The organism is Streptomyces sp. NPDC050433 (genome assembly GCF_044458565.1).
Classification (GTDB): domain Bacteria; phylum Actinomycetota; class Actinomycetes; order Streptomycetales; family Streptomycetaceae; genus Streptomyces.
In genome coordinates this window covers 57,672-107,428 of record NZ_JBITIB010000030.1, presented here as the reverse complement: position 1 = coordinate 107,428, position 49,757 = coordinate 57,672, and the positions used below count along the sequence as shown (strand labels likewise).

General features: G+C 68.7%; 51 protein-coding genes, 1 tRNA gene and 1 pseudogene. 19 read left to right on the top strand and 34 right to left on the bottom strand.

What is annotated here, in order from left to right:
• Positions 1–176: 176 nt before the first annotated feature.
• Positions 177–490: pseudogene (locus tag ACIBLA_RS30285) on the top strand (IS481 family transposase); the annotation flags it as partial.
• Here the strand turns inward: ACIBLA_RS30285 and ACIBLA_RS30280 are convergent.
• From ACIBLA_RS30280 to ACIBLA_RS30265, 4 genes are all read right to left on the bottom strand, one after another.
• The gene (locus ACIBLA_RS30280; RefSeq protein WP_399200466.1) at positions 427–639 is read right to left on the bottom strand and encodes a hypothetical protein; all 213 of its coding nucleotides are present in this window, start codon (positions 637–639) and stop codon (positions 427–429) included. The pseudogene ACIBLA_RS30285 and the gene ACIBLA_RS30280 overlap by 64 nt on opposite strands.
• A 248-nt stretch (positions 640–887) precedes the next feature.
• Positions 888–2,555 carry a long-chain fatty acid--CoA ligase gene (locus ACIBLA_RS30275; RefSeq protein WP_399200465.1) on the bottom strand — a complete coding sequence of 556 codons (1,668 nt, stop codon included), beginning with the start codon at positions 2,553–2,555 and terminating at the stop codon, positions 888–890.
• Between the two features lie 201 nt (positions 2,556–2,756).
• Positions 2,757–3,329 carry a SigE family RNA polymerase sigma factor gene (locus ACIBLA_RS30270; RefSeq protein ID WP_363239973.1) on the bottom strand — a complete coding sequence of 191 codons (573 nt, stop codon included), beginning with the start codon at positions 3,327–3,329 and terminating at the stop codon, positions 2,757–2,759.
• Positions 3,330–3,825: 496 nt separating this feature from the next.
• On the bottom strand, positions 3,826–4,131 hold the full coding sequence (locus tag ACIBLA_RS30265; protein WP_363239974.1) for a hypothetical protein: 306 nt from the start codon (positions 4,129–4,131) through the stop codon (positions 3,826–3,828).
• A gap of 329 nt (positions 4,132–4,460) precedes the next feature.
• On the opposite strand from ACIBLA_RS30265, the gene ACIBLA_RS30260 reads away from it, so the two are divergent.
• Positions 4,461–5,381: a bifunctional DNA primase/polymerase gene (locus ACIBLA_RS30260; RefSeq protein WP_363239975.1), complete on the top strand. Its 921-nt coding sequence runs from the start codon at positions 4,461–4,463 to the stop codon at positions 5,379–5,381.
• 97 nt (positions 5,382–5,478) lie between these two features.
• Here the strand turns inward: ACIBLA_RS30260 and ACIBLA_RS30255 are convergent, their stop codons facing one another.
• A complete protein-coding gene (locus tag ACIBLA_RS30255) occupies positions 5,479–6,276 on the bottom strand; it encodes a hypothetical protein (RefSeq protein WP_363239977.1) in 798 nt (265 codons plus the stop codon).
• A 409-nt stretch (positions 6,277–6,685) separates the two neighbouring features.
• On the opposite strand from ACIBLA_RS30255, the gene ACIBLA_RS30250 reads away from it, so the two are divergent.
• The 3 genes from ACIBLA_RS30250 to ACIBLA_RS30240 all read left to right on the top strand — a co-directional run bounded on the left by ACIBLA_RS30250 (position 6,686) and on the right by ACIBLA_RS30240 (position 11,702).
• Complete coding sequence (locus ACIBLA_RS30250; protein ID WP_399200464.1) at positions 6,686–7,786, top strand: hypothetical protein; 1,101 nt, start codon at positions 6,686–6,688, stop codon at positions 7,784–7,786.
• 122 nt (positions 7,787–7,908) lie between these two features.
• Positions 7,909–10,077: a hypothetical protein gene (locus ACIBLA_RS30245; protein WP_399200463.1), complete on the top strand. Its 2,169-nt coding sequence runs from the start codon at positions 7,909–7,911 to the stop codon at positions 10,075–10,077.
• Between the two features lie 5 nt (positions 10,078–10,082).
• Complete coding sequence (locus ACIBLA_RS30240; protein WP_399200462.1) at positions 10,083–11,702, top strand: ABC transporter substrate-binding protein; 1,620 nt, start codon at positions 10,083–10,085, stop codon at positions 11,700–11,702.
• A gap of 70 nt (positions 11,703–11,772) precedes the next feature.
• Here ACIBLA_RS30240 and ACIBLA_RS30235 read toward each other — a convergent pair whose 3' ends face one another.
• From ACIBLA_RS30235 to ACIBLA_RS30220, 4 genes are all read right to left on the bottom strand, one after another.
• Positions 11,773–14,139 carry a glycogen debranching protein gene (locus ACIBLA_RS30235; RefSeq protein ID WP_399200461.1) on the bottom strand — a complete coding sequence of 789 codons (2,367 nt, stop codon included), beginning with the start codon at positions 14,137–14,139 and terminating at the stop codon, positions 11,773–11,775.
• A 228-nt stretch (positions 14,140–14,367) separates the two neighbouring features.
• Positions 14,368–15,030 carry a histone deacetylase gene (locus ACIBLA_RS30230; RefSeq protein ID WP_399200460.1) on the bottom strand — a complete coding sequence of 221 codons (663 nt, stop codon included), beginning with the start codon at positions 15,028–15,030 and terminating at the stop codon, positions 14,368–14,370.
• Positions 15,031–15,176: 146 nt separating this feature from the next.
• A complete protein-coding gene (locus ACIBLA_RS30225; protein ID WP_363239984.1) occupies positions 15,177–15,905 on the bottom strand; it encodes a DUF1775 domain-containing protein in 729 nt (242 codons plus the stop codon).
• A gap of 55 nt (positions 15,906–15,960) precedes the next feature.
• On the bottom strand, positions 15,961–16,557 hold the full coding sequence (locus tag ACIBLA_RS30220; RefSeq protein ID WP_399200459.1) for a hypothetical protein: 597 nt from the start codon (positions 16,555–16,557) through the stop codon (positions 15,961–15,963).
• Positions 16,558–16,722: 165 nt separating this feature from the next.
• On the opposite strand from ACIBLA_RS30220, the gene ACIBLA_RS30215 reads away from it, so the two are divergent.
• Together ACIBLA_RS30215 and ACIBLA_RS30210 are read left to right on the top strand one after the other, a co-directional pair.
• The gene (locus ACIBLA_RS30215) at positions 16,723–17,082 is read left to right on the top strand and encodes a metalloregulator ArsR/SmtB family transcription factor (protein ID WP_363239986.1); all 360 of its coding nucleotides are present in this window, start codon (positions 16,723–16,725) and stop codon (positions 17,080–17,082) included.
• 114 nt (positions 17,083–17,196) lie between these two features.
• Positions 17,197–18,546: an MFS transporter gene (locus ACIBLA_RS30210; protein WP_363239988.1), complete on the top strand. Its 1,350-nt coding sequence runs from the start codon at positions 17,197–17,199 to the stop codon at positions 18,544–18,546.
• Here the strand turns inward: ACIBLA_RS30210 and ACIBLA_RS30205 are convergent.
• The gene (locus ACIBLA_RS30205; RefSeq protein WP_363239989.1) at positions 18,516–19,394 is read right to left on the bottom strand and encodes a M15 family metallopeptidase; all 879 of its coding nucleotides are present in this window, start codon (positions 19,392–19,394) and stop codon (positions 18,516–18,518) included. The two genes, ACIBLA_RS30210 and ACIBLA_RS30205, sit on opposite strands and share 31 nt — an antisense overlap.
• A gap of 86 nt (positions 19,395–19,480) precedes the next feature.
• Positions 19,481–20,218, bottom strand: a complete 738-nt coding sequence (locus tag ACIBLA_RS30200; protein WP_363239990.1) for a GNAT family N-acetyltransferase — start codon at positions 20,216–20,218, stop codon at positions 19,481–19,483.
• A 238-nt stretch (positions 20,219–20,456) separates the two neighbouring features.
• Between ACIBLA_RS30200 and ACIBLA_RS30195 the strand changes: the two genes are divergently transcribed.
• The 3 genes from ACIBLA_RS30195 to ACIBLA_RS30185 all read left to right on the top strand — a co-directional run bounded on the left by ACIBLA_RS30195 (position 20,457) and on the right by ACIBLA_RS30185 (position 23,364).
• Complete coding sequence (locus ACIBLA_RS30195; RefSeq protein ID WP_363239991.1) at positions 20,457–20,837, top strand: BlaI/MecI/CopY family transcriptional regulator; 381 nt, start codon at positions 20,457–20,459, stop codon at positions 20,835–20,837.
• Between the two features lie 3 nt (positions 20,838–20,840).
• A complete protein-coding gene (locus ACIBLA_RS30190) occupies positions 20,841–21,827 on the top strand; it encodes a M56 family metallopeptidase (protein ID WP_399200458.1) in 987 nt (328 codons plus the stop codon).
• A gap of 313 nt (positions 21,828–22,140) precedes the next feature.
• Positions 22,141–23,364: an alpha/beta fold hydrolase gene (locus tag ACIBLA_RS30185; protein WP_399200457.1), complete on the top strand. Its 1,224-nt coding sequence runs from the start codon at positions 22,141–22,143 to the stop codon at positions 23,362–23,364.
• 301 nt (positions 23,365–23,665) lie between these two features.
• Here ACIBLA_RS30185 and ACIBLA_RS30180 read toward each other — a convergent pair whose 3' ends face one another.
• Entirely contained in the window at positions 23,666–24,880 is a 1,215-nt protein-coding gene (locus ACIBLA_RS30180; RefSeq protein ID WP_399200455.1) for an esterase/lipase family protein, read from the bottom strand.
• A gap of 280 nt (positions 24,881–25,160) precedes the next feature.
• A complete protein-coding gene (locus tag ACIBLA_RS30175; RefSeq protein ID WP_363239995.1) occupies positions 25,161–25,559 on the bottom strand; it encodes a hypothetical protein in 399 nt (132 codons plus the stop codon).
• 583 nt (positions 25,560–26,142) lie between these two features.
• Between ACIBLA_RS30175 and ACIBLA_RS30170 the strand changes: the two genes are divergently transcribed.
• Positions 26,143–26,478, top strand: a complete 336-nt coding sequence (locus ACIBLA_RS30170) for a hypothetical protein (protein ID WP_399200454.1) — start codon at positions 26,143–26,145, stop codon at positions 26,476–26,478.
• A 20-nt stretch (positions 26,479–26,498) separates the two neighbouring features.
• On the top strand, positions 26,499–27,434 hold the full coding sequence (locus ACIBLA_RS30165) for a tyrosine-type recombinase/integrase (protein WP_399200453.1): 936 nt from the start codon (positions 26,499–26,501) through the stop codon (positions 27,432–27,434).
• A 202-nt stretch (positions 27,435–27,636) separates the two neighbouring features.
• Here the strand turns inward: ACIBLA_RS30165 and ACIBLA_RS30160 are convergent, their stop codons facing one another.
• From ACIBLA_RS30160 to ACIBLA_RS30100, 13 genes are all read right to left on the bottom strand, one after another.
• A complete protein-coding gene (locus ACIBLA_RS30160; RefSeq protein ID WP_399200452.1) occupies positions 27,637–28,815 on the bottom strand; it encodes a tyrosine-type recombinase/integrase in 1,179 nt (392 codons plus the stop codon).
• Positions 28,815–29,027, bottom strand: a complete 213-nt coding sequence (locus tag ACIBLA_RS30155) for an excisionase family DNA-binding protein (RefSeq protein ID WP_399200451.1) — start codon at positions 29,025–29,027, stop codon at positions 28,815–28,817. Before ACIBLA_RS30155 ends, ACIBLA_RS30160 begins: the two co-directional genes overlap by 1 nt.
• 2 nt (positions 29,028–29,029) lie before the next feature.
• On the bottom strand, positions 29,030–30,421 hold the full coding sequence (gene repSA / locus ACIBLA_RS30150; RefSeq protein WP_399200450.1) for a replication initiator protein RepSA: 1,392 nt from the start codon (positions 30,419–30,421) through the stop codon (positions 29,030–29,032).
• A complete protein-coding gene (locus tag ACIBLA_RS30145; RefSeq protein ID WP_399200449.1) occupies positions 30,421–30,618 on the bottom strand; it encodes a hypothetical protein in 198 nt (65 codons plus the stop codon). Before ACIBLA_RS30145 ends, repSA begins: the two co-directional genes overlap by 1 nt.
• Positions 30,619–30,623: 5 nt before the next feature.
• The gene (locus ACIBLA_RS30140) at positions 30,624–30,803 is read right to left on the bottom strand and encodes a hypothetical protein (protein ID WP_399200448.1); all 180 of its coding nucleotides are present in this window, start codon (positions 30,801–30,803) and stop codon (positions 30,624–30,626) included.
• An 88-nt stretch (positions 30,804–30,891) separates the two neighbouring features.
• Positions 30,892–31,176 carry a hypothetical protein gene (locus ACIBLA_RS30135; RefSeq protein WP_399200447.1) on the bottom strand — a complete coding sequence of 95 codons (285 nt, stop codon included), beginning with the start codon at positions 31,174–31,176 and terminating at the stop codon, positions 30,892–30,894.
• 11 nt (positions 31,177–31,187) lie between these two features.
• Complete coding sequence (locus tag ACIBLA_RS30130) at positions 31,188–31,376, bottom strand: mobile element transfer protein (RefSeq protein WP_399200446.1); 189 nt, start codon at positions 31,374–31,376, stop codon at positions 31,188–31,190.
• Positions 31,377–31,381: 5 nt separating this feature from the next.
• Positions 31,382–31,561, bottom strand: a complete 180-nt coding sequence (locus ACIBLA_RS30125) for a hypothetical protein (RefSeq protein WP_399200445.1) — start codon at positions 31,559–31,561, stop codon at positions 31,382–31,384.
• An 18-nt stretch (positions 31,562–31,579) separates the two neighbouring features.
• On the bottom strand, positions 31,580–32,242 hold the full coding sequence (locus ACIBLA_RS30120) for a DUF2637 domain-containing protein (protein WP_399200444.1): 663 nt from the start codon (positions 32,240–32,242) through the stop codon (positions 31,580–31,582).
• Between the two features lie 40 nt (positions 32,243–32,282).
• On the bottom strand, positions 32,283–32,468 hold the full coding sequence (locus tag ACIBLA_RS30115; protein ID WP_399200443.1) for a hypothetical protein: 186 nt from the start codon (positions 32,466–32,468) through the stop codon (positions 32,283–32,285).
• 85 nt (positions 32,469–32,553) lie between these two features.
• Positions 32,554–33,912 (bottom strand): FtsK/SpoIIIE domain-containing protein, encoded by a 1,359-nt coding sequence (locus tag ACIBLA_RS30110; protein WP_399200442.1) that lies wholly within the window; start codon positions 33,910–33,912, stop codon positions 32,554–32,556.
• Positions 33,913–33,914: 2 nt separating this feature from the next.
• Positions 33,915–34,247, bottom strand: a complete 333-nt coding sequence (locus ACIBLA_RS30105) for a hypothetical protein (protein WP_399200440.1) — start codon at positions 34,245–34,247, stop codon at positions 33,915–33,917.
• A gap of 134 nt (positions 34,248–34,381) precedes the next feature.
• Positions 34,382–35,161, bottom strand: coding sequence for a GntR family transcriptional regulator (locus ACIBLA_RS30100; RefSeq protein ID WP_399200439.1), 780 nt, complete (start codon positions 35,159–35,161; stop codon positions 34,382–34,384).
• Positions 35,162–35,191: 30 nt separating this feature from the next.
• Between ACIBLA_RS30100 and ACIBLA_RS30095 the strand changes: the two genes are divergently transcribed.
• Complete coding sequence (locus tag ACIBLA_RS30095; protein ID WP_399200438.1) at positions 35,192–35,647, top strand: NUDIX hydrolase; 456 nt, start codon at positions 35,192–35,194, stop codon at positions 35,645–35,647.
• Positions 35,648–36,618: 971 nt separating this feature from the next.
• On the opposite strand, the gene ACIBLA_RS30090 is transcribed toward ACIBLA_RS30095, so the two are convergent.
• The 3 genes from ACIBLA_RS30090 to ACIBLA_RS30080 form a co-directional block, all read right to left on the bottom strand.
• Positions 36,619–36,705: transfer RNA gene (locus ACIBLA_RS30090), tRNA-Ser, on the bottom strand.
• Between the two features lie 168 nt (positions 36,706–36,873).
• Positions 36,874–37,467 (bottom strand): hypothetical protein, encoded by a 594-nt coding sequence (locus tag ACIBLA_RS30085; RefSeq protein WP_399200437.1) that lies wholly within the window; start codon positions 37,465–37,467, stop codon positions 36,874–36,876.
• A gap of 149 nt (positions 37,468–37,616) precedes the next feature.
• Complete coding sequence (locus tag ACIBLA_RS30080; RefSeq protein WP_399200436.1) at positions 37,617–38,864, bottom strand: pentapeptide repeat-containing protein; 1,248 nt, start codon at positions 38,862–38,864, stop codon at positions 37,617–37,619.
• A gap of 452 nt (positions 38,865–39,316) precedes the next feature.
• Between ACIBLA_RS30080 and ACIBLA_RS30075 the strand changes: the two genes are divergently transcribed.
• Positions 39,317–40,165 (top strand): FkbM family methyltransferase, encoded by an 849-nt coding sequence (locus ACIBLA_RS30075; RefSeq protein WP_399200435.1) that lies wholly within the window; start codon positions 39,317–39,319, stop codon positions 40,163–40,165.
• A gap of 248 nt (positions 40,166–40,413) precedes the next feature.
• Here the strand turns inward: ACIBLA_RS30075 and ACIBLA_RS30070 are convergent, their stop codons facing one another.
• From ACIBLA_RS30070 to ACIBLA_RS30060, 3 genes are all read right to left on the bottom strand, one after another.
• A complete protein-coding gene (locus ACIBLA_RS30070; RefSeq protein ID WP_399200434.1) occupies positions 40,414–40,764 on the bottom strand; it encodes a hypothetical protein in 351 nt (116 codons plus the stop codon).
• A complete protein-coding gene (locus ACIBLA_RS30065; RefSeq protein ID WP_399200433.1) occupies positions 40,761–41,519 on the bottom strand; it encodes a GntR family transcriptional regulator in 759 nt (252 codons plus the stop codon). Before ACIBLA_RS30065 ends, ACIBLA_RS30070 begins: the two co-directional genes overlap by 4 nt.
• Positions 41,520–42,048: 529 nt before the next feature.
• Positions 42,049–42,327, bottom strand: coding sequence for a hypothetical protein (locus tag ACIBLA_RS30060; RefSeq protein ID WP_399200432.1), 279 nt, complete (start codon positions 42,325–42,327; stop codon positions 42,049–42,051).
• A gap of 76 nt (positions 42,328–42,403) precedes the next feature.
• Here ACIBLA_RS30060 and ACIBLA_RS30055 point away from each other — a divergent pair, with 76 nt between their 5' ends.
• Entirely contained in the window at positions 42,404–43,156 is a 753-nt protein-coding gene (locus ACIBLA_RS30055; RefSeq protein ID WP_399200431.1) for a GntR family transcriptional regulator, read from the top strand.
• Between the two features lie 828 nt (positions 43,157–43,984).
• Here the strand turns inward: ACIBLA_RS30055 and ACIBLA_RS30050 are convergent.
• A complete protein-coding gene (locus ACIBLA_RS30050) occupies positions 43,985–44,764 on the bottom strand; it encodes a glycosyltransferase family 2 protein (protein ID WP_399200430.1) in 780 nt (259 codons plus the stop codon).
• A complete protein-coding gene (locus tag ACIBLA_RS30045; RefSeq protein WP_399200429.1) occupies positions 44,758–45,546 on the bottom strand; it encodes a GntR family transcriptional regulator in 789 nt (262 codons plus the stop codon). Before ACIBLA_RS30045 ends, ACIBLA_RS30050 begins: the two co-directional genes overlap by 7 nt.
• A gap of 200 nt (positions 45,547–45,746) precedes the next feature.
• On the opposite strand from ACIBLA_RS30045, the gene ACIBLA_RS30040 reads away from it, so the two are divergent.
• The 4 genes from ACIBLA_RS30040 to ACIBLA_RS30025 all read left to right on the top strand — a co-directional run bounded on the left by ACIBLA_RS30040 (position 45,747) and on the right by ACIBLA_RS30025 (position 49,723).
• Positions 45,747–46,130, top strand: a complete 384-nt coding sequence (locus ACIBLA_RS30040; RefSeq protein WP_399200428.1) for a hypothetical protein — start codon at positions 45,747–45,749, stop codon at positions 46,128–46,130.
• A gap of 38 nt (positions 46,131–46,168) precedes the next feature.
• A complete protein-coding gene (locus tag ACIBLA_RS30035; RefSeq protein ID WP_399200427.1) occupies positions 46,169–46,492 on the top strand; it encodes a hypothetical protein in 324 nt (107 codons plus the stop codon).
• The gene (locus tag ACIBLA_RS30030; protein ID WP_399200426.1) at positions 46,489–47,430 is read left to right on the top strand and encodes a DUF2637 domain-containing protein; all 942 of its coding nucleotides are present in this window, start codon (positions 46,489–46,491) and stop codon (positions 47,428–47,430) included. The genes ACIBLA_RS30035 and ACIBLA_RS30030 overlap by 4 nt, the downstream gene beginning before the upstream one ends.
• A 100-nt stretch (positions 47,431–47,530) precedes the next feature.
• Complete coding sequence (locus ACIBLA_RS30025) at positions 47,531–49,723, top strand: cell division protein FtsK (RefSeq protein ID WP_399200425.1); 2,193 nt, start codon at positions 47,531–47,533, stop codon at positions 49,721–49,723.
• Positions 49,724–49,757: the final 34 nt, after the last annotated feature.

Sequence of the window (49,757 nt, the reverse complement as noted above, 5' to 3'; positions counted from 1 at the left end):
AACGAGAACCCCAAGCCGTTCACATGGACCAAGAGCGCCGACGAAATCCTCAACTCGTTAGCGAAATATATCGCCAGGATTTCAGGCGCAGGACATTAGGTGTTCTGTCCACGGAGGTTGGTGACAGTGATCACGGTGGGGTGATCTTGAACGAGTGAGGGCCTTCCGGGTTTCCCACCGTCCACCGCGTCCTGACCCGCCACCGGCTGGCCTACCCGACCCACCTGGACCGCGCGACCGGCCGCACGATCCGGCGCTACGAGCACACCGCCCCAGGCGACCTGGTCCACGTCGACATCAAGAAACCCGGGAGCATCCCCAACGGCGGCGGCCACAAGGTCCTCGGCCGGGCCGTCGGCCGCAAAACCACGCCAGCGCCGGCACGAGCTTCCTACACAACGCCGTCGACGACCACTCCCGCCTGGCCTACAGCGAGATCCTCACCGACGAGAAGAAGGAAACCGCCGTCGAGTTCTGGCAGCGCGCGCACCCTTCGCTGTCCGGCGGCGTGAAGGCGTTGGATACGTCGCCCTGGACGACGAACGAACCGGATGCGGTCCGGTAGACGTTCGGGCAGTCGTCCTTCCCGCAGTTGCCGTTTCCGTTGCCGGTGAGCCGGGTCAGTTCCTCGCGCGCCATGCTGAAACCCCCTTGCGTGTGGCTCCTGTTGGGGCCCTCGGGAACGACGGTACGGACGTGCCCGCCCCGGGTCCACGCGGCAACGCGAATATTCGCGTAGTCGGGTACACGGCTGCCCCGGGCTCGGCCGCGCTGCCTCAAGCGGGCCCCTGTAGTGCTCTTCGGGCCAGGCTTGACCCGCCAGGCCCCAGAGAAACAAGAAGAGCCCCTGGCGGCTGCCAAGGGCTCCGTACGATGCTCAGCCGAGGTCAGCTGAGCTTGGTCACGTCGAGCCGACCCAATCTGTGTGCTTCACGAATCTTCTTCTTGTCGAACTTGCCGACGCTCGTCTTCGGCACCGACTCCACCACCGACCACCGCTCCGGCAGCTGCCACTTGGCGATGCTGCCGGCCAGGAAGGTCCTCAGCGACTCGTAGTCGGCGTTCGCACCGTCCTTCAACACCACTGTCGCGAGGGGCCGTTCGCCCCACTTCTCGTCGGGCACGGCGACGACCGCGGCCTCGGCGACATCCGGATGCGCCATGAGCGCGTTCTCCAGCTCCACGCTGGAGATCCACTCACCGCCGGACTTGATGACGTCCTTCGCGCGGTCGGTGAGGGTGAGATAGCCGTCGGGGCTGATGACACCCACGTCGCCCGTCTTCAGCCAGCCGTCGTCGCTGAACTTGTCCTCGGGCCTGAGCGGTTCGGCGTCGGAACCGCCGTAGTACGCGGCGGCGATCCACGCCCCGCGTACCTCGAGCTCACCGGCCGACTCGTTGTCCCACGGCAGCGTGTCGCCGCCGGGACCGGTCAGCCGCGCCTCGACGCCGACCGGGAAGCGGCCCTGCGTTATGCGGTACGGCCACTCCTCCTCGGCGGTGAGACCTGCGGGCGGGTTGGACGTCGTACCGAGCGGCGAGGTCTCCGTCATACCCCAGGCGTGGCAGAGCCGTACGCCGAGCTTGTCGTACGCCTCCATCAGCGCGGGCGGACAGGCGGAACCGCCGATCGTGACGCGGACCATGGACGACAGATCGCGCGGTTTGGCGGTGACCTCGGCGAGCAGCCCCTGCCAGATCGTCGGCACGGCGGCGGCGTGCGAGGGCTTCTCGCGCTCGATCATGTCGGCCAGCGGGGCGGGCTGGAGGAAGCGGTCGGGCATCAGCATGCTGATGCCGGTCATGAAGGTGGCGTGCGGCAGGCCCCAGGCGTTCACATGGAACTGCGGTACGACGACGAGGGTCGTGTCCTTGTCCGTCAGCCCCATCGACTCGGCCATGTTGACCTGCATGGAGTGCAGATAGATCGAACGGTGCGAGTAGACGACGCCCTTGGGCTCCCCGGTGGTGCCGGAGGTGTAGCACATGGCGGCGGCACTGCGTTCGTCCAGCTCGGGCCAGTCGTACGTGGTGGGGCGGCCGGCGATCAGGTCCTCGTACTCGTGCACCTGGACGCGTCCGCCGGTCGCGGCGACGGCCTGGGCGAGCGGCCCCCGGTCTCCGGGGCCGGAGACGACGACGTGCTCGACGGTCGGCAGATGGGGCAGGAGCGGGGTGAGGAGCGGCAGCAGGGAGCCGTTCGCGAGGACGACGCGGTCGGCGGCGTGGTTGACGATCCAGACCAACTGCTCCGGCGGAAGGCGCAGGTTGAGCGTGTGGAGGACAGCCCCCATGGAGGGAATCGCGAAGTATGCCTCAACATGTTCGGAGTTGTTCCACATGAGAGTGGCGATCCGCTCGTCACCCGTGACACCGAGTTCGTCGCGCAGCGCGCCGGCGAGCTGCGCCGTGCGGGCGCCGATCTCGGCGAAACTGCGACGCTGCGGCTCGCTCTCCCCTGTCCAGGTGGTGACCTGTGACTTCGCGTGGATGGTCATCCCGTGGCGCAGGATGCGGGTCACTGTCAGCGGTACGTCCTGCATGGTGCTCAGCACGGCGTCCTCCCGGTGGGTGCTGGCGCGGGCGCGAGCACTGCGCGACAGCGGCGTGGCATGGCGTGGCCTGGAGTGGCCTGGAGTGGCAGAAAGGCACAAAGGTTGTGCGGAGATTCTGCGCGCATACCACGCGGTATGTCACTACGCGGGAGTGGAAAAGACTCGATGCCGAGCGGGACGGCCCGTCAGCGAAACGGCCCGTCAGCGGACCGGCGCCAACTCCGGGTCCTGGCGCAGCTTCCCGAGCGCGCGCGACACCGCGCTCTTGACCGTACCGACGGAGACCCCCAGCACCTCGGCGGTCTGCACCTCGCTCAGGTCCTCGTAGTAGCGGAGCACCACCATCGCGCGCTGCCGGTCGGGCAGCTTCATCACCGCGCGCCACATGGCGTCGTGGAGCACCTGCTCCTCGGCGGGGTCGGGGGCGGGAAGGCCGGACGGCTCGGGCAGTTCCTCGCAGGCGAACTCGTCGACCTTACGCTTGCGCCACTGCGAGGTACGGGTGTTGACGAGGGCCCGGCGGACGTACCCGTCGAGGGCCCGGTGGTCCTCGATCCGGTCCCAGGCGACATACGTCTTGGTGAGCGCGGTCTGGAGAAGGTCCTCGGCGTCGCTCGGATTGGCGGTGAGCGAGCGAGCTGTCCGCAGCAGCACGGGCCCCCGCGCCCGTACGTACGACGAGAAGGACTTGTAGGACGCGGGTGGATGCGAGTTGGGGTGGTACGGCGGATACGAGACGGCCGTGGAGGCGCTCGTGCAGACGGGCGTGGTCATGGCTCCACGCTAGGAGCGGGCCCCTCTCAGGGGATCGGCCCCAGGTCCCGAAGCTGCGTCCGCCTCAGGGAGTAGGAGTGGTGCTGGGTGCACCTCCTGAAGACGGAGGAGCTGAGCACTCTCGTCAGGGTCGGCCCCCGAGGGGGAGGGTCGCTGTCGATCTTCGGCGGTCCGCGGCGCGGCGGCTGTGCGGCCTTGCGGGAACGGCTCCGAGGCCGAATCCGCAGGTGGGAGCGGTGCGGGCCGCGCGACGGGAGGGCGGGGGTGTCGGAGCCGTACACCTTTGTGAGGAGGGAGAAGCGTGCCGCGGCGTGTACTACCCGCGGTGCCGGGCGTCTACCCGTGGTTGGAGAGCGGGGGCGACGCGCGGGGCGGTTACGGGGGAGGCGCGCGCGGTCGGCAGGGGCGAAACGAGGACGGTCTGCGCGACGGCACCGAAGTACCGTCGCGCAGACCGTCGCTCACCCCTCAGTCAGGCCCCCCGTCGGGCCGCGTGTTACCAGAGGTTGGCGAAGTTCACCGCGATGTTCTCGTTGGACTGGTCGATCACTGTGAGGCCCGAGCCGTTCACATTGGCGGTGTTGTTCTGGTTCGACGCACCCGCGCCGGTCGCCACCTGCTGGGTCGTCGTCGAGTTGCCCGAGTTGTCGTCGCCGACACCACTGCCCACGATCGTGGCCACGCTGGCGTTCGATCCGTCGTCCGCGAAGTCGTCGGCCGACGCCGAGCCGGTGAAGAGAGCCGCGGCGAGAGGCAGAGCGGCGACGGCGGCGAAGACGCGGGCGGTACGGAAGCTTGCCATGTCAGTTCCTCCAGGAACGAGATCTTCTGAACGAGAAGTACGGCTTTTGCCAGGACAGTTGGCCGACCGCCCCGACGTTGTGCTCGACGTCGCGGACCAACAATTGCCCACCGAATCCCCGGCGAACCAGACATGAGCGGGTTATTCCCTCGCAAGCGTGAGGACATGTCGATAAACCCTCTTCACGACATCAACAGGCCAGTTCGGCCGGTATGCACGCGTACAGGTCCCGCCATGACCCTGCCCCCGCAAGGGGTGAAGCGTTTCGGCACACTTTCGGCCAATCTTTCCCACTCCCGTTCTTCGAACATCAGTGCGAACATAGACCCATGGCCATCACCGCCCGGCACACGACCACCCTGGCCCTCGCATACGCCCTCTCAGCAGCCGAAAGCGGGTTCCCCGTCATCCCGCTGTCCCCCAGCAAGCTCCCCGCCCTGCGCTCCCCCCACCGGGACGAGCCAGGTTCCGGAGCCCATCCCTGCCGGGGCGAGTGCGGCCGGGTCGGGCACGGCGTGCACGACGCGACGACCGACCCCGCCGCCGTACGGGCACTGTTCGCCGCCGCGCCCCGGGCGACGGGTTACGGCATCGCCTGCGGACGGGCGCCGCACCACCTGATCGGCATCGACCTGGACGTGACGCCGACGGGGGCGGCCGGTGGACGTCCCGACCCGGCAGACCCCACGCCGGACTCGGTGGCCGCGCTCCAGCAGCTCGCCTTCCAGCACCTGTTCACGCTGCCGGAGACCGTGGTCGTACTCACCCCGAGCGGCGGCCGGCACATATGGCTGTCGGGCCCGGCCGGAATCACGGTCCCCAACTCGGCGGGCCGCCTGGCACCCGGTATCGACGTACGAGGCACGGGCGGCTATCTCGTCGGGCCCGGCTCCGTCACCGCCCGTGGCGCGTACCGCCTCGCCCCCGGCTCGGCCGCACTCACTCCGGCGCCCTGCCCGCGCGCCCTGCTGCGCCTGCTCACGCCCCCCGAGCGCGGTCGCCACTCGGGGCCGGGAGGACACCGGGGCCGGCCGGCGCAGGGCCACGGCCTGGTGCAGTTCGTACTCGCCGCGCACGCGGGTCAGCGCAACACCCGGCTGTTCTGGGCGGCCTGCCGGGCGTACGAGCACGGCTTCGGCGACTCGCTCGCGGAGAGGCTCGTCGACGCCGCCGTACGCACGGGGCTGACCGAACACGAGGCGCGCGCCACGATCGCCTCGGCGTCACGCCTGACGGCAGGGCCGGCGTAGAGGGCTCTGGGGGCTGTGCGGGCTCTGAGGCTCAGCGGGAAGGGGCGTCCACCGGCCTGTGGCCGGCGAACCCACCCACCGCGTCCACTGATGACGCCTACCGCACGTCGATGCTCAACACAGCTTTGTTGTTGGTCTTGTTGAGGTCGTAGACCGGGTCGATGTCGTAGTTCGAGGTGGCCTTGACCACCCCGGACGTGTCGGCCGGACGCCCCTTGTCGATCTTCAGGACGATGGCGAACGCCTCGATCTCCCCGACGTCCAGGGTGTAGTCGTCCTCCTGGCAGACGTACTTCGGGTGCCCCGGTTCCGAAGGCCCGGTCGGCCCGTCGATCCCGAACGGCCTGCACTCCTCGGGGACTTCGACGGCCTTCGTGCCCTTGGGGATGTTCACCAGGAGCGCCGGGTGGTCGTCGCTCACGTTGTTCTGGATCCAGCCCGGTCCGTCGTTGCGGATCGAGGGCGTGACGATGACCTTGCTGCCGGGCTTCCCCGCGGCCTCGTCCCCCGTCGCGACGAGATCGGCCGAGTTGTCGGTGTCCAGCGCGAGCCGGCGGTGGGCCTGGTCGTAGCCCTCGCCCGGACCTTCGCCGGTGCGGCTCGTGCCGTACTCGACGACCTCCATCAGCGCTTTCTTCAGCGCCTTGAACTTCACCGGCACCGTGTAGCTCTCACCGGGCGCGATGCCGACGTCCAGCTCGCACACGGCCTGCCTGATCTTGTCACCGACCGTCGAGTACGCACAGCCGTCGACGGGCTCTGTGAAGGCCAGCCCGCGCGTGAGCCGCAGCCGGAAGGTGACACCGTCGGTGGCGGCGGTGCCGTTGTTGGTGAGGGTGACGGAGTCCTTGCGGACCTCGCCGGGGCTGAGCTGATTCCCCGACAGCTCAGACACGGTCAGATCCGGCGCGATGGGCTCGTCCGCGTATGCGCCGGGCGCGAGGGCGAGCGGCAGCGCGGCGGCAACCGCGGCTGCGGCCAGGGCTGTTGAGGTCAGGCGCGGTCTGTGCGGTCGGTCCGGTCGGTCCGGTCGGCGCGACAGGCGGTGCAAGCGCGGTGGGCGTGTGTGATGGCGCACGGTGAGTCTCCTCGTACGTACTCGAACGTATTCCGCTGGTCATCTGCTAGACACCGGAATTCCAGACGTGGTTGTGCGTCGAGATGTGGAGGAACGATGACCGGCCGACCGGTCCGGCTCCCCGTCCCACCCCACTCACATTGCCGACAACCGGCAACAATCAGCACCCCTGAAATGCACACCTCCCCCGTGTCGCTTCCCACTGTCACCACCGCACAATGCGCGGGTGACTCCCGCGAAGACCCTTCCGCGTAACCGCACGGCGATGCGCCGCGCCGCGGTGATCGGCTCCCTGTGCGCACTGGTGGCGGCGTGGCTGCTGCTGGTCAACGTGCGCGGCGAACTCGCCGAGGAACGCGCCTTCCGGGCCGCCGTCAGCTGCGACTCGGGCGACGACTGCCTGCGTACGACGGCGGCGCGGGTCGACCGGACCGAGCGCGTGGAGGGCAAGAAGACGGCGTCGTACTTCCTGTACGTCACCGAGGCGGACGGTACGTCCAGCAGTCCGCGTCTGTGGGGCGACGCCCCGGAGCCGCCGACGGCCTGGGCGGGAACGCGTGTCGAGGTCACGTACTGGCGGGGCCAGATCCGCTACGTCGACTTCGACTCCGACACCGGCGTCGACACGGGCTCCGACACCGGCTCCGACACCGGCTCCGGCCGCCACTACACGACGGCGGACCCGCGCGGCGACTACAAGCCCTTCGGCGCCTTCGGCCTCGCCCTCGGCTCCTTCAGCCTGGGCTTCCTGTGGATCTGGTACTGGTGGGCCCGGCACTCCCAGGTCTCGGCCAAGGCCGCCCCCTGGCAGCTCGGCGTCCCGCTGGTGGGTTCGCTCTTCCTCACCATGTTCGGCGCGGGTGCGCCGCTGGTCACCGACGAGTTCGGCGCGGCACTCCAGCTCTTCGCCCTGGGCGCACTGGTGACGCTGGTGGCCTCCTTGTCGGCCGCCGTCATCCTGGCCCGCCGCCAGGGCGGCGACGACACGATCACCATGACGCCGACGCCTCCCACCGAGGACCATGTCTTCGCGGCCCGGATCGTGGGCGAAGTCCCGTACGCGACCCTGGGCCCGGGCTTCCTGGTGGCCGGCCCCACATCACTGGCGTCCTCCCCGGACCACACGGGCGCCACGTTCCGCCGGCCGATCCCCACCACCCTGACCGCTGTCCGCGTCCGCCCGCCGTACTGGAGGGACCCCGACCACCTCGACTACGGCAGCAAGGCGGTGGTGCTGGAGTGCGAGGACGGAGGCGTACCGGTGCTCGTGGTCGCGGACAAGAAGAACATGCCCTGGCTCCTGGCCACGCTCCAACGGACCCCGTGAGGTCCCCCCGTCCACGTAGGCATCGTTGCTCGACAGAAGAACTCGTGTTCCACTGAATGTTTTCTGGCACATCGGTCGCCGGTCATCCGCTCCGGGCGGGAGAGCTCTTCAGTGGGGGGTCCGTGAGTGAAGGCCTGGGGTTCGAGGAGCTCCTCAAAGAGGACGGCTTCTTCGCGCACTTGTTCGGGCGATCACCTTCGGGTGCCGACCGGAAGGCGCTGTACGGCCCCGACCTTCCCGTGGTGCTGCTCACCGGTGGCCCCGGCATGGGCAAGGGGCGGCTGCTGCGCGCGGTGCGGGACGGTTTCGCCACCAAGGTGCCGGTGATCCATCTGGACTGCGGTTCGCCGGTGTACGCGGACCGGGCGGCGCCGGAGCCCGGCGCCCGCTCGGACATGACCGAGGCCCTGGTCGAGGTCGCCCAGCGGCTGTGCACCTGGCAGGGGACGGGCGGCTCGTTCACCTTCCCCCGTCTCTTCACGGGCCTCGCGATGATCGCCACCGGCGTCTCGGAGGGCACCCCCGCGGCGGTCGCGACGGAGGTCGAACGGTACGAGGCACTGCCCCAGAGACCGCGCCTCCGCGGGCTGGGGCCGGGCGAATTCGGGCGGGGCCTGCTCCCGGGAACCATCCGGAACCTGCTGATGACTCTGGCCGGGCAGACTCTCGACCCGTACTCGGCGGCGATGACCAACGCGCTGCTGGACGCCCTCTTCGAACGCCTGGCACCCCGCGGCAGGGCGGAACTGGAGCGTATCTACGGCGCGTATCCCAGCGCGGGCGGTCAACCCAAGTTCGGGCTGCGCGATCTCGCCGGCGACTTCCGGGCCGGCGGCGACGACCGGGAGCTCGCGGAGAGCTTCCTCTTCCGGGCGCTGCGCGAGGACCTGGAGGCGGCGTACGCCGGGGCGGCCGGCTGGCTGCGCCGGGTCGGCCGGCCGGGGCTGCTGCTGGACCGGGCCGAGTCGCCCCTGGGCGAGCGGCTGCTGCGCGGCGTACTCACCGACCGCCGGGGCGGGCAGCGCGACCGCGTGGTGATCGCGGGCACGGCGCGCCGGGCGGACGGCGGCGCCTTCCTGCACGGGGGGCTGCCGCCGGAGGAGGCGGTGGCCCCGGCCGAGTTCCGGCCCGCCGACGGCGGCGCCCCCCAGTGGTCCCGGCGCACGGTCACGGGAGCGGACCAGGCGCCGTTGGCCGACGGGGTACTTCTGCTGCGCATGCCTGTTCTCACCGGCGACCAGCTACGCGCGGAGACCGCGCGAAGACAGCAGCGTACGGAGCCGGAGGGCGGCGCGAACCGCCGCCGTATCGACTCCGCCGTGGCACGGCTGAGCGGCGGACGGCCGCACATGGTGCTCCGGCTGGCCGCCGCTGCCGCCGCCTTCCGCATGCCGGCGGACGCCAATGACCGGGACGTACTGGACGCCTCGCTGCGGCTCCCGGGCGACAGCGGCCCCGAACAGCCGGTGGCGGACGTGCTGCTGCGGGAGCTGGTCCTGGAGCAACTGCCGGTGCAGTTACCGGACAGGCACCACGACCAGTGGCTCGGTCTGCTGACCCACCTGTCGGTGGCGCACGACGAGGAATGCGCGGACGTCCTGCTTCGCCATCATCAGGCGGGCCGCGTCCATCACTTGACGGTGCATCAGGTGACACAGCTGCTCATCGACACCGGGTGGCCCAGCTGCGAACGGCATTTCATAGGGGACTTCGGGCTGCGCCAGCTGCTGGTGCACCGGCTGTACGGCCTGCGCCCCGGCGGTGCCGCCTGGTACGCGGACCACCATCTGCTGCGGGACCACTACGCGGGACGTGCGGCCGACGAAGGGGCGCCGGACGGTGGGGCGTTCCGTTCGGTCATGGCGCATCGGATGAACCACCACCTGGTGTCCGGCGGCGTCGACGATGTGGTCGGCCATCTGGCCGCCACACTGCCCGGTCGGCCCCGCGAGTGGTGCGCGGAGCTGCTGGAGGTCGCCCAGGCGCCGTATCCGGGCGGGGCGGACGGCCGGCGGGAACGTGCTGAGGGCCTGGTGGCCGCGGACGGACCCGCGCTGCGCCGCACGGTCGACCAGTTGCTGAACGCGGTGTGGCTGTGCGAGGAGCGGACCAGGCCGACCGGAAAGGAGACGGCCGACACCCTGGCCACGTTGCTGGGCCGTCTCTCGATCATGGACTTCGACGGCGCGGGACTGCTCAGCAGGACGGCCACGGAGTGGAGCGACCTGGCGAAGAACGAGCAGCCCTTGCTGCGCTGCACCTGTACCCAACGGCTCGGGCGACGGAGGTAACGGGGATGCCCAGGTGGAAGAAGATCCTCTACGCCGTACTGGGCGTGGCGGCGGTCGTGGCGCTCGGCTTGACCATCGGCTATCTCGTCCAGAAACCGGACACCTGCACCGACGGGATCGAGCGGATCGGCGGTGAGTGCATCGGCGTCGACGGCGCGGCCTACGACTTCGGCACACCCGAGATCGCCGACGTGGCCCGTGCCATCTCCCGCGAGAACGAGAGGATCGACGATCAGCCGCACGTCACGGTGGCGATGATGTTGCCGCTCCAGTCGGACAGGGCGGCGCTGCGCCGGCAGATGCGCAGCGACCTCCAGGGCGCGTATCTGGGGCAGCGGCAGGCCAACGAGGGCGAGGGGGAACCGCCGAAGATCCGTCTGGTGCTGGCCAATCCCGGACGGAACTACGAGCACCAGAAGAGGGTCGTGGACACCCTTCTGCGGATGGCCGACTCGCCCAAGGACCGGCTGCGCGCCGTCACGGGCTTCAACCTCAGCCTCGATACGACAGAGGCGGCCGTCAAGCGTCTGACGCAGCACAAGATCCCGGTGCTTGGCTCCCGGATCACCGGGGACCGGATCGCGAACGAGGAAGCGGCGGACGGGATCGTACAACAGCGGTTCCCCGGCCTGGCCCGGATCATCCCCACCAACCACGACGCGGCCCGGGCGCTGGCCAACTTCAACGGCGACCGGGGCCGGGAGAACCTCAGGACGGTACTGGTCTACGACAAGCGCCCCGACAGGTACAACGAGTCTCTGGCGAAGGCGTTCAGCGGGATCGAGGAGGAGGGTCCCGTCGGTCCCGCCCCGATGCCCTTCGAGTCCCCCGCGATCGACGAGGCGGGCTCGACCGGCAACCAGTTCACCCAGCTGGCCAACAACCTCTGCGACTCCCGGGCCGACATGATCTATTTCGCGGGGCGCACGCTGCACCTGCGGATCTTCGCGCTCAAACTCGCCCAAGTGGGCTGCGAGGACCGGCACTACACCATCGTCAGCGGTTCCGACGCCGCCTCGCTGCGTCAGGACATGTCGGAGAAGGACTGGGCGCGGCTGCGCGGCGAGGACGGCCGGGCGAAGGTGACGGTGCAGTATGCCGCCCCCGCGCACCCGGACGCCTGGCGGACCGAGCTGGTCCGCTGGAACAAGGAGTGGGACGCGGCCCGCGACCGCGAGCCGACCGAGGAGGAGCTGCCCCAGTACCTCACCGAGCCCCAGGCGGCACTGAACACCCTGATGAACCGGATCGAGACCACGCGAGGCGACGGGACGAGCCTCGGCTCCACCCCGAACCTGGAGGACTCCCGGACGATGCTCGTGTACGACGGGCTCATCTCGATCGGCAAGGCTCTGCGCCAGGCGCAGAGCGGCGGCACCGCGGCGGTGCCCAGCCGTGAGGACGTCGGCAGGCAGTGGTCGCTGCTCCAGTCCCGCCACCGCGTGCAGGGCACGAGCGGCCTGATATGCCTGACCAGCGGCGGAAACCCGTACGACAAGCCCGTCGCGGTCGTCGAACTGGATCCGGGCCTCAAGGGCCCCGGCAAGCTGAGGTTCGTCGGCCTGGGGTGGCCCACCGGCCGGGAGCAGCCGAAGAACTGCGTGATTCCCAGCAGCACTTCCTGACGATGTGCCCTGTGTCGGGTGACCTTCGCTCAGAGGTCACCCGACCGACTCCGGCCTGCGAAGAACCTCGCTATTTCGCGATCAGGACGAGCAGCGAGCGCCCGCCGAGCCGGTAGCTGTTGCCGGCGCCCCCGACAACGGCCTCGGCACCGGGAGAAGCGACCTGGCCGGGGCCCTCGGCCCAGGCGGAGGTATCCGTCACTCGGTACCACTGCTTGCCCGCCCCCGGGGACGGGAGGGTGAAGTCGACATCACCGGACCAGCCGTTGTAACCGACGTACAGGGCGCTGCTCGAATCGCCCAACTCGGTTCCGTCGATGCGCCAGGCGAGCGCGTGGTTCGAGGGACTGTCCCAGTACGCCGCATCCGGCGTGGAGCCGCCAGGGGTGTACCAGCTCATCTGGGGCATGCCGTTGCCGTTGGTGTCCGAGCCGCTGTAGAAGCCGGCCGGGCGCAGCGCGGGGTGTGCCTTACGGAAGGCGATCAGGCGCTCGGTGAAGACGCGGAAGGTGCTCTGGTCGGTGGTGTACGTGGTGCTGAGCCAGTTGGCCGACGAGTCCAGGTTGTACGGGTTGTTGTTGCACCGCAGGGAGCGCAGGTACTCGTCACCGCCGTTGAACATGGGCGTTCCGGCGGACAGCATCAGGAAGGCCATGCCGTTGCGGGCGGCCTTTCTCTGGTCGGCCGCGCTCGCGTTCTGGTCCCAGGAGATGTTGTCGTCCGAGCCGCCGTCGGAGGGACCGTACGGCCACGCCTGCCCGTTGTTCTTGCCGTTGCACGCGTACAGATCGGCGAGGGTGAAGCCGTCGTGGGCGACCATGAAGTTGACGGAGTTCCAGGGCGCCCGTCCGTCGTCCTGATACAGGTCGGACGACCCGGCGAACCGGGTGGCGAGTTCGGCCGGCGTGACGCTCTGGAAGCCCATGGCGTTCTGATCGCGGCGCAGGGTGTCCCGGAAGATCCCGTTCCATTCGGACCATCCGGCGGGGAAGTTGCCCACCTGGTAGGTGCCGGAGCCGATCGCCCAGGGCTCGGCGATCCAGTCCGCACCGGTGCCGCCCTGGGCAGGGCGCGGGGGCATGGTCGCGGTGATCCGGTTCAAGGCCGTGTTCGGATCGGTCTTGTTGTACTGGAAGCAGCCGTGCTGACAGGTGTTGCCCAGCACCGACGCCAGATCCAGGCGGAAGCCGTCGACGCCCAGGGTGTCCTTCCAATGCGCCAGGGAGTCCACGATGAGGTCCTGCGCGACGGGATTGTAGGTGTTGTAGTTCCCGCCGACGCCCGTGTTGTCCCACGGGCTCTGCCGGTCGGAGGTGAGCGAGTAGTACGTGGGGTTGTCCAGACCCCGCAGGGACAGCAGGCTGTAGGTGTTCTTGTCGGCGGCGTTCCAGGGTCCGCCCTCGGCGGTGTGGTTGTAGACGACATCCACGAGGACCTTGATGCCGACGTCGTGGTACGCCTTGACCATCGCCTTGAACTCGCGGGTGGGACCTCCGGGGCTCCGGTCGGACGCGTAACGACGGTCCGGTGCGAAGTAGTTCAGCGTCGAATAGCCCCAGTAGTTGTCCCCGGCCGTGCTGTTCGGGGCCACGTCGTTGGCGTCGTTCTGGGTCTCCTGCACAGGCAGGAACTCCACCGCCGTAACGCCCAGGGCGGCCAGGCTCGCCGCCTTCAGCCCCGCTCCCTTGTAGGTGCCGCGGTCGGCCGAGGGGATGGAGGGATCGTTCTTGGTGAGGCCGCGGACATGGACTTCGTAGACGACGTCGTCCTTCAGAGCGCGGCTGGGCTTGCTGCCGGTGCCTGTGGTGTCGTTGGGCAGCACGATGCCCTTGGGAGCCTGCGGTCCGCTGTCGAGGGTGCGGTACTGCGGGCCGGAGGCGTAGACGGTCTCGCTGCTCACGGCGGGGGTGCGGGGGTCATGGCTGAGTTCCCGCGCGTAGGGGTCCGTCAGAAGCTTGTTCGGGTTGAACCGGTTACCGGCGGAGTCGACATCGGAGACGAATCCGGCGGACGAACCCTTCGTCCAGGCTGATGTGTACGGCCAGTTGGGGCCCCACGCCCGGTAACCGTAGTAGACGGCCCCGGTGATGCCGTACTGGTCGCGCAGCGTCGCGACGGACACGGTGACCGACCAGACGCCGCTGGCGGGGTCCTTGGTCAGCGGATAACTGACCCGCTCCTGGCTCCCGGAGGCGGACGCGTACAGGTAGACGTCGATCCGGGTCGCCTGTGACGAGTAGACACGGAAGCCGATGTTCGCCCCGTTGGAGTCGTAGGCCGCTCCCAGGTTCCGGGCGACGGCAGCCACGGGAGCCGACACCTCGGCCGCAGCGGGAACACCGGGACCGGCCAGGGCCGCGCACAGGACCACGGTGGCGAGCACCGCATGCCGGAGCTTTCCTCGTATTCGGACACGGATACGGGTGGGGGGACGCACGGCGGCTCCTTCACGGCCGGGAGGCCGCAAGCGCTGCGGCCGCACTGCACTGCAACCTGCGAGCAAACCCTTGCTGTAACTTGCCGCAAGATAGCGAGCCGACCGGTCCACGTAAACCCTTCCGGCACGCTGCGCCTTCCGAGCCGACGCGTCAGAGGCTCGCCTGCACACCTACCTCTTGCACAGATAGAGCGTGCCGGCCCACACATGACCCCACAGGCTGCGGGATCATCCCTGCAATAGATCGGCGAGCGCCTGTTCCGACCAGTGGCCCGCCGCGCCTGGGCAAGTCGCAACGTACGAAGCGATCGTCTCGACGTCCCACGCGTCTGCGGAGAGCAACCCCGCAGCCAGGTAGCGCACATACGCAGAAGTTGGAGGGTTCCACCGAACGTCCTTCAAGCCCCAAGGGGCCGTGAAGGTCAACACCGGCACTCCGTCCACTTGGCCGGCGCACACCAGCGTCTCGTATCGCCCCTTACCCAAGGTCGCTGTCCCTCGGGTCAGTACCTCCGCAAGGTCGATCTCTGCGCCTGGCTCCCTGTACATCTCCTGCGCCGCGATGTCTGAGAACTGGCTCGTCGTCACCAGGTGCGCTCTCGCCAGAACCCGACCTTCGGCCCTCGGGTCGTAGAACGCCCTGCCGCCTCCCCATACCGGCGAATCGGTCGCGAAGTACAGGGCGCCCCCAAGCTCGACCGGGATCGAGCGGCTGGGCATCTGCGGGTCTCTGCAACCGGGATAGGTCTTCGCAGTACCCGGCGGCTGGCCACCTCGGATGTAGAACCCGAGACGGTCCACGTGCATGTTGGACCCATATGACGTGTACCAGACACACTCAGGATCGAGATCATCTGGCATCGTCGGGTCGATAGATTGCAGGGCTTTCACGCGTGCACTCCCGGGAAGTCTGTTTGCACTGGTCAGCGCGCCATTCAGGGGCGTTCAACCTCGTTCCTTCCCCGCATGATCACCCACCGGGTGAAGCGTCGGCCGGCGGGCCCGTACCGACAAGGCCCGCCGGAGAGCGTGACGCGTCAGGACGTGCTCGTGCCCCGGCGCTTGAACCACCAGAGGCCGCCGCCGGCGAGAGCGACGACGACCACCACGAGAGCGACGATCAGGACGGTGTTCGAGCCTTCCTCCTCCTCGTCGGCCGCGTCCGCGGTCTCGGAGGCCGGGGTCTCGGACGGTTCGCTCGCCGCCGGGGTGGAGGGCGCGGCCGTGGTGGGTTCGGCGGTCGGGCTCGGGCTGACCGGCTTCGCGCCGGGCTCGGCGGGTTCCAGCTTCAGCACAGGTGCGCTGTTGCCGTGGCCGCCTTCCGCGTGCTCTCCCAGCTCGATCCACCGGTCTACCCGGTCGTCGCTGTAGGTCTGGAGGGTCTTGAAGGCCAGGGACTCGGCGTCCGGAAGCTGCCGGACGGTGACGGCGTACGCGGCGTCCTTGCCGATGGCGACCGCCGGGCCGCCCACGGTGTAACCGCGGTCGGTGACGGCGAACTTCCATCCCTTCGGGCCCTCCTTGTACGTGACGTCGGCGGGGGCTATGCCCTTGGGAAGGATGACCTCCAGCTCGGTGATCCCCGCCTTGTCGGACTCCGTCTCGGCGTTGAAGTCCACGGTGACGTTCTCCGCGAGGGCGCTGGCGCCCGCCGCCTCCACTTCGACATGCGCCGAGGCCGGAGTGGCGAGTGCGACGGACGCGGCCAGGGCCAGGGCGGTCATGCCGGACAGACGCAGGGCGCGCGGCCCCGAAGTACGGAACACGGGTAACTCCCATGACGATGAAGGGTGTACGGGCGCGCCGAGGCGTGCCCCGAGGTCAGATGGCGGAAGCGGGCTCCGCCGGCGGACCTCTGCGCGTCACCGCGTGCGCCAGCATCTGGGAGTCACGGGAAGGTGCCTGCGCCCGTTCTCCGACGGGCCGGAGGAGCCGGGGCACGGGAACGGCTGCCCCGGCCGGGTCGAGGCGGACGAACAGGCCGGCGAGCGCGACACCGAGGCGCTCGCCCAGAGCCGAGCACGAGGCGTCCGCACGCTGCATCGACCAGGCCACCAGCAGAGCCGCCGCGATGTGCGCCGCCGTCATCGCCGCACCGTGATGGCCCGCGTGCCAGCCCTCGTGACCGCCGTGCGTGGAGCCGTGACCGGCCGCCGTATGAAGGGCGTCGGCAGACCCCGTGTCCGGTGCGGTACGGGCCAGCCACAGGTGCACGGCGGCCTGTGCTGTTCCCGTGGCGGTCACCACGGCGCACAGTGACCGTGGTCTGCGCGTGAACGGAAGGGTCAGGAGGAACAGCAGGACACATCCGGCCCACACCGCCGGCCAGTTCACCTCGCCCCCGGACGCGAGGTGGTGGCCGGTGACGGCGAGCCCCGTACTCGTCACGGCGAACACCAGGGCGCGAACAGCCGCCACCGGCGCACCGCCGACCGGATCCGCTCCGTCTCGGTGCGCTGGGCGGGCACGACGCGTCCACCACATGGCCGCCCCATCATCGGGCATGGCAGCCGATCGCCGGACAGGAGTTCCGGTATATCCCCGGGCGTCCGATCCTGCGGCGGCGGGCCTACGATGTGCCCCATGCCCGGACGCCCGGAACCCTCAACAGCGAGCGATACACACCAGCACACCCCTGGCCCCCGCGAACTGACTGCGGCAGCCTCCGTCTTCTCCCTGCTCGCCGACCCGACGCGACTGCACCTGCTGTGGCTGCTCACCGCGGGTGAGTCCGATGTGACGACTCTGGCGGAGGCGTGCGGGGCGGCGCGGCCCGCCGTGAGCCAGCATCTGGCGAAACTGCGTCTCGCCGAGCTGGTTCAGTCGCGCAAGGACGGGCGCCGAGTGGTCTACACCCTGACGGACGGACATCTGCGCCGCTTGGTCGTCGAAGCGATCAGCCACGCGAATCACCAGGTCACCGGGGAGCCCTGGCACGACTGAGGCAGCTGGCGCGAGGTTGCTCCGAGGGGGTAGACATCTCCAAAGTGCGTGCTTGATTGCGCACGCGTGCATAAGATGAGGGGCGGTATCCGTCGTCGGCCAAGGGTGTCCCGCGTGCTCGCTGTTCTGCGCAACCGTGTCTACCGGCGCCTGTTCACGGCCCAGGTGATCGCCCTCACGGGCACCGGGCTGGCGACGGTCGCACTGAGTCTGCTGGCTTACGACATGGCCGGGGCGGACGCGTCCGCCGTCCTGGGCACCGCCCTCGCGATCAAGATGGTCGCGTACGTCGCGGTCGCACCCGTCGTCAGCGCCTTCGCCGACCGGATATCCCGCCGCGCCCTCCTGGTCTCGATGGACCTGACCCGCGCGGTGGTCGCGCTCTCGCTGCCTTTCGTCAGTGAGGTGTGGCAGGTCTACCTGCTCGTCTTTCTGCTGCAAGCCGCGTCCGCGGCCTTCACCCCCGCCTTCCAGGCCACCATCCCCGAAGTGCTCCCCGACGAGCGCGACTACACACGGGCCCTGTCCCTCTCGCGCCTCGCCTACGACTTGGAGAGCCTGTTCAGCCCCGCACTGGCCGCCGCGTTGCTGTCCCTCATCTCGTACAACTGGCTGTTCGCCGGAACGTCGGTGGGTTTCCTGGCTTCGGGCGTGCTGGTGGTCTCGGTGGTGCTGCCCCGGCCCGAGCCGGTGGAACGTACCGGTGGCGCCTACGCGAAAGCGGCCTTCGGCGCGCGCCTCTTCCTGGCCACTCCCAGGCTGCGGGCCCTGCTGGCGCTGGACCTGGCCGTCGCCGCCGGCGGCGCCATGGTCGTCGTCAACACGGTGGTGCTGGTCCGCGACGACCTCGGCCGGTCCGTGAACGACGTGGCGTTGGCCCTGGGCACGTACGGAGTCGGCTCCATGCTCGCCGCTGTCGCGCTGCCGCGCGTACTCGAGCGGGTGGCCGACCGTACGGTGATGCTGCCGGCGGCGTTCGTCGTGGCCGGTGTGCTGGCGCTGCTCTCACCGGTCGCGATCGCCGGCGGTTCGTGGGCCTGGCCGTCGCTGCTGAGTGCCTGGGCCCTGCTGGGTGCGGCCTCCTCGGCGGTACTCACTCCGTGCGGCCGTCTGCTGCGGCGTTCCGCCGCCGCCGTGGATCTCCCGGCCGCGTTCGCCGCGCAGTTCTCGCTGGCCCACAGCTGCTGGCTGCTCACCTACCCGCTCGCGGGCTGGCTGGCCGCCGAAGCCGGAATGGCCGTCTCGGCTGCCGTACTGGCCACCCTCGCACTGGCCGCGGCCATCACCGCGGTCGCTATCTGGCCGCGCCGGGACCCCGACCGCCTCAACCACGTCCATGTCGAACTGCCCGACGGTCACCCGCATCTCCAGGACGCGATCCCGACCTCCGTGGGGTTCCGGCACGGTCACGACTACCGCATCGACGCGCTGCATCAGCGCTGGCCGACCGCCGAGCGGGTCTGACCGGGCGACGGGCTGTCCGCCGAGCGGGTCGGGCTGGGTGACGGTGGGCCCACGCTCGCCGTCGGGCTCGGCCTGTTCCCGGTCACGGGGATGGAGGGGTACCCGGTGTCGAAGTGCATGTAGTCCGGCACCTTGATGTTCTGCCAGACCCAGCCCTCGTCGATGAAGGTCTGCCAGACAAGACCGCCCTCAAGGATGACTCCCTTGCCCGGGGTGCGTTCGGCGTACTGGTCGCTCGGGGACCAGCACTTGCAGCGGAGATCCATCCAGGGATTCTGCAGGGGGTTGATGTCGATGGCGCGGCCGTTCGCGTGAGGGGATTCCTTCAGGGGGGCGTTGATCTGGTTGGGGCGGCGGCAGTTGTACGCCGCGGTGTTGTTGTCTTCCAGGCTCGCCTGGTTGTCCCCTTCGTAGGCTTCGACCGGCTGCATGCGGGCGATGGGGAACCGCTCGTCGAACAGGCGGGTGAAGATGCGGGAGACGTTTTCGGCGATATCGGCGTTGACGACGAGTACTCCCCGCTGTATCTCACCGCCGAAGTCGATGTAGTTGATCTCCAGTCGGCGAAGGCTCTCCCGGGTGGCCGGGCAGCCCTCACGCCACATGCGGATCTCGACCATCCGCTGCCACTGGGCGGGCGTCACGTCCCGCACCACCGGATCGGCCGTCGGCGTCGGCGACGGGGTGGGGGTGCTGCTCCGCGACGCGGCGGCTTCGGGGCCGTCCGTCCCGGTGTCCCCTCCGGACGCGCACGCCGTCGCGGTCAGGACGCAGACCACGGCGAGCGAGAGGGCGCGGCCCACCAGGGAAGTGGGTGGCCGGACCGGAGCGGTGCTGGGGCTGTTCAAGGGAATCCTTAGAGTTCTGACGGCAGTTGACAGCAATTGACTGCACTGCCTGTGCTGAGAAGCGGAGTGGGAAAGCCGGGCGATGTTCAGTGGGACGGCGGCCTGTCGGCCCTGCCCGGCCTGGTCCAGCCCGGCGGCCACGAAGGGGCCTCCAGGAGGCGCTCGTACGTGAGCAGTTGGCGGCCCTCCAGCGTGGCGGTACGGCCGGCGAGTCGCCACCCGCGCCGTTCGTAGTAGGAGCCGGCACCCTGGGGCCCTTCTGCCGTGACCAGGGAGACCCGGCCGCATCCGGCGATCGTGGCGGCGGCCACGAAGCGCTCGATGAGGTCCGCGCCGATGCCCCGCGAAGAGGCCGCGTCGGCGACGGCGACGTGCGCGAGCACCGCCCCGGGGCCCGATGGGCTCCGTGCCGTCGTCGTGGCGGTGTCCGCAGGTTGTTGACGGAGCGTCAGTTTGCGGACGTAGCGCGGCAGCCGGGTGCGCAGGAAGTGCCCCAGCAGGCGGGGCCGTACGGTCAGGCCACCGGCCGCGAGCAGCAGCAGTCTGCTGCCGTGGCGCCGCAGCGTATGGCGACGGTGAAGCGCCGGATCCGTCACCCCCACCAGGAATCCGACGGGGCGGCCGTCGACCTCGGCGATGAAGGCCAGGGCGTGCGGGCTGGTCAGATACATCCCGGTGTACGTACTGAGGAATCTAGGGCCGAGACGGGCGAAGAAGCCGTCGGGGAAGAGCCTCCGGTGCTCCCTGACCACGTAGGGAAGGTGCTGCGGATCCATGAAGCGCACGGCGTACGGGAGTTCGGCCGGTGGGTGCGCGTCTCTCATGGCCGGCAGACGGGGGCCCGGCGAGTAGGGGCTCGGGACGGGGTGGGCAGGGCTCGATGGCGCGGTAGCGCGGGATTCGGCGTCCACACCCGCAAACTACTACGCCGTGTAGAAATAAATCCACTACGCTATGTAGAAACAGCTTGGAGTGTGATGCCCGCCCGCCCCGGACGGAGCAGGTCCTCCGGCGGGAGAGACTGGTGCGGGCGAGGCGAAGGACCTGGAGGGGAAGGTTTCGATGCGAGCGTTCGGCGAGCTGGAGTCGCAGATCATGAGGGTGGTGTGGCAGCGAGGCGAACCCGTCACCATCCACGCCCTGACCGACGCGCTCAACGGCCCGCGCACCCTGGCCTATACGACCGTGATGACCGTCACGGAGCGGCTGCGTGAGAAGGGCTGGCTGACCCGGGAGAAACGGGGCCGCTCCTATCAGTACAGCGCCGCCCGGAGCGCCGACGACTACTCCGCGGAACTCATGGGTCAGGTGCTGGACGCCGCCACAGACCGGGCCGGCGCGCTCCTGCGCTTCGCGGGCCAACTCGATCCCCGGGAAGCCGCCGCCCTGCGCGAGGCCCTGGCGGCACCTCCCGCCGACGACCCACCGCAGAGCGGAGCCTGAACCGTGCTGATCATCGGCGCACTGTTCCTCTACGCGATCCTGGTGGGCGTGGTCGGCGACCGGTGGCTCGCCCGCGCCGCGTGGGTGGCCCGCTCACCCCGTACGGCGCTGTACGTGTGGCACACCTGCACGCTGACCTTCCTGGTCACCGTGGCCAGCGTGCTCGTCCTCACCGCACACGACCTGTGGGAGCACGCCGTCGTCTGGCTGTTCCACGCCGACAAGCCGCAGGTCCACGCCGTATACAGCGGCTCCTGGCACATCGACGCGGTCGCCGACGCGGCGACCGCCCTGCTGCTCGCCGCCATGGTCATGACCGCCGTGCTCGCCGTGCGGCGTATCCGCGACTCGCGGCGCGAACAGGGCAGGCACCGGCTGGTCACTGACGCGCTCGCGGCGTACGGGCCCGGCCCGCTGCGACGCGTCCGTATCCTCGAAGACCCGGTACCGGCCGCCTTCTGCATTCCGGGGTCACGGCGCGACGGCCGCATCGTCCTGACCCGTGGCGCGCTCGCCCTCCTCACCGCCGACCAGGTCGCCGCCACCGTCGCCCATGAGCAGGCACACCTGCGTTTCCGTCATCATGCGGCGATCGTCCTGGCGAACGTGGCGACCGTGGCCGTCGGCTGGAGCGGTGCGCTGCGCAACTACGCGGGGCAGGTGCGGCGCCTGGCCGAGATGGCGGCCGACGACCACGCGGCCACGGAACACGGGCGCCGCACGCTCGCCTCGGCCCTCCTGGAGATGTGCACCGTCCCCGAAACCGGCGGCGGGGCGCTGCCCGCGATGACGGGAGCCGATCCGGCCGAGCGCATCCGCCGGCTCATCGCCCCCGCGCCGTCCCGGACAGGACGGGTACCGCGCGCGCTGGCAGCGGGCGCCGTCACCGTCCTGGTGGCCGTGCCCGCGACCCTCGCGCTGGCCCCCGCGGTCATGATCGCCGACACCGCCCACTGCCCACCGCGCTGCCACCCGGGTCCGGAGCACTGAACGGCCCTTGGCTGTAGGGGCGTTCGGGCGGGCGCCTCCGCCGGGTCATACTCGGACGGACATGCTGATCCCGACCCATACGTTCCGCACCGTGACCGGCAGCGCCACCCACGCGGCGGTCTTCTCCGTGCTGAATGAACCAGCGCCTGCGGCTTCGGCGTCAGCGAGGGTCGCGGCGAGGGCGTACCAGCCGTGTTCGGTGTTCTATGGGATCAATTTGGGCCATCAGTGCGGCTTCGGCGTATCTGCATCGTTGAGGGCCGCGCCTCGGGTAGTCAGTGGATCTTCCTGATTCCCTGACAGAGGAGCCCTCGTGGTCTGTCGTCGTGTCCTGGGCGGGCGGGCTGTGGCAGTGTTCACCGCCGCGGCCTCCGCCGTGCTCACCTTCACCGTGCCGTGCAGCGAGGCGGTCGCCGCCGGCCAACCGGGCCTGCAGCAGCGGCCGATGGCCCTGCCCGCCGCCAACGGCGACGTGCTCAGCTCGGAGCCGGGCGTCTTCTATCTGGATCCGCTCAAGGCGTTCAAGGCCAAGGCAACCGCGCACCGGATCATGTACCGCACCACCGACCGCACCGGGAAGGCCATCGCCGTCACCGGCACCGTGCTGAACCCCGCCACGTCCCCGTACGGTCAGCGCCCGATCGTCGCCTTCGCCCCCGGCACCCAGGGCCTGGCGGACAAGTGCGCCCCCTCCCGCCAGCTGGCCGACGGCACCGAGTACGAGGCGCTGCCCATCAAGAAGCTCCTCGACCAGGGCTACGCCGTGGTGGTGACCGACTATCAGGGACTCGGCACCCCCGGAATCCACACCTATATGACCCGCGAGGCCCAGGGCCGCGCCGTCCTGGACTCCGTCCGCGCGGCCCAGCGCCTGAACACCGTCGATCTCCCCGACGCCGGACCGGTCGCGCTCTACGGCTACTCCCAGGGCGGCGGCGCCACGGCGTCCGCCGCCGAACTCGCCCCCACCTACGCCCCGGAACTGAAGATCAAGGGCGCCGTCGTCGGCGCTCCCCCGGCGGACATGAACAAGGTCGCCGACAGCATGGACGGCTCCGCCTACGGAGCGTTCTTCAACTACGCCCTCTCCGGCCTCGCCACCGCGTACGGCATCGACATCGACCCTTACCTGACCGCCCACGGCAAACGCGTGACGAACGACCTGCGCGACAACCTGTGCACCACACAGGCCCTCGCCAAGTACCCCTTCCTCAACTCGCGCTTCCTGACCACGGACGGGCGCCCACTCACCGAGCGCCTCAAGCGCGCCCCGTGGGACACGATCGTGGCCGAACAGCAGCTCGGCAAGCGCAAGCCCGCCGTGCCCGTCCTGCTCTCCCACAGCGCCCTGGACGACGTCATCCCCCAGCAGGTCGGCAAGAACCTGGCCGCCGACTGGTGCCGCCGCGGCGTGACGGTCAAGTTCACCAGCAACCTCATCCCCGGCCACATCGCCGCGACCGAGGGCACCAGCGCCGAGGGTCTCCCCTGGCTCGCGGACCGCTTCGCCGGCAGGGCCGCGCCGAGCACCTGCTGACCCCGGTGATGCCCCTCTGCCCACCGTCCACAGAGGGGCATCACAGCGGACGGATCTTGCCAGGTACCGCAGGTCGCACAAGACACTCGCGCCACCTGGCAACCGCCTCCAACTGAGTCGAGCGCGGTCGACAGCCTTCGAGCAAGCGACGCGGCTGGACCGCTGCCGCATGTTGCCGCAGGGTGGGCTTGCCGGCCCGGCAGGTGGCGGAGACCCGTGCGACGGTGGGCTGCTCGCGGCCGGTGCGGAGGGGACCGGCCGCGCCTGCGGCCGGTCCGGGAGTTGTCGTGCCGACGGCCGGTCAGTCAGGCAGCCGGTCGAGGACCCACTCGCCGATCGCGGGGGTCATGGCGGCGTGCGGAGTGTTGTCCGAGGACAGGAGGTACTCGTCGAGTTCGAACTCGTCCGGCGACAGGTCGTCGATGGTGACGTACAGGTCATCCTGCTGGTCCAGGTCGCGGACGGCGACCGCGCTGACGGACGGTACGAAGCAGACGGCCCGGTGGGTCAGGTCGACGGACTCACCGATGCCGGAGAGTACTTCGCCAACGATGCCGAACGATTCGAGCGTGCCGCCGGGTGCCCCGTCCAGCTCGGGGAAGCCGGGCGTGGTGATGGTGTGCGGCCCGCCGAGGACACCGTTCAGTACGGCCACTTCCGCCTTCTCGCCCTGCTGCTGGGCGAGGAAGTACGTGCCGTCGAGGACCGGGCCGGCGCAGCTCAGCGCCTTGGCCCCGGCCCTCACACCGTTGCCCACGCCGTCACCGCGTCCGCTGGCCACGCCAAGCAGGCGCGGAATGCGGGGCCACCCGCCGACCTGCCTCAGCTGCTGGAGGAACTGCGTGCGCAGCGGGCTCTGTTCCGGGGCGGCGCCGATGTCTTCCGGGTGGCGCCAGAGCATCTGCTGGGCGGCGGGGCTGCTGATCTGCCGCAGGTAGGTGTCGTCGGTGTCGGCGAGGTAGCGCGCGAACGCCTGGAGACCGATCGGTACCCATGCCCCTCGGTGCGGGCTGTCGAACGATACGTAGACGCTGGTGTGGTGATCGATGCGCTGGTATTCCAGCTTCGCGAGCGCGTACCGGGCGGCGATGCCGCCCATGCTGAACCCGCCCACCATCAGCCGGGCGTCGCCCTGCTGCTCGGCGATGGTCCGCAGGATCGCGGCGCTCACCGTCTCGGCGTTGGTGAGGATCGAGTCGCTGCGCTCGGTGAACCCGACCAGCACCAGCGTCCGCCCCTGGGCCAGAAGCCCGCTGATGAACGGGAACTGGCCCCTGTCCAGTCCGTCCCAGAGCTGATCGAAGTCGCTCGGCCCAAGGTTGAACCCGTCGGCCAGGACGACGGGCCGCACCACCCCCTTCGCCCCTGCCCCGTAGTACACCCGGGCACTGCCGTGCGGCAGCTGCCACTCCTCGTCCCGCACCGGCGCCGGCGGGACCGCTGCCCCGGTCTGCGGGGTCACCAGTCCGATCGCCCCGGCGGCCTGCTTGGCTTTGTCGGTCCTGCTGTCGGCCACGACCAGTCCCTTCACCTCGTTACGAACAACCCTTCAAGGGACGTCCTCGACCGACACACCAACCACTAAGCGCCGATTACGCATACTTCGTCAGATTAGGTTCACTACTCCCATTTCGACCCGCAGAACCGAAGCGTGCGGTAGCCCCGCCGTCCGCGCCCGTTTCAGACCCACCTGCGTGAGATGATCCGCGCCTGAGCCGGGCCCGTTTCTCGTTGCGCTGTGTGCAGCCCCATCGCCGGGGCGACGGGGCTGCACGGGTTCTGGTGCGTAGTTCAGGTCAATGGACCGCGATGTAGAACCCGTTGGCCATCCCGCCGCCGGAGGGGTTGTAGGTGGCGACGGTGATGCCCTTCCCGCCCGCGCAGTTGGCCGGGATGACCCGGAGCGTGGAGCCCGCGGTGTCGCGGGGGGTGGCGGTGATGATGGCCCTGGACAGGTCGACGTCCTCGTTGCCGATCTCGACGCAGAAGACGTGCCCCGAGCCGGTCACCGAGCTGACGCCCTTGGAATGCACGACCGAGGCGTCGGCGTTGACCAGGGCGCCGGCCTGTACGTACGGGGCCTGGGAGCTGTCGGCGGCGGGAGCGGCGATGGCCACCCCTGCCAGCACTGTCGCCACCACTCCGATCCCCGCGCCGGTCAATGCAATGACACGGGTCTTCTTGCTCTTGAACATGCGTTTCCCTTCGCACGGATGCCGCCGCCTCCCTGGACCGCGACCCGAATAACGCTATTGACGCCTTCGCCCTCATAGCGGACTTCCTTTGTTAAACCACCGGCTGAGAGGGCGCTGGAAGCTCAGGGGGGAGGGAGTTCTTTCACCGGCGCACGCAGAAGCCCGACTCTGCCGTCCAACCTCGCCCGCGAAGAAGCGCCACGGGCAGATCCGAGCTGCGCTCCTGTCTCGCCGGTACCGGCGAGACAGGCTGACCTTGGCGCGCGTCCCTGCTGTGGCCAACCGACGCCGACTTCCGTACCTGTTCGCCTTCGGGGCTGCACTTGACGGCGCTCTTCACGACGTTGGAGATGGTTCCCCACGAGGTGGCCGAGACTGTCCGCACCCTCCTCGGTGCCGCCAGCAGCTCCGCCTCAGACTGCAGATCCACCACCACGACCATGTCAGCCACATTGCCGAGAGGCAGGCAACTCTGCAGCGGGGAGCCGCATCGCACGTCTGACCCGCATGGAAGGTCGGATCGCAGATCTTCTCGAAGAGCTTCCGGCTCAAAGCCCAAGTGGACGGGCGCCGTTCGGAACTGATGACCGCTCTGCGCAACCGCAATCAGTTCAACACGGACACCCCTCTTCCCAGTTCAGAGCTTCGGGAACTCAACTCTGCTACCTGGTACGTCCACGCGCGTGCGTACGTAGCCATGAAGTGGCCCGACGTCTCGGCCAAGCACCGTGCGGGCATCGCCGACGCTCTGGCCACAGTCACCCCCGCCCTCGTGAACGACAGCCGGGGCGCCCCCGCTCCCAACGTGCTCCGCCGGGCGCTCTACTCGTGGGCCTTCCGCCTGGCCAAGGACTCCACCGGTGTCTGGCAGTTCCGCACCGCGGTGGAGGAGCTCCTGAGGGTGTCGCGGCGGCGCTGACGTGGATCGAGCGGAAGTCGGTGAAGGTCGCAGAGCTCGACTCTGCTCCGTTGCTGCGCCTGGCGCTCACCGCGCTATCCCTCAAGACGGACGGGTCGAAGGCGGCGCCGAACACCGTCCGGCGGAAGCTACCGGTGTTCAGTAACGCCCTCCGGTACGCGGTGGAGTGCGAACTCCTGACCGCCGCCCCCCTGAGCGAGATCGACTGGAGCCCACCGGAGACGGACGACGAGGTGGACTTCCGCCTCGTGCCCGTCCTCAGTCTCGCCAGAAGGCTCATCGCCTCAGTCGGCATTCAGGTCAGGCGCGGCGAACACCTGGAAGCCTTCTTCGCCTGCATGTACTACGCGGCCATGCGCCCGGCCGAGGTCACCGATCTGCACCTCAAGGACTGCACCCTGCCCGCAGAAGGCTGGGGCGAGTTGCTGCTCTCCGGCAGCAAACCCCGTGTCGGCTCCGGGTGGACGGACACCGGTGAGTCCTTCGACACCAGAGGCTTGAATAAGCGCGCGAGGAAGACCACTCGCCCCCTGCCCATCCCGCCGGTCCTGGTGGCCACGCTGCGCGAGCACCTCAAGAAGCCCGGCGCCGCCAAGAACGGCCGGCTGTTCCGTGCCAGCCGTGGTGGCCACGTGCTGTCCAAGGAGTACGGCGAAATCCGGCAAGCCGCCCGTCGTGCCGTACTCGAAGAGTGGGAGGTCTCCACGCCGCTCGCTGAGTACCCCTACTTGCTACGTGCCGCGTGCGTTTCCCTGTGGCTGGCATCCGGGGTGGCGCCGGCAGAGGTCGCACGCCGGGCGGGCCACAGCATCGCGGTCCTCTTCCGCTTCTACGCCAGAGTCATCCACGGCAGCCAGAGCAAGACCAATGCTCAGATCGAGCAGGCTCTCAACGCTACCGACGACCAGGCCGAGGCCCCGATCCGACCCGAATCTGGAAGACAAATGGACCACTGACGCTGGTCAGAGGTGGGATACAGGCGGGACAGAACGAGACACACAAACGGAAAGGGTGCCTCCGATTCGAAGGCACCCCTTCTGACCTGCGCAAACCCAGACCTGCGCGGTGGGTGTGGGATTTGAACCCACGGTGACATCGCTGCCACGACGGTTTTCAAGACCTTTCGGCGGTTTGGCGCGTGACTCGCTCCCCCGCAGGTCAAACGGGTACGAGCACCCCGGCGGAGCCGTCTTCATCGTCGTCGTGCCCGCTACGTGCCCCCGGCCCGTGATCGTGCCCGCTCAGCCAGAAGTCGGCAGCCTCGGCGACCTGGTCGTCACGACCGGCGACCGGCCGGGCATAGTGCCGGGTCGTGACGCTGGCGTTCGAGTGGCCGAGCCGGTGAGCGGCGGTCATCACGCCGTACCGGTCGGCGACCCAAGTCCCGTGTGAGGCCCGGAGGTCGTGCGGAGTCACGTCGCTCAGCCCGGCCGCCAACACCGCAGGGTCGAAGTACGCCTTGCGCCACTGGTTGTAGCGCATGGGCTTCCCCGCAGGCGTGGTGAACAGGAGCGCATCGTCCCCGCCCGGCAGCGTCTCCAGGTACTTCGCGAGCCGCTTCACCAAGGACGGGCCGACGCGGATGAGCCTCTTCTGATGCGACTTGGGGGTGTCGAAGACCAACGTGCCGTTGGCCTCGGCAAGGTTCTCATCAACCAGGACCAAGCGGCCGAGCAGATCGATGTCCACGCGCCGAAGGGCGAACGCCTCGCCAACCCGCAGGCCCCCGTACGCGAGGAGTGCGATCAGCAGATCATGCGGCTTGGCAGCGCTCCGGACGATCCGAGAGGCTTCGAGCGGGGTCAGGATGTGCGGCTCGGTCTGAGGCATCCTCGGCAGCTTCACGCCCCGGCAGGGAGTCTGAGGGATCATGTCGTTGTCGACAGCCGACCGCATGATCTGCGACAGGACCCGGTACGCCTGCCTGATCCGAGACGCGCTAAGTCCCTTGGTCTTCATGCTGCCGACCCACTCCGCGACCGTGATCGGCCGAAGGCCGGACAGTTCCTTATCACCGAGCGCCGGAACGATCAGCGAGTTGATCAGGGACCGGTACGTCGCTTGCGTCTTGTGCTTGAGCTGCGGGGAGACAGCGGCGAGCCAGCGGGCCGACCATTCACGCACGGTCGTCTGTCCCTCGGCCGGATCGAGCCAGCGCCCCTCCTCGACCTCAATGCGCTTCTTCATAAGCCACCGGTCGGCATCCGTCGACGTGGCGAACGTCCGATCCGCAGGCCGCAGCACGCCATCAGGCCCCGGATACCGAGCCTGAAACCGGCCGGACGGCAGCTTGCGGACACGCCCGAAGTTCCGGCGGGACTTGCGCTTGCCAGCCATCAGGCAGCCCTCCTCAAGCTCATCGGCCGCAGAATGACCGGCTCCACGGTGTTGGCGGTCACGTACGCCTCTACGGCGCTCTCGGGGACACGGACATGACGCCCAACCTTCACGAAGGTGATGCGTCGTTCCTCGATCAGGCGCCGGGAGAAGCGGACGCCCGTGCCGAGTCGTTCAGCAACCTGATGCACCGTCAGCAGTCGGTCGGTCATGGTCACCACTCCCCCTCGTTGTCGGTCAGGTCTGCGCGTGCTTCGCGGGCGGTTTCCCGGCGTTGTTGGATGTCGCGGTGGATGTTGGCGGCGAGCCAAGACTCACCAGGTGTGTGTCCGTGTCCGGCGTAGGACCAGTGCGCGAGGGTGAGCGTCGTTCCCTCCGGGTGGTCGTCGGGGTCCGGCAGGCCGAGGGCTTCGCGTTGCTGGTGGGCGCGGTAGTCGGCCCGGACCTGCCGCAGAGCCCCGAGGGTGGTGGAGTAGCGGCGGGATTTGGTGGAGAAGTGGCCCCGGAAGCCGAGCATGTGAGCCCAGGCCAGCAAGCGCCGGTCCGGGTAGAGGGGGTGGAGGTCGAAGCACGCTTCGATCAGGCGCCGGGTGTGGTCGGGGATGTCGAGGAGGATCAGCGCTTCTCGGTTGCCGACGCGGCGGTCCACGGTGCCGGTCGTCTCAGCCGCCTTGGTGGCGTACTTGGCGACGTAGGAGGCGACAGCCTGCTCGGTGAGGTCTTCGCCGTTGCCGAAGGCACCGATGGGCTGGACGTCGAGCTGTGCCCCCCAGGCCAGCACACGGGCAGGCTGGTCCCCGGCCGGGGGCAGGCTGATCTCAGCACGGGAAGCCGCAGCACGCAGTGCGCTGGTGAGCAGGTCGAGCGTCGCCCAGGACGGCGGCGGGGAATCCGGGCCGTCTGGTCCGTCGAAGCGGATGACGGCGTGGAAGTGGATGGCGCCCCGCTTCTGGTACTCGGCGACCTTGCCGTAAGACACCCGGAGCTGTTCCTTGAGTTCGCGCTGGGTTATGCCGGCACGGGCGGCCAGCTCACGCGGGAGGTAGATGGTGACGTACCGCCACAGGTCCCCGGCGTGGTTGTTCCACAGCACCGACCCGGCGTAGTCGTACGTACCGGGGTCCAGCGCGGTGCCCAACTCGGGTGCTTCCTCGGGGTGTTGGGTGCCGCATCGGCAGGGGCGTGTGCCGGGGCGGTTGTGGACCGGGCCGAAGGACGGGGCGGTGAGGGTCGCGAACACGCGGGGGTGATCCCGCACGGTGTGCGGGGTGCCCTTGTTCGGGTCGCCGGTGAGTCCGGCGCGGATCAGGTGGTAGGTGTCCCCGGCGTAGGTCCAGGCGCAGGAGGGGCAGCGCGAGGCGCGGCGGTTGCCGCACGCGAGGCGGAGCATGCCGCCGGGCTCGTTGTCGGTCGTGTAGTGGTGCAGGAGGGTGCCGGTGGTGCGGTCGATGGTCTTGGTCGCGCCGGTGAGGCGGATCGGGTCGGAGCATCCTCCGGTGCGGCGGATCTGTTCCTGCCAGCGGTCGAAACCGGGAGCCCCGGCCACCCGCAGCAGATCGCTGAGGGTGGCCGGGTCCAGGCCCGCCGCGAGGGCGGTGGTGTTCATCAGCGGCCACGCCCCTTGTCGTGGGCGGGGCCGTGGTTGGCGGTGTAGCCCTCCACCAGGGCACGGACCTGGGTGTCACCGGTCGCGGTGGCCGAAGCACCGCAGTGGCACACGGCCGAGGCGTGGGCGGGAGCGGACGGAGAGGGCTTGCTGACGTGCAGGCCGGGGCTGCCCGGGCTCGGGGTCAGGTCACTCACGGCAGTCACTTCCCGGCCTGGGCGAGGGCGGCGGGGGTGCGGTGGCCGGTGCCGTTACAGGCGCGGCAGGTGACCATGAGGGTTTGACGCTGGCCGGTCGTGCTGCGCTGGCCGGTGGTGATGGCGACGGTCGGGAAGCCGTCGCAGTCCGGGCAGATGGGCCGGGGGCGGGTGTGCTGAGGCATGATGGGATCTCCCTTTCGGGTCTGTTGGGCCTGGATGGGGTGGGCGCCCGGAGCGGCGGAAACTTGGCGGTTGAGGCCGCTCCGGGGGCTACTTGCTGCGGCGCGTGGGGCTCTTGAGGGCCAGGCCGATACCGCCGGTGGCGGAGAGCACGGCGAGTGAGGCGACAGCGGCCACGTGGATGGTCACGGCGATCATGAGGACGACGAGGGCGACACCGCCGGTGATCGTGAGCGTGAGCAGGATGGGACCGGCGTAGGAGCGCGGCGCTTCCTGGATGATCACGACCTTGCGCAGATCGGTACCGGGCGGCATCTGCCGGTAGAGGTCGGCGGGGATGTGACCGGCGCGGAACTGCTCATCGGGCAGGTGCATGACAGCTCCTCTCAGGGGTTGCAGCGGTGGGTTTTGGCGGCGAGTTCGGCGGCGGAGCGGTTGAGGTAGTCGGCGGAGAAGTCGCAGCCGGGGGCGGTGCAGGCGGCGGCGTGCTTGTCGCGGCCACGGGCGTCGTTGTGGGTGCCGACCTGGACGGGGCCGATACGGATCACGTCCCTGAAGCGCTTCGGGCGGGCCATGGCGGTCAGCCGTTCCGGCCGGTGAAGTCGTCGGCGTGGTCGGTGAGCCACTGCTGGATCTCGGGGTGCTCGTCGTCGGTGGCCCGGTTGATCGCGGCTTCAGCGGTGGCCGCTCCTTCGACCAGGCGGTTGCTGCGGGTGAGTTCGGCGGACCGCTTCAGGGCGGACTCGATAGACGGACGCATGATGAATCTCCTTCTCTGTCAGGCGAGTTGGGCGCTGATGGCGTTGGCGAGTGGTGCGGGGACGCCGAGACGGGTGCGCAGGGTGTCGGCGTCGATGCGGGTACCGGTGGTGGCGTGGTGGGTGTCGGCGAGCTTCCGGGCGTGATCGAGCAGCGCCGGAGGAACCGCCACAGCCGGAGCCGGGTCGGGTGCGGGCGGGAGTTCCGGGGCCGGATCGGGGACGCGGTCGACGCTGATTTCGGGCGCCGGGGTGGGCTCCGGATCAGGGACCACGGCCGGGACCGGGGCGGGCTCGGAATCGGCCGGCACGGCTTCCGGCGTGGTGGGTGCGTGGGCGAGGAGGGTGCCGCCGAGGAACGCGAGGGCGGGCCATCCGGCGACGGTGATGCGCAGCCAGTCGGGCACGTCGTTGAGGTCGAGGAGTCCGGCGGTGGCGATGTTGGCGCCGAGTGAGGCGGTCAGTGCAATGACGAACCAGACCCAGGCGGCGCGGTTGTCGGCGGTGGTGCGCATCCGGCGCCAGGCGGCGACGAGCAGGAGATCCACGCTCACCGGGTAGGCCCACGCCTTCCAACCGTCTTGTCCGGCGGCGGCGGCGAGGTCATGCAGGTGCGCGAAGGACAGGGCACCGGCGATCACGGCCTGAACCAGCACGGCGTCAAAGCGGATGGTGCGGAACATGAGGGGTCACCTCCTTTCGAGAGGAGAGAAGGGGCGGGGGTCAGGAGTCGGCGGTGCCGGTGCCGAAGCAGGTCAGGCAGATGCCGTCCTGCTGGCCGACCGGGCGACGCTTGCGGCCGACGCGGACCGTGATCGCGACCTGTCCCGTTCCCTTGCAGGGCTCGCACGGGGGCGGCGTGGCCGGTGCGGTCTTCCTCGCGGTGCCGGTGGTGGTCTTCCGTGCCATGACGAGTTCTCCGTTTCGGGTTCGGGCATGGGCGGGGTAGGGAGCTGGCGTGAGGCGGTCACGCCGACCGTGATGGGGCGGGGTGTTACTCGGTGACCGGCACCGGGGCGGCGAGCGGCGGCGTACCGGCGGGGGCCGGGGAATCGGCCAGCATGGCGGGGCGGTACGGGGCCAGGAACGGCAGGCGCGGGGTCAGGTGCGCGTACTCGCGGCAGACGTCGGCGGCTTCGGTGGCGGTCATCTCGGGGGTGCGGATGCGGGACCAGCCGCCGGAGGTGTCACCGGCCACCGCGACGCCGGGGCGGTCCGGCGGGATCAGCGTCACGGCGGCGACCGCGTCGGGTGCGATGTCGCCAAGGCCCATGTCAGCGGTCTGCTTGTCGTTGACGCGGTGGACCACCCGGCCGGTGAGCTGGGCACGGAGCATGGTCGCGCCCTTGCCTAGCTCGGAGCCGAAGCGCTGCCCGCAGACCTCCAGATAGATCCCGACCGCGCGGGCCATCTGCGCGAGCCGGACCATGCGCATCACCATGCCGTCCCGGCGTTCTTCGTCCTTCTTGGCCGAGGTGAGGAACAGCTCAGCGACCTCGTCCACCAGGACCACCAGCGGAACCGGCCGCACCTTCTTCGGCAGCTCCCACAGGTCCGAGACCTGATACTTAGCCAGCAGCTCGAACCGGTCCTCCATCTCCTTCACTAGGGCTTCGAGGAGTCCGGACGCCTCATCGGGGGTCGTGGCCAGAGCGGACAGCCGGGGCGCGAAGCGGCCCTGCTCCACACCGCGCTTGCAGTCGATCCCGATCAGCCCAACCGGCAGTTTCGCCAGCCCCGCGATCAGGTTGCGCTGGAACATCGACTTGCCCGACTGGTTCGAACCCAGCGTCAGGCCGTGCGGTGCCTTGCGGTAGTCCCGGACGAACACGGTCCCGTCCTCCCGCAGAGCCACCGGAACCACCAGCCCGTCAGAGGAGCCACGGCGTGAACGGCGCGGCATGCGTACCCGCTTGAGCACGTCGTAGCCGGTCATCCGCAGTTCCACCACACCGGGCTTGGTCTCCACCACGTTGACGGAGTGGACTCCCCACGCGTGCCGCAGGCGCTCGGAGGCGGCGGCCACGTCGGCAGGCTCCAGACCGGCGGGAAGCCGCAGCGATACCCGCAGACCGGTCGACGCACCCCGGACCCGGCGGATCTTCGGCGGAACCGGCTGAACCTCCTGGCGGGCCACCTTGCGCACCATGAATGCCCGCAGCCGCGACGGCTGGACCGTCAGACCGCACACATCCATCGTGGACCGGTAGGTCACCGTGAACCGGCCCCAGGTGACGGGGAGTCCGACCAGCGACCAGTACACCCGAGGCGCACGGCCCTTCGCGTAGCCGAGACCACCACCGACACCCGCCAGGGGCGCGGCGATCTCCAGCACGGTCGACAGCTCTGACATGATCAGGCCCCCAGCGCGGTAACCGCGACCGCACGGAAGCTGATCCCGTGCCGCGACTGCCCGTTGAACGTGTTCTCCCAGTCACGCGCCTTCAGGCCGGTCACCGCCACCGGGGTACCCGGCGCCAGACCCTCCGGGAGACCCGTCTCCGGAACCGTCACCTGGTAGAGGTTTCCCTCCCCGTCGTCCGAGATCAGCAGACCCACCGTCGACAGGCCCGCACCGGTCTCCCGGTCCATAGCCCGCTCCCCGGTCTGCTTGCTCACCAGCTTCGGAACCGGCGCCGTCGCCACGAACACCACAGCAGTCGAAACATCAATCTTGAAAGACGGCATGTGCATCTCCTGTAGAAGAGGTGATCTTCTGCACTCATGTACATGAGTGATAGTTAGAAGAGTGCAGCACTCCTGTACATGAGTCAACCCGCCGCGAGAAAAAACTTGCGGCGAGGGCTAGATCTGACGTGCCGTCAGTCTTCTGCGCGGAAGCGGTAATCGAGAACGAACTGGTCAGCGGCCATGATCGTGTCGCACACCTCAACGACGCGTCCGGACTCCACTGCCGCATTTCGCACAAGATGGATCACAGGAGACCCAGGACTCAAGGCAAGTGCGGACGACTCAGCCTTGGTAGCCAGTCGCGCCCGTACGGTCTCGGTGAACTCTGCGAGAGTGTGTCCGCGATCTTCGAGCCGAGCATAGATCCCGCCCCCGCCAGGGTTCTCGGCGAACATCTCCGGAATGTCCTTCACGACATCCCAGGGGAGATATGAGGTGGCCTCTTCGGTGGGGACGCCGTCCCGGAAGTACCGGCGCTTGCGCGCGAGGACCTGAGCGCCAACGGGCACATCCAGCCGCTTTGCGATCTCTTCTGGTGCTTCAACGGGACCGATGAACAGGACGTTCACGGAAGGCTTACCCCCGGATTGCTCCGTCTCAGCGAGGTAGGCAGCCTTGCCCGCCTTCCGATGGGACCGGCGGAAGCGGTCTGAAGACTTGCGCTGCACGGGAGGCCGGGAGCGGACGAACGAGCCTCGCCCATGGTGCGTCTCGATCAGTTGGCTCGTGCGCAGCTCCGCGACTGCCTTGCGTACGGTTCCCGAGGCCACGCCGTAGCGCTCCATAAGATCCGTTTCACTTGGCACAGGGCGTCCAGCCGCCAGAACTCCCGACCGGATCTGTGCCGCAAGGTCGTCTGCGATCTGGAGATACTTCGCCTTGCCCGAAGAGGCCACGTCACTACTCGCCATAGTCCTTCTCAGTCTCCTATTCTCATGTACATGAGTAACAGCCGCCAGGAGACCCCGTCAACGCCGCTTCACTCCGTGTCCGTAGCGGGTGTGGTGGTACGTGAAGACGGGCGCGTCCTGACGATCCAGCGAGCCGACAACGGAACGTGGGAGCCGCCGGGCGGTGTGCTCGAACTGTCGGAGGCGCCCGAAGACGGTGTACGGCGTGAGATCTACGAAGAGACCGGGATCAAAGTCCAGGTGGAGCGGCTGACTGGCGTCTACAAGAACACGACCCGGGGCGTCGTGGCACTGGTCTTCCGTTGCCACGCCGAAGGGGGCCAAGAGCAGGTCTCCGACGAGTCCACGGCCGTCGAGTGGTGGACCCCCGCAGAGGTAACTACCCGCATGCGCGAGGTCTTCGCGGTACGCGTCACCGATGCCCTACGAGACGACGCTCCTCATGTGCGTTCCCACGACGGCCGCAAGGTCATTGCCAGCGCATGAGGCATCCCGAGCTGTTACAGGTTTCTCTACCTCATCAAGCCCCACCCTGCGGGTGGGGAGGAGGGAAGACTCCGGGAGGTCCCGCGCGGGTGGGCCGTTGATTCAGGACCATCGGAGCCCGGCGCGTTGCGGACGGTCAACACGGGCCCGTGGATCGTGGGGGGCGAATCGGCCGGCACGGCACCCAGGCACCGTGGGGAAGGTCGACGGGGGAAGCCGCAGGGCGCCTTCGGCCGCTGGATCCCAGGTTGGCCGGGGCTCTTGCCCCTTCGGGCATCCGGCACGCAGGCCACGTCTTCTTGCAGAAGCCGCCGCTACGGAAGACACCCAGTCGGCCCGTACTCGGGCCGCTTGGGGCTCGGGGCTGGGCGCCGCTCCTGCCTTCGGCCCGCTCCGCCCGCCCCGGCCCCGCGCCGCGATGCGACACGAGGTATCCCGCTTCACGCTTCGCCTGTAAACCGCCGCACCGGACTCTGAGAGCGGGACCCCACCACCACACGACCCGCAGCCTGCACACCCAGGCCCACCGAACCACCCCAGGGCAGCAGGAACACACGGCCAGGCGCACACAGCAGGGGCGCGGAACCCTGCCCGGCGAGAACCCGAAGACGGCAGGGAAGCGAAGAGGGAGAGGGTGAAGGGAGGTACGGGGCGAGGGCCAGAACGGGCAGGCACAGGGCGGGGCGGTCGGCTCCACGGCTTTAGGCAGCCACCATGGGGCGAGCCTCGAAGATCGGGACCCCCATCGGGCTATTGCGGGCAGGTCCAGGGACTGCCCGATTCGCGGCAAGCGTACGGGCCCCGATCTCTCGCCCCATGGCAGCACCCGCCCAAAGCCGCTCCACCGACCTCATGCCGTGCCCCACCTGTGCCCGATCGACCGGGAACTGACGGGGAACCACGGTGGTTGACGGACAACGCTCACAGGAACGGCCCCCGACCGATTCACCTGGTCAGGGGCCGTTCATCTGCGGTGGGTGTGGGATTTGAACCCACGGTGACATCGCTGCCACGACGGTTTTCAAGACCGTTCCCTTAGGCCGCTCGGGCAACCCACCCACGCCCCGCCCACCAGCGGCGGAGCGGGTACAGCCTACCGGCTGTGGTCGGTCCCCCGTGGCGTTGGTCCGTCCCTGGTCCGTGGGCTCCAGAAACGGTCCGTGGCCGAGGCCCGACCAGGGTCCCACGCAGGGGCGCCGCGCCGCCATCCAGTAGCGGCGAGCCGGTCAGCCGCTCGCCTGGTTGCCCTCACGTCGAGCGGCCGGCAGCAAGAGATCCCGCTCGGGATGCTTCTCACCCGTCACGCTTCCGAGCACACCGAGATCGGTACGAGCGGCTTCGTGGAAGTCGTTGATGGCTCGGAAGGCGCCACGGTGAAGCTCCCGCCACTCCTCAAGGGTCCCGGAGGTCTGCCCGGTCGCCTGCCAGTCGATAGCCCGTACAGCAGCACTCAGGTCGTGAGCGGCCTCCACGACGTCATCACCGCCGAGCAACAAGATCTGCTCAAACGACCGCCCTCGCTGCCACTCAGCCTCGGCCATCTCCGCGACCATCTCCGCGTCGGGCCGCTCGCTCCGCCTGATGCCTTCCCTGTGCTCGTACAGGTGCACGGCGAGGAAGATGCCAGCCCGTACCCGGTCCACGTACCCGGCGTACGCGTCGAGCTTCCGGTCGTCCCACCGCGTCAACAGCTCACGTCGGTGTCGACTGCGCTCCATCACGTAGTTGGTCAGATGCGTCGTCAACGCACCGAGCAACACCGCGGCGACAGTGACAAGTTGCTCGCCGGTCCCCAACCCATCCCCCAGAGGCAGAGTCATCTACATCTCTAGAGGATCTTAGAAGCACGTCACTCGACCGGGCAGGCGATTACTGGCTTTGTTCACGAGAACGGGCTCTGGCACAACTTTTGTGGGGGCATCAGCAGTGGCAGTGCACCCGTACCAATGGACTGTTTCCGCCCCCGCTCTTATGGGATAGCAGGAAGCCAGTCAGTGCGGAGGCGAACCTCGGTTGGTACTGGGGAACCGACTGCCTGAAGGAGTCCGGCTGGAGCAGGGCCAGTTGTTTGGTTGAAGTGCACGTTGCCGCCAGAGAACCTCGCGGCGTCGAAGTCCACGTCGCCGCCGGAGAACCTCGCGCGATCGAAGTGCACGGCGCCGCCGGAGAAGTTCACGGCGATGAAGTGCACGTTGCCGCCGGAGAACGTCGCACCGATGAAGTGCACGTCGCTGCCGGAGAAGGTCGAGCCAAGGAAGTCCAGATTGCTGCCGGAGAACGTCGCGCGGCTGAAGCGCACGCTGCCACCGGAAAACATCGAACCGAGAAAGATCACGCGCCCGCCGGAGAACGTCGCACCGATGAAGTCCACGTGGCTGCCGGAGAACGCCGCCCCGCTGAAGTGCACGTGGCTGTCGGAGAACGTCGCGCGGCTGAAGAGCACGCTGCCGCCGGAGAACCTCGCACCGGCGAAGCTCACTTCGCCGCCGGAGAACACCGCCTCGGTAAAGTCCATGGGACCGTCGATGGTGACCCCGGTGAGATCAAGGTTGCATCCCTGCCACGAGCGGTGAGTGCCCTTGGGGATGCGGTAGTGCTCCCCGATTAGGCGCAAGATCGTGTGCCGGACCTCGCGCAGTGCGCGATACCGATCCTTCTTGTCTTGATGCGTATCGCGGCGTTCTTCGGCGGGTGAAGTCCCGTCGGGCAAGGGATCGGGCAGGTCGCCGGGGTCAGGGGTGTGGGGCAGGCGGAGATAGGCGCACAGGACGTCGATGCAGGTCTGCCGCAGGTTGTCGTCGGGGGCGTCGTCGGCGAGGCCGGCCAGTGCGTGGACGCCGCCGAGCCGGACTGCGGGTGAGTCGGAGCCCAGTTGCTCGACGGCCTGAGTGAAGCGCTCGGTGTGCAGCCGGGTGGCTTCGCGGTGGGCGCCGGCCTCATCGACGCGCTGGCGGCGGTAGGCGACGACCAGGGCGACAAGCGCGCCCGCCCCGGCGACCACCCCGAAGGAGAGTTTCACCAGATCGAAGAGCGTCTTCGCGTCGAGCTTCGCGGTCTTGTCGATCTCCTGGAAGTCCAGCAGCGCCACCAAACTGAGGAAGACGCCGCCCGCGACCAAGACCGCGACGGCGAAGGTGAGGGTCAGCGCCCGGCCGACCTTCCAAAGCCGTAACTCCCGGTCATTCGGGGCGGATCGCGGTTTTTGATTGGCTGCCATGACGATGAAGACAAGACGCGGAAGTCAGTGGTTGCAACCAGTTCGCTGAGTGCGGGGTTCGGCCTGCATGCGGGCTTCGGCGTGGACCAGAAGACGGCCGCGCGGCTTCAGCCTCCAGGGCTGTCCCCTGCGGGGGCATGGAGCCGTTTCTCAGGCACGGCAGTTGAACCGGGGGACCCATCCTCGCGGGCGCGGGGGGCAAAGGGTAGTCACGTGACTACCCTCGTCGCTCCAGGACCATCGCCGCGCATGCGGGGGATGGTCGCCGCAGCCTGACCTGGGACGTAGTTCCTCAGCGGTCTGCCAGACTCGCAGCCAGGCCCGCGCGTCGCTGTCACCAAATATGGTTCGCCTAGGGCTCGGCGGAGGGGCAATCGATGAGCAGCGGTAGAACAGACATGCTGGTCAGTCTGGGCCGTGGGTACCTCCGTCACGCCCCGTCCTGGCTGGGTATGAAGTCGATCGCTGCGGCATACCTGAACTCTCGTCTCCGGGACAGTGCTCGGCAAAGGATCGTGTATTCGCGCTTCAGGGCTCGATTCGTCGTAGACACTCAGGACCTGATCCAGCGCTACATCTACATGTTCGGTGTATGGGAGCCGCACATGACGCGGTGGCTCCGAACTCGACTGCTGCCCGGCGACACGTTCATCGACGTAGGCGCGAACATCGGGTACTACACCGTCCTCGCCTCCAGGCTCGTCGGTGGGGCCGGGCGGGTGGTGGCTGTCGAGGCTTCGCCCGACTTCCATCAGCGGCTCTTGGAGCAGGTGCGGCTTAACCGGCGGGACAACGTTCGTGCGGTCAAAGGGGCCGTCTCCGACGAGCGGAAGAACCTCACGTTCGTACTCGCCAGCTCGGCCAACATGGGCGCCAACAGCATCGTTCCGTACGACGGATCGGCAGAGTCCTCGTTCGAAGTTGAGGCGTTTCCGCTTGTTGAGTTGCTTGATCCGGTGGAGATCAGCACTGCTCGGGTGATCAAGATTGACGTCGAAGGCGCCGAGGGGTCAGTCGTGCGCGGCATGATCCCCATGCTCGACAAGCTGCGGCCCGACTGCGAGATCACCGTTGAAGTGACTCCCGACCGTATGGCCCAGCTCGGGTACTCCGCCGAGGAGTTGATGCAGACCATGCGGAAGCATGGGTTCCATGCCTACCGGCTCGTCAACGAATACACGCCGGAGAGCTACGTGGCTGCGCTGCACGGGAAGCGAGCGATCCCCGTTCGCTGGCGGGGGGCGGTTGTCGAAGAGAGTGATCTGATCTTCTCGCGCGTCGACGCCGAAGCCCTGCCCTGATACGAAACCGGCCCGGCTCCCTCAAATCGAGGAAGCCGGACCGCGCCCATCGGTACGGGCACTACGACCAGCGGATGGGGTCCCGCTTTCCGCCGGCGCACACCGGGCACGGCACCCGGTACGTACGGCGGCACGTTCGGCAGCCCCGAAACCCGCAGCAGTCCGGGCACCAGATGGCTCCGCGACCCGCGCAGCATCCGCAGTACGTCACGGCCCTCGCACCCGTCTTCGACGTCATGAGGTCGGACTCACCCGAAGGCTTCCGCCGGCAAACGCGGGTCGTCCCCCTCGTCGCCCTCCTCGTCTTCGTACGGCATCGACAGCCGGGCGCCCCTGCTCGCCGCCACCCTCAGCACGTCGCCCAGGGCCTCGGTCACCCGCGCAAGAGCGAACCGGAGTTCACGAGTGCCTACCTGCGGATCGGCCAATACCGCCTTGGCGCCACCCAGTACTTCGACGCCCCTACCCGTCTGCGCCGCCTCCACGTCGTCCGCGAGCCGGGAGAGAACTCCCCCATCGGTGTCGGAGCTGAGGAAGCACGGCTTTCCCTCAGAGGTCGTCCACGGCAGCAGGCGCAGAGCGTTCGTGTGTGCAGTCATCCAGCCGTCTCCATTTCTTCAGTCGCGGAAGCTGCGGATCGAGTGGTGAAGAGAACTTCGATGCGGTCGCCGGGCAGCACCAGGAGCGCGCCTTCAACGACACGGCCACGGGCATCGGTTGAGGTGCGCTCCACCGCGAGTACCGGTGTCCGGGTGCTGATGTTGAGCGTGTGCGCCTCATCTGCCGTCGGAAATCGGGCGATGACTCGCTCGGTGGTCGTCACCACCTCTACCCCGTCCCCCGACAGCAGTTCGCGCACACTGTCGCCCCACGGAGATCCGTCCGCCTCGGGCACGCCGAGGCTCGCCACGGCGTGCGGCACGTAGATACGGGTCAGGCTCCGCGGCGACGCGCACTGACGACTGACGAAGACGAACTCCGTCAACGGGCTGCCGACCCGCACGTCCAGGTGTGAGGCGAGACGCCCGTCAGCCTCAACCATCGTGATGTCGAGACTGACATCGCTGACGTTGTCCGTCCCCAGGTTGAGCGCCGCCTGGCCATCAGACAGACGCCTGTCACTCGCGTACGCGATCCGCTGCCCCGGCCGGCGGACGAAGTTACCGATGCCGTGCCGCTTCTCGATCAAGCCCTCACTCTGGAGAAGTTCGAGTGACATGCGCAGAGTTGGCGTACTGACGCGGTAGCGGGCGGCCAGTTCCGCCTCTGCGGGCATCCGCTCCCCCATCGGCCAGGTACCGGCCGTGATCAGGCGCCGGAGGTCGTCCGCGATCCGCTCGTAACGGTTAGCCATGTGCTTCTCCCCGGCTGGAGTTGTCAGCGGCTCCGTCTCGGGCCTGATGGCAGGAGCACTCGCACGTCTCGTAGACGAGCGGCGGAGCGACCGGCGGCCCCATCGGCACCGACTCATCGCACCCGGCGTGCGCGCCCATACGGCAGGTGAGCGAGTTGTACGGTGCCGCGACCGGACCCGATGATCGGTAGTGATTCGGCGACATCAGTTCGCCTCCGGTGCGTCGAAGTACGGGCGAATCAGCAGTGTGCGAGGCCCCGAGGCGCACCACTCCCGGACCCGTTCTTCGTGAGCCAGAAGGTACGGGCGAACAAGGGCGTGGTCCTCGGCGCGCAGCGGTTTCGCGTGTTTTGGGTACCAAAGAGGGCGCCCCACCAGCAGCGCCGGAGTTGAAGCGAAGGCTTCGTACGTGCGCGCCCCGGACCTGCGCCGATGCCGGCCTATCGACGGAGCGAGGAGAGGAGGCACTAACTGCCGTCTGGTCCATGCGGCAACGCGGCGGATATGGTCGAACACACTGATCAGCTCCCTAAAGCTGAAGGCCATGCCCTCGGACGGCGTAGACCGTCGCGGGGGCTTCCTTGCCGAAAGCGGCCCACACCCGGCGACCGTTCGCGCTGGTGACGAGCCCGAAGCAATCGGCCTCTTCCAGCGCTGCCAGCACCTCGCGCCACGTCTCGACGTCGACCACGCCCGGTAACTCCGTCTCGATGTACGTGAGGTCGGCGTGATCCGTCGTATGCGGCGCGAGCCCGGCGGCGGAGAGACGCGCAGCCACGCGGCCAGCACGAATTGCAGGTGCGGACACAAATCCTCCGTCGCCACACAGTCACTATAGGTGAAGTTGGTTAACTAGATTAGAGCTAGTGGACTAGATTTTCCATATGCGAGAGCAACCGCCCTACCTCCGGATCGCCGACGTGATCAGGCAGCGCATTGCTGACCAGGAGTGGACTCCGGGAGACCGGCTTCCGTCGCGCGCTCAACTCGCGCAGGAATGCGGCGTGGGCGAGAACGTCATTCGCCGTGCGCAGGAGCTGCTGATCTCGCTCGGAGTCCTGGAAGGGCGCGCCGGATCGGGCACGTACGTCGCGGCGCCGCGCGAGCGGCTGCGCATGGTGCGTTCGCAGTACCGCGAGCAGCGTGGCGGATCGCCCTTCCGCGCCGACATGTCGTCGCTCGGCAAGCGGGGAACGTGGGAGAGCCGTACAGAGGCGAAGGTTCCCGCTCCCGCGGACATCGCCGAACGCCTCGGTATCGCCGAGGGAGATCTCTGCGTACGGACGGCGTACGAGTTCCTGGTCGACGGCAAGCCGGCCCAGACGTCAACCAGTTGGGAGCCGTACGAGATCACGTCGGGCACCCTTGTCGTACTGCCCGAGGGCGGACCCCACGCGGGCAAGGGCGTGGTCGACCGCATGGCGGAGATCGGCATCACGGTCAGCCACGTGGTGGAGCAGCCGGAGCCGGGCCAAGCGGACGCCGAGGAGGCAACGCTGCTGGGCGTACCGCGTGGCGCACTCGTGACCCGCATCCGGCGGACGTACTACAGCGACGAGTCGCGCCCGGTGGAGACGGCGGACATCGTCGTCCCGGCCGCGAGCTGCGAAATCGTCTACGAAATTCCTCTCAACTAGTGATCCTTCGGGATCTCGCAATCTTGTGAATGAGCGTCCGACAAGGACTCCAACAAGGACTGACTCTCATTGCTGTACTATTCGAGTGGCTTGGTATCTCGTATCAACTAGAACCAAATCGGCCTTACAGACCACGCAAGAAAGTCGCCCCAGGTCAGCTCCGGGCAAGGGCCCAGCCTGGCTGCAACCAGGCTGGGCCCTCTCCTGCGGAGCGGTGGGTGAGTCTGGCCGTCTACCAATCGGCCAGACTCACCGTCCCACCTGCTCCACGAGGGCAACCATCGCCACTAGAAGGCTGAGCGCGGACAAGATCACTTGCACGCGGTCGCGGTGAAGCCACTTCCTCAGCGCCTTCTTGAACGATCGGCTCTCCATTGCCGCCCCCTCTTGTAGAACTCCCCTTGCGGGTGCGGGGAGCCTTCGGTCGGTTGACCGAGACCTCGGGGAGGAGCGCGAGCAGCGGGTAAAGCGTAGCGCGCCAACGAACCGTCAGGTGGAGAACCTGCACCCCCGGACCCCGCCATTAGTTGTCGGCACTATTAATGCGCACTCTAATTGCGGGAGATTTAGTGATTCGGGAGGCAGTTTTCTGTCTGCCCCCTCCGGAGAGGCCGTCAGACGGCCGCACAGCGCTTGAGCGCACCCATTCAAGCGCGGCCGAACTCGCGATCACGCCATCCATGTGCGTGACGCAGATCACATACCTCGCCGCTGACGGGGCAGCGCCGATGACACAACCAAACGACACCCCCAAGCTGCGTCCCAAAGTCGGACTGTCCGGCGCCTTTCCCGGTGATCAACCAGCAGGCATATGACGAGAGACGCGCATCAGGCACCAGCCGGCGTGACCGGGTACCGCCACCGCAGATACGCCAGCGCCCGCGCCCGTGCCTCCACGATCGCCATCCGTGCGTCCCGCTCCGCCGGATCGATGTGGGCGGCCTGGCCTGTCGCCTGGCCCGGCCACTTGCGGTACAAGAGGCCGACCTCGCTCGTGAACCAACCGCGACTGACGGAGTCCAGCGCGAGCAGCAGGCCCGTGTCCTCCGAGGCCGGCAGCGCCATCCAGCCGCCCAGCGCGAGCACCAGGTCGCGGCGGGCGAAGAGGGTTGCCGGGTGGACCGGGGCGCGGAAGTCGTGGGCCGACCAGTAGTCGAGTACGGCGCCGCGTTCCAACGGGCCGTTGTCCGGGTCGCCTTCGAAGCCGACCGTGGAGCCGTCCGGCATCAGGTCCAGGACGCGCGATGTCGCCCATCCGAGCGCGGCATCACCTTCGAGCGCGGCCAGGTCGCGGGCCAGCGCGCCGTCCGGCAACTGGTCGTCGGCGTCGAGGACTTTGACGTACTCGCCGTCCGCACGCGCGAGAGCCAAGGTCCGGGCAGTACCCGGACCGCCGTGGCGCCCCTGCTTGAAGACCACACGCGGATCGTCCGGGACGTGCGGCGCGACATCGTCGCTCCGGCCGTCCTCCTGGACGAGCCACTGCCACTCCCACCCCTCGGGCAACTCCTGTGCACGCAGCGACTTGTACGCCTCCGGCAAGAGGTGGGCCGAGGGGCCATGTACGGCGGTGATGACGGTGATGAGCCGACGCACGGCGCTCACCACCTTTCCAGGGGAGTGGTGAAGAGCATTTCGGTGCGGTCGCCGGGGAGCGTCACGTCGGACATCTCCACGGCGCGGCCCTCGATGTCGTACGACGTCTTGCGCAGCAGCAACACCGAGGTGCCCGGCGGAAGTTCGAGTTCTTCCGCTTCCTCCGGCGTCGGTGGACGGGCGGTGACGCGTTCTTCTATGCGGCCGAGTTCGATGCCGACCGAATGGAGCTGGCTCTGAGTGCCGCCCGGCCAGGGCTCGTTGGCCGCGTCCAGTAGATCCGGGTTGGCTTCCACCAGCGAGCGGACGAGGTAGGAGGTCACCAGGGTGAATGGGGCGTTCTCCGCGTCGTACCGCGTACGGAAGGTGCGCTCGATGAACGCGGTCCCCTCAGGCACGTCGAAGACATCCGCGAGATCCGGGCCGGCCTTGATCTCCCGATAGGCCGCGTGGAAGACGAGATCGTTCACCGTCAGGCCGGTGTCGTGCTCCGTCGAGCCCGTCTTCAGCCGCTCGCCCTCGGGGTCACGCGCCCGGTCCTTCTCCCACTGGTGCCGCTCGTTCGTGCGCAGCACGGTCGTGCGGGGCTTGCGGACGAAGTTTCCGCGGCCGTGCAGCTTCTCGATCAGCCCCTCGTCCTGGAGCAGCCGGAGCGCGTCACGGATCGTCGGCACGCTCCGCCGGTGGTCCTCCGCGAGCTTCGTCTCCGACGGCAGGCGGTCTCCGGGCCGCAGCTCACCTGCGCGGATGGACTGGCGGAGTTCGTCCGCGATTCGTTCGTACGCCTTGGCCATGAGTTCTCACCGTCCTGTCTAGCTCTGACGGCGCCAGCATACGACTCATAAAGAGGTCTTGACGACCAGAGGAGAGGTGAGTCATAGTCCCCAGTAACTCCTAAAGAGGTCTTGAGGAGAAGATCTCTTGATGAGTTACCGCTGCTTCGCGACGTCGTGAAGCAGTCCGAAGGAAGCGACTACTTCCCGAAGGGGGACCGATGCACCTCGCGCTTGGTGATGTCGTCCGGGATCGGACCGACATGGCTCTCGGCACTGTGGTCGGCGTGGCCACGCAGGCGGGTGTCAGCAGTCTCAGCCGCGTTGCCGTTCACGTCCCGGGCGGCTCGGTCCGTCTCAGCGATCCGTACGACCTGGAGATCGTGGCCCGCCACGCCAGGCCGGCGACCGCCCGCCACGGTCTGGCCGCCCTGGTCGTCCTCGCAGTCGCCGCACTCGCCGCGGTCCTCGGCTGCCTGTACGCGCGTACGGCGGGCGCCGACTGGCTGCTGATGTTCCTGGCCGGTCTGGGCGCATTCGCCGCGGTGACCGCGACGTACCACTTGGGCGTCCGTCTGACCGGCCCCAGGCGCTTCCGCGTCTGAGCACTCCTCCACCCCATCCGGACTCAGGAGCGATTCCGATGCGCACGACGTACGCCGGTAGTCAGACAGTCGTCAGCGTCCTCGAAGCCTTCGAGGCACGCGAGTTGAACGAGGTGAGCAACGACCTGGCCGGACCGTTCTTCGAGGACTTCCGAGAGCTGTTCCTCGGTCCGGCCGACGAGTCCGCCGAGGCGAGCGCTGTTCGTCGGGAGGCGGCTCGCGCCGTCCTGGCGGAACTGCTGGCCGAAAGCCGGGATGACGAGATCTCCATGCTCAACGCGGTTTACGCGGTACAGCTCAGCAGCCTCGCGCCGCTGCGACACCTCACCGAGTTCGCGCTGGTGGGGAGGGTTGCCGCGTGAGCAGCACGCAAGCGGCCCAGTCCCCTCCCCCTCCACTCAGCCGGACAGAAAGGGCGCTGCTCGGCGTCGTCATCCCGGCCGGCGCCGGAGTGGGCGGCCTCGGACTCGTCGCCTCCTTCGACTCGGTCTCGTCCGCCGCTGCTCGTTGGGGATTCGGCAAGCCCTGGATGCTGCCGATCGGCATCGACCTCGCCATCCCCGTCTTCACCGCGGCCAACCTGATGCTGATCCGGCTCGGCATGCCGCTCGCGTGGGTGCGGTTCGTGCCGTGGGCGCTGACGCTCGTGACCTGCTGGTTGAACATCGCGGCAGGAGAGTCGGTCTCGGCGAAGATCGCCCATGGAGCGATGCCGCTGCTGTGGGTCGTGCTCAGCGAGATCGCCGCTCACGTCTACGCCGTGCGTATCGGCGTGGCGACCGGCGCCAGGATGGAACGCATCCGCCGCTCACGGTGGCTGTTCGCTCCTCTCACCACGCTGATGCTGTGGCGCCGGATGGTGCTGTGGGAGACGACCGACTATCGCGAAGCGCTGGACCTGGAGAAGAACCGACTCTTGGTACGCGCCGAGCTGCGCGAGACCTACGGCCGCGCCTGGCGACGCAAAGCGCCGTCCCGCGATCTCGTGTTGCTCAGGCTGGGCGAGCTGACGCCCGACCCTCCGTCGGAGCCCGACATCCGCCCCGAGCCCGAAGCGGAACCGAAGCCGCCCAAGCGCCGGAAGTCCGGAGCAGGTGTCTACCGGCCGCGCATGACGTGGGAAGTCGCGATCACCAAAGCCCGTAAGGCGACAGCGGATTGGCCGTACGAAGCGCTGGACGCGGACCCCATCCGTAAAGCCGTCGGGTGCAGTCAGGAGCGCTCCCGCCAGTTGCGGGACGTGCTCCGGGCCGAACGCGACCCCCAGCCGGCGCGGGACGCATCGCCTGCCGCGGTGTGAGCCATCTCGACATCCCCAGCACCTCTGAACCGAGGCCCGGCCGCTGCTTTGGCGGGTAGGGCCGGGCCTCGGGCTCCCTCCCAACCGGAAGGAAATCTCAGTGAAGCACGAGGACAACAACGAGAACGACCGAGAGCCCGACCACGAGCGCGATCTCTTCGCTCGGCTGGAGAAGGAACTGGGCACCGGCTCCGGCGAGCGGCAGCCGACCAGCACCCAGCTCACCGAGTCGACCCAGTCGGCCGACTCTAAAGACCCTGGCGACACGGTCACGGTCGACCGCCCCGGCGGACCCTCCGGCCCCGGACTCACGGAGCGGATTCGTGGCGCGAAGCGTCGCGCGGTCATCCCCGCGTGGGCGAAGTCGCGGGCCGAGTTCCGAACCGCTGGCGGGGGAGTCGCCGCGTACGCCTGGCACGTCACCGCGTACCACTGCGTCCGAACCCCCTGGTACACGCTGCGACTTGGCCTCCGCTCGCCGGTCGGCGCCGCGCGGTTCATCGGTGACGCGATGCGGTGGATGACGGACGCCGAGGGCGAGCCCCTGCGCCAGTCCGCCGCGACGAGCGGCGACGTCGACCGTTACCTGAAGCTCTCCCGGCAGCGCGACCGCCGGGTGCGGTGGCGCGCGGTCGTCATGGTCGCCGCGTCGATCGTGGGGCTGTCCGCGAGCCTGGCCCTGTACGTCCTCGCGCCTGGTTCGCTGCTCGCGCTCTGCGGCGCGCTCATGACGTTGACGCTCGGACGCCTTGGCCAGCCGGCCGACGATCCGGTTATTCATCGCGCCGTCGAGATCCCCAAAGCAACCAAGCTCACCAGCGACATCGTGTTGCGCGCCCTCGGCTCGCTCGGCATCCCCGCCATCAACCAAGCCCAGTCCAAGGGCGGTCCGGGCTTCGCGTTCACCGCACCCATCACTCGCGACGGCCCCGGATGGCTGGCTGAGGGCGATCTTCCGTACGGCGTGACCGTCACGGACGTGGTCGACCGGCGCGACAAGTTGGCGTCCGGGCTGCGGCGACCGCTCGGCTGCGTCTGGCCGGAAGCCGTGCCCGACGAGCACACCGGGCGGCTTCGCCTGTGGGTCGGGGATCAGGACATGTCGCTGACCAAACAAGACCCGTGGCCGCTCGCGAAGTCCGGCAGCACCGACCTGTTCAAGCCGGTCGTCTGGGGCACGGATCAGCGCGGCCGGTGGGTCGGCGTCACCCTCATGTTCATAGCCGGCGTCATCGGCGCCATCCCGCGCATGGGCAAGACGTTCCTCCTGCGCCTGCTGCTGCTCGTCGCCGCCCTGGACCCGCGCGCCGAGCTGCACACGTACGACCTCAAGGGCACGGGCGACCTGGACGCGGTTGGCGACCGTGTCGCGTACCGGCATCGGGCGGGTGAGGAGGACGCGGACATCGAGTACGCCATCGCCGATCTGCGTGAACTGCAAGGCGAGTTGCGTCGGCGCGCGAAGGTGATCCGCTCGCTGCCTCGGGACATCTGCCCGGAGTCGAAGGTGACCACAGAGCTTGCATCGAAGCGGTCGCTCGGTCTTCACCCGATCGTGGTGGGGGTCGACGAGTGCCAGGTGTGGTTCGAACACCCCACGTATGGAGGGGAGTTCAAGGACATCTGCACGGACCTGGTGAAGCGCGGGCCGGCGACCGGAATCGTTCTGCTGCTGGCCACACAGCGGCCGGACAAGGACAGCATCCCGACCTCGATCAGCGCCAACGCGTCCGCCCGCTGGTGCCTGAAGGTCATGGGCCAGGTCGAGAACGACATGGTGCTCGGCACCGGCGCGTACAAGCGGGGCGTGCGGGCCAGCATGTTCGCGTGGGGTGACAAGGGCATCTCGTACTTCCTCGGTGAGGGCGCGGACGCCCGTATCGTCCGTTCGGCCTTCATCGACGCGGTGGAGGCGGACCGCATCGCGCTCCGCGCCCGCTCCTTGCGCGAGCGCGCTGGCATCCTCGCCGGGCACGCGCTCGGCGAGCAGCCGGAGAACGGTCCCGCCAGCGCCTCGTACGACTTGCTGGCCGATCTCCGCGCAGCCGTCCCCGCCGACAAGTCGAAGCTCTGGAACGAAGCAGTCGTGCCGCGTCTCGCCGAGCTGCGGCCGGAGGTGTACGGCGATTGGGTGCCCGAACAGCTGACGGCCGCGCTCAAGCCGTACGGCATCCGCACCGTGCAGGTGTGGGGCACGACCGAGGACGGCAAGGGGGCCAACCGGCGCGGGATCAGGCGCTCTGACGTCCTCAAGGCGCTTGCGGATCGTGACGGAACGGCCGACGCCGCATAGCTGTCGGACTGCGCTGGACCTAGCGGGCAGCCCC

Coding starts and splice junctions, on each gene's coding strand:
- ACIBLA_RS30280 (WP_399200466.1), bottom strand. CDS start 639: ATGGCGCGCGAGGAACTGACCCGGCTCACCGGCAACGGAAACGGCAAC.
- ACIBLA_RS30270 (WP_363239973.1), bottom strand. CDS start 3,329: ATGACCACGCCCGTCTGCACGAGCGCCTCCACGGCCGTCTCGTATCCG.
- ACIBLA_RS30265 (WP_363239974.1), bottom strand. CDS start 4,131: ATGGCAAGCTTCCGTACCGCCCGCGTCTTCGCCGCCGTCGCCGCTCTG.
- ACIBLA_RS30260 (WP_363239975.1), top strand. CDS start 4,461: ATGGCCATCACCGCCCGGCACACGACCACCCTGGCCCTCGCATACGCC.
- ACIBLA_RS30240 (WP_399200462.1), top strand. CDS start 10,083: ATGCCCAGGTGGAAGAAGATCCTCTACGCCGTACTGGGCGTGGCGGCG.
- ACIBLA_RS30215 (WP_363239986.1), top strand. CDS start 16,723: ATGCCCGGACGCCCGGAACCCTCAACAGCGAGCGATACACACCAGCAC.
- ACIBLA_RS30200 (WP_363239990.1), bottom strand. CDS start 20,218: ATGAGAGACGCGCACCCACCGGCCGAACTCCCGTACGCCGTGCGCTTC.
- ACIBLA_RS30195 (WP_363239991.1), top strand. CDS start 20,457: ATGCGAGCGTTCGGCGAGCTGGAGTCGCAGATCATGAGGGTGGTGTGG.
- ACIBLA_RS30175 (WP_363239995.1), bottom strand. CDS start 25,559: ATGTTCAAGAGCAAGAAGACCCGTGTCATTGCATTGACCGGCGCGGGG.
- ACIBLA_RS30170 (WP_399200454.1), top strand. CDS start 26,143: ATGACCGCTCTGCGCAACCGCAATCAGTTCAACACGGACACCCCTCTT.
- ACIBLA_RS30160 (WP_399200452.1), bottom strand. CDS start 28,815: ATGGCTGGCAAGCGCAAGTCCCGCCGGAACTTCGGGCGTGTCCGCAAG.
- ACIBLA_RS30155 (WP_399200451.1), bottom strand. CDS start 29,027: ATGACCGACCGACTGCTGACGGTGCATCAGGTTGCTGAACGACTCGGC.
- repSA (WP_399200450.1), bottom strand. CDS start 30,421: ATGAACACCACCGCCCTCGCGGCGGGCCTGGACCCGGCCACCCTCAGC.
- ACIBLA_RS30140 (WP_399200448.1), bottom strand. CDS start 30,803: ATGCCTCAGCACACCCGCCCCCGGCCCATCTGCCCGGACTGCGACGGC.
- ACIBLA_RS30135 (WP_399200447.1), bottom strand. CDS start 31,176: ATGCACCTGCCCGATGAGCAGTTCCGCGCCGGTCACATCCCCGCCGAC.
- ACIBLA_RS30130 (WP_399200446.1), bottom strand. CDS start 31,376: ATGGCCCGCCCGAAGCGCTTCAGGGACGTGATCCGTATCGGCCCCGTC.
- ACIBLA_RS30125 (WP_399200445.1), bottom strand. CDS start 31,561: ATGCGTCCGTCTATCGAGTCCGCCCTGAAGCGGTCCGCCGAACTCACC.
- ACIBLA_RS30120 (WP_399200444.1), bottom strand. CDS start 32,242: ATGTTCCGCACCATCCGCTTTGACGCCGTGCTGGTTCAGGCCGTGATC.
- ACIBLA_RS30115 (WP_399200443.1), bottom strand. CDS start 32,468: ATGGCACGGAAGACCACCACCGGCACCGCGAGGAAGACCGCACCGGCC.
- ACIBLA_RS30110 (WP_399200442.1), bottom strand. CDS start 33,912: ATGTCAGAGCTGTCGACCGTGCTGGAGATCGCCGCGCCCCTGGCGGGT.
- ACIBLA_RS30105 (WP_399200440.1), bottom strand. CDS start 34,247: ATGCCGTCTTTCAAGATTGATGTTTCGACTGCTGTGGTGTTCGTGGCG.
- ACIBLA_RS30100 (WP_399200439.1), bottom strand. CDS start 35,161: ATGGCGAGTAGTGACGTGGCCTCTTCGGGCAAGGCGAAGTATCTCCAG.
- ACIBLA_RS30095 (WP_399200438.1), top strand. CDS start 35,192: ATGAGTAACAGCCGCCAGGAGACCCCGTCAACGCCGCTTCACTCCGTG.
- ACIBLA_RS30085 (WP_399200437.1), bottom strand. CDS start 37,467: ATGACTCTGCCTCTGGGGGATGGGTTGGGGACCGGCGAGCAACTTGTC.
- ACIBLA_RS30080 (WP_399200436.1), bottom strand. CDS start 38,864: ATGGCAGCCAATCAAAAACCGCGATCCGCCCCGAATGACCGGGAGTTA.
- ACIBLA_RS30075 (WP_399200435.1), top strand. CDS start 39,317: ATGAAGTCGATCGCTGCGGCATACCTGAACTCTCGTCTCCGGGACAGT.
- ACIBLA_RS30070 (WP_399200434.1), bottom strand. CDS start 40,764: ATGACTGCACACACGAACGCTCTGCGCCTGCTGCCGTGGACGACCTCT.
- ACIBLA_RS30065 (WP_399200433.1), bottom strand. CDS start 41,519: ATGGCTAACCGTTACGAGCGGATCGCGGACGACCTCCGGCGCCTGATC.
- ACIBLA_RS30055 (WP_399200431.1), top strand. CDS start 42,404: ATGCGAGAGCAACCGCCCTACCTCCGGATCGCCGACGTGATCAGGCAG.
- ACIBLA_RS30045 (WP_399200429.1), bottom strand. CDS start 45,546: ATGGCCAAGGCGTACGAACGAATCGCGGACGAACTCCGCCAGTCCATC.
- ACIBLA_RS30040 (WP_399200428.1), top strand. CDS start 45,747: ATGCACCTCGCGCTTGGTGATGTCGTCCGGGATCGGACCGACATGGCT.
- ACIBLA_RS30035 (WP_399200427.1), top strand. CDS start 46,169: ATGCGCACGACGTACGCCGGTAGTCAGACAGTCGTCAGCGTCCTCGAA.